General features: G+C 39.2%; 47 protein-coding genes and 1 pseudogene (2 of these 48 cut by a window edge). 26 read left to right on the top strand and 22 right to left on the bottom strand.

Going from position 1 to position 57671, the window contains the following annotated elements; translation table 11 throughout:
- The 12 genes from WAA15_RS08335 to WAA15_RS08280 all read left to right on the top strand — a co-directional run.
- Positions 1-533, top strand: partial view of an esterase gene (locus WAA15_RS08335; protein ID WP_337042267.1) — the 3' portion only. The gene continues 547 nt to the left of window position 1, outside the view; the window shows 533 of its 1080 coding nt (coding positions 548-1080); its start codon lies off the left edge, out of view; it ends in the stop codon at positions 531-533.
- Positions 534-561: 28 nt separating this feature from the next.
- Entirely contained in the window at positions 562-1683 is a 1122-nt protein-coding gene (locus WAA15_RS08330; RefSeq protein WP_337042266.1) for an alpha/beta hydrolase-fold protein, read from the top strand.
- Positions 1684-1758: 75 nt separating this feature from the next.
- Positions 1759-3681, top strand: a complete 1923-nt coding sequence (locus WAA15_RS08325; RefSeq protein ID WP_337042265.1) for an alpha/beta hydrolase-fold protein — start codon at positions 1759-1761, stop codon at positions 3679-3681.
- A 51-nt stretch (positions 3682-3732) separates the two neighbouring features.
- Positions 3733-6009, top strand: a complete 2277-nt coding sequence (locus WAA15_RS08320; RefSeq protein ID WP_337042264.1) for a glycoside hydrolase family 127 protein — start codon at positions 3733-3735, stop codon at positions 6007-6009.
- Positions 6010-6039: 30 nt separating this feature from the next.
- Positions 6040-7581 carry an alpha-N-arabinofuranosidase gene (locus tag WAA15_RS08315; protein ID WP_337042263.1) on the top strand — a complete coding sequence of 514 codons (1542 nt, stop codon included), beginning with the start codon at positions 6040-6042 and terminating at the stop codon, positions 7579-7581.
- Positions 7582-7781: 200 nt separating this feature from the next.
- The gene (locus WAA15_RS08310; protein WP_337042262.1) at positions 7782-8480 is read left to right on the top strand and encodes an NUDIX hydrolase; all 699 of its coding nucleotides are present in this window, start codon (positions 7782-7784) and stop codon (positions 8478-8480) included.
- A 72-nt stretch (positions 8481-8552) separates the two neighbouring features.
- A complete protein-coding gene (locus WAA15_RS08305; protein ID WP_337042261.1) occupies positions 8553-10190 on the top strand; it encodes a ribulokinase in 1638 nt (545 codons plus the stop codon).
- Positions 10183-11673, top strand: coding sequence for an L-arabinose isomerase (gene araA, locus WAA15_RS08300; RefSeq protein ID WP_337042260.1), 1491 nt, complete (start codon positions 10183-10185; stop codon positions 11671-11673). The genes WAA15_RS08305 and araA overlap by 8 nt, the downstream gene beginning before the upstream one ends.
- Entirely contained in the window at positions 11670-12374 is a 705-nt protein-coding gene (locus tag WAA15_RS08295; protein WP_337042259.1) for an L-ribulose-5-phosphate 4-epimerase, read from the top strand. Before araA ends, WAA15_RS08295 begins: the two co-directional genes overlap by 4 nt.
- A 33-nt stretch (positions 12375-12407) precedes the next feature.
- Positions 12408-13064 carry a fructose-6-phosphate aldolase gene (gene fsa, locus WAA15_RS08290; protein ID WP_337042258.1) on the top strand — a complete coding sequence of 219 codons (657 nt, stop codon included), beginning with the start codon at positions 12408-12410 and terminating at the stop codon, positions 13062-13064.
- A 50-nt stretch (positions 13065-13114) separates the two neighbouring features.
- Positions 13115-14770 (top strand): sodium/sugar symporter, encoded by a 1656-nt coding sequence (locus WAA15_RS08285; protein ID WP_337042257.1) that lies wholly within the window; start codon positions 13115-13117, stop codon positions 14768-14770.
- A 20-nt stretch (positions 14771-14790) separates the two neighbouring features.
- Complete coding sequence (locus WAA15_RS08280) at positions 14791-15954, top strand: aldose epimerase family protein (RefSeq protein ID WP_337042256.1); 1164 nt, start codon at positions 14791-14793, stop codon at positions 15952-15954.
- Positions 15955-16003: 49 nt separating this feature from the next.
- On the opposite strand, the gene WAA15_RS08275 is transcribed toward WAA15_RS08280, so the two are convergent.
- The 8 genes from WAA15_RS08275 to WAA15_RS08240 all read right to left on the bottom strand — a co-directional run bounded on the left by WAA15_RS08275 (position 16004) and on the right by WAA15_RS08240 (position 26726).
- A complete protein-coding gene (locus WAA15_RS08275) occupies positions 16004-16342 on the bottom strand; it encodes a hypothetical protein (protein WP_337042255.1) in 339 nt (112 codons plus the stop codon).
- Between the two features lie 126 nt (positions 16343-16468).
- Positions 16469-17572 carry an endo-1,4-beta-xylanase gene (locus tag WAA15_RS08270; RefSeq protein WP_337042254.1) on the bottom strand — a complete coding sequence of 368 codons (1104 nt, stop codon included), beginning with the start codon at positions 17570-17572 and terminating at the stop codon, positions 16469-16471.
- Positions 17573-17701: 129 nt separating this feature from the next.
- Positions 17702-18532 carry a fumarylacetoacetate hydrolase family protein gene (locus tag WAA15_RS08265; RefSeq protein ID WP_337042253.1) on the bottom strand — a complete coding sequence of 277 codons (831 nt, stop codon included), beginning with the start codon at positions 18530-18532 and terminating at the stop codon, positions 17702-17704.
- Positions 18533-18639: 107 nt separating this feature from the next.
- A complete protein-coding gene (locus WAA15_RS08260) occupies positions 18640-19914 on the bottom strand; it encodes a mandelate racemase/muconate lactonizing enzyme family protein (protein WP_337042252.1) in 1275 nt (424 codons plus the stop codon).
- Between the two features lie 68 nt (positions 19915-19982).
- The gene (locus tag WAA15_RS08255; protein ID WP_337042251.1) at positions 19983-20924 is read right to left on the bottom strand and encodes an RraA family protein; all 942 of its coding nucleotides are present in this window, start codon (positions 20922-20924) and stop codon (positions 19983-19985) included.
- Positions 20925-20973: 49 nt separating this feature from the next.
- A complete protein-coding gene (locus WAA15_RS08250) occupies positions 20974-21909 on the bottom strand; it encodes a bile acid:sodium symporter family protein (RefSeq protein ID WP_337042250.1) in 936 nt (311 codons plus the stop codon).
- Positions 21910-21998: 89 nt separating this feature from the next.
- Positions 21999-23552: a SusD/RagB family nutrient-binding outer membrane lipoprotein gene (locus WAA15_RS08245; protein ID WP_337042249.1), complete on the bottom strand. Its 1554-nt coding sequence runs from the start codon at positions 23550-23552 to the stop codon at positions 21999-22001.
- Between the two features lie 12 nt (positions 23553-23564).
- A complete protein-coding gene (locus WAA15_RS08240; RefSeq protein WP_337042248.1) occupies positions 23565-26726 on the bottom strand; it encodes a SusC/RagA family TonB-linked outer membrane protein in 3162 nt (1053 codons plus the stop codon).
- A gap of 303 nt (positions 26727-27029) precedes the next feature.
- On the opposite strand from WAA15_RS08240, the gene WAA15_RS08235 reads away from it, so the two are divergent.
- Both WAA15_RS08235 and WAA15_RS08230 read left to right on the top strand, forming a co-directional pair.
- Positions 27030-28187 (top strand): LacI family DNA-binding transcriptional regulator, encoded by a 1158-nt coding sequence (locus WAA15_RS08235; protein WP_337042247.1) that lies wholly within the window; start codon positions 27030-27032, stop codon positions 28185-28187.
- 151 nt (positions 28188-28338) lie between these two features.
- Complete coding sequence (locus WAA15_RS08230) at positions 28339-29544, top strand: MFS transporter (RefSeq protein ID WP_337042246.1); 1206 nt, start codon at positions 28339-28341, stop codon at positions 29542-29544.
- A gap of 76 nt (positions 29545-29620) precedes the next feature.
- Here WAA15_RS08230 and WAA15_RS08225 read toward each other — a convergent pair whose 3' ends face one another.
- The 4 genes and pseudogenes from WAA15_RS08225 to WAA15_RS08210 all read right to left on the bottom strand — a co-directional run bounded on the left by WAA15_RS08225 (position 29621) and on the right by WAA15_RS08210 (position 33120).
- On the bottom strand, positions 29621-30049 hold the full coding sequence (locus WAA15_RS08225) for a hypothetical protein (RefSeq protein WP_337042245.1): 429 nt from the start codon (positions 30047-30049) through the stop codon (positions 29621-29623).
- Positions 30050-30272: 223 nt separating this feature from the next.
- Positions 30273-30620 (bottom strand): annotated as a pseudogene (locus tag WAA15_RS08220) (sensor histidine kinase); the annotation flags it as partial.
- A gap of 15 nt (positions 30621-30635) precedes the next feature.
- Positions 30636-32630 (bottom strand): PAS domain-containing sensor histidine kinase, encoded by a 1995-nt coding sequence (locus WAA15_RS08215; protein WP_337042244.1) that lies wholly within the window; start codon positions 32628-32630, stop codon positions 30636-30638.
- Between the two features lie 52 nt (positions 32631-32682).
- Complete coding sequence (locus tag WAA15_RS08210; RefSeq protein ID WP_337042243.1) at positions 32683-33120, bottom strand: response regulator; 438 nt, start codon at positions 33118-33120, stop codon at positions 32683-32685.
- Positions 33121-33392: 272 nt separating this feature from the next.
- On the opposite strand from WAA15_RS08210, the gene WAA15_RS08205 reads away from it, so the two are divergent.
- Both WAA15_RS08205 and WAA15_RS08200 read left to right on the top strand, forming a co-directional pair.
- The gene (locus WAA15_RS08205; protein WP_337042242.1) at positions 33393-34184 is read left to right on the top strand and encodes a 3-keto-disaccharide hydrolase; all 792 of its coding nucleotides are present in this window, start codon (positions 33393-33395) and stop codon (positions 34182-34184) included.
- A gap of 470 nt (positions 34185-34654) precedes the next feature.
- Positions 34655-37075 (top strand): TonB-dependent receptor domain-containing protein, encoded by a 2421-nt coding sequence (locus tag WAA15_RS08200; RefSeq protein WP_337042241.1) that lies wholly within the window; start codon positions 34655-34657, stop codon positions 37073-37075.
- Between the two features lie 87 nt (positions 37076-37162).
- Here the strand turns inward: WAA15_RS08200 and WAA15_RS08195 are convergent, their stop codons facing one another.
- Genes WAA15_RS08195 through WAA15_RS08185 form a run of 3 tightly spaced genes read right to left on the bottom strand, consistent with a single transcriptional unit; the run spans position 37163 to position 39044 of the window.
- Positions 37163-37705 (bottom strand): YceI family protein, encoded by a 543-nt coding sequence (locus WAA15_RS08195; protein ID WP_337042240.1) that lies wholly within the window; start codon positions 37703-37705, stop codon positions 37163-37165.
- A complete protein-coding gene (locus tag WAA15_RS08190) occupies positions 37702-38604 on the bottom strand; it encodes a DUF5777 family beta-barrel protein (RefSeq protein WP_337042239.1) in 903 nt (300 codons plus the stop codon). Before WAA15_RS08190 ends, WAA15_RS08195 begins: the two co-directional genes overlap by 4 nt.
- Before the next feature lie 11 nt (positions 38605-38615).
- Positions 38616-39044, bottom strand: a complete 429-nt coding sequence (locus WAA15_RS08185; RefSeq protein ID WP_337042238.1) for a Rieske (2Fe-2S) protein — start codon at positions 39042-39044, stop codon at positions 38616-38618.
- Positions 39045-39214: 170 nt separating this feature from the next.
- Between WAA15_RS08185 and WAA15_RS08180 the strand changes: the two genes are divergently transcribed.
- From WAA15_RS08180 to WAA15_RS08160, 5 genes are all read left to right on the top strand, one after another.
- On the top strand, positions 39215-39784 hold the full coding sequence (locus WAA15_RS08180; RefSeq protein WP_337042237.1) for an RNA polymerase sigma factor: 570 nt from the start codon (positions 39215-39217) through the stop codon (positions 39782-39784).
- A 6-nt stretch (positions 39785-39790) separates the two neighbouring features.
- A complete protein-coding gene (locus WAA15_RS08175; protein ID WP_337042236.1) occupies positions 39791-41017 on the top strand; it encodes a hypothetical protein in 1227 nt (408 codons plus the stop codon).
- A 210-nt stretch (positions 41018-41227) separates the two neighbouring features.
- Positions 41228-44446, top strand: coding sequence for a S41 family peptidase (locus WAA15_RS08170; RefSeq protein ID WP_337042235.1), 3219 nt, complete (start codon positions 41228-41230; stop codon positions 44444-44446).
- Positions 44447-44653: 207 nt separating this feature from the next.
- Complete coding sequence (locus WAA15_RS08165; RefSeq protein ID WP_337042234.1) at positions 44654-47089, top strand: TonB-dependent receptor; 2436 nt, start codon at positions 44654-44656, stop codon at positions 47087-47089.
- Positions 47090-47272: 183 nt separating this feature from the next.
- Entirely contained in the window at positions 47273-47845 is a 573-nt protein-coding gene (locus tag WAA15_RS08160) for a hypothetical protein (protein WP_337042233.1), read from the top strand.
- A gap of 444 nt (positions 47846-48289) precedes the next feature.
- Here WAA15_RS08160 and WAA15_RS08155 read toward each other — a convergent pair whose 3' ends face one another.
- Positions 48290-48721 (bottom strand): SRPBCC family protein, encoded by a 432-nt coding sequence (locus WAA15_RS08155; RefSeq protein WP_337042232.1) that lies wholly within the window; start codon positions 48719-48721, stop codon positions 48290-48292.
- A gap of 165 nt (positions 48722-48886) precedes the next feature.
- Complete coding sequence (locus tag WAA15_RS08150; RefSeq protein WP_337042231.1) at positions 48887-49171, bottom strand: hypothetical protein; 285 nt, start codon at positions 49169-49171, stop codon at positions 48887-48889.
- A 275-nt stretch (positions 49172-49446) separates the two neighbouring features.
- Between WAA15_RS08150 and aroC the strand changes: the two genes are divergently transcribed.
- From aroC to WAA15_RS08125, 5 genes are all read left to right on the top strand, one after another.
- Positions 49447-50529, top strand: coding sequence for a chorismate synthase (aroC, locus tag WAA15_RS08145; protein ID WP_337042230.1), 1083 nt, complete (start codon positions 49447-49449; stop codon positions 50527-50529).
- 144 nt (positions 50530-50673) lie between these two features.
- Positions 50674-51312: an O-methyltransferase gene (locus WAA15_RS08140; protein ID WP_337042229.1), complete on the top strand. Its 639-nt coding sequence runs from the start codon at positions 50674-50676 to the stop codon at positions 51310-51312.
- Positions 51313-51430: 118 nt separating this feature from the next.
- Positions 51431-53515 carry a LysM peptidoglycan-binding domain-containing protein gene (locus WAA15_RS08135; protein ID WP_337042228.1) on the top strand — a complete coding sequence of 695 codons (2085 nt, stop codon included), beginning with the start codon at positions 51431-51433 and terminating at the stop codon, positions 53513-53515.
- Between the two features lie 92 nt (positions 53516-53607).
- Positions 53608-54180, top strand: coding sequence for a DUF3109 family protein (locus WAA15_RS08130; RefSeq protein ID WP_337042227.1), 573 nt, complete (start codon positions 53608-53610; stop codon positions 54178-54180).
- Positions 54181-54217: 37 nt separating this feature from the next.
- Positions 54218-54550, top strand: a complete 333-nt coding sequence (locus tag WAA15_RS08125; protein WP_337042226.1) for an MGMT family protein — start codon at positions 54218-54220, stop codon at positions 54548-54550.
- Positions 54551-54642: 92 nt separating this feature from the next.
- Here the strand turns inward: WAA15_RS08125 and atpH are convergent, their stop codons facing one another.
- The 5 genes from atpH to WAA15_RS08100 form a co-directional block, all read right to left on the bottom strand.
- Positions 54643-55176, bottom strand: coding sequence for an ATP synthase F1 subunit delta (atpH, locus tag WAA15_RS08120; protein ID WP_337042225.1), 534 nt, complete (start codon positions 55174-55176; stop codon positions 54643-54645).
- A gap of 194 nt (positions 55177-55370) precedes the next feature.
- Positions 55371-55865, bottom strand: coding sequence for a F0F1 ATP synthase subunit B (locus WAA15_RS08115; protein WP_337042224.1), 495 nt, complete (start codon positions 55863-55865; stop codon positions 55371-55373).
- 163 nt (positions 55866-56028) lie between these two features.
- Entirely contained in the window at positions 56029-56298 is a 270-nt protein-coding gene (gene atpE / locus WAA15_RS08110) for a F0F1 ATP synthase subunit C (protein ID WP_337042223.1), read from the bottom strand.
- 47 nt (positions 56299-56345) lie between these two features.
- Positions 56346-57410, bottom strand: coding sequence for a F0F1 ATP synthase subunit A (gene atpB, locus WAA15_RS08105; RefSeq protein ID WP_337042222.1), 1065 nt, complete (start codon positions 57408-57410; stop codon positions 56346-56348).
- Between the two features lie 39 nt (positions 57411-57449).
- On the bottom strand, positions 57450-57671 hold the 3' portion of the coding sequence (locus WAA15_RS08100; protein ID WP_337042221.1) for a hypothetical protein. It continues 147 nt past the right edge of the window; the window shows 222 of its 369 coding nt (coding positions 148-369); its start codon lies off the right edge, out of view; the stop codon is at positions 57450-57452.

Genomic DNA, 57671 nt, shown 5'->3' with positions numbered 1-57671 from the left:
AGGTAGGCAGAGCTAACTTTATTGCAGATAACCTGATTGCGCAAGGAAAGGCAAAACCTATGATTATTGTTATGCCTTATGGCAATGTCCGCCCAAGCCCGATGCCTGATTTTACAAAAGAAATAGTAAACGATATTATTCCGTTTATAGAAGCAAATTATCCTGTAAAAACCGATAGTAAAAACCGTGCAGTAGCTGGTTTCTCGGTAGGTGGAGGTCAGACACTTAATATAGGCTTAACTAATACAGATAAATTTGGGTATATCTGTTCTTATGCTCCTTATACAGCTACTGAGGAGTTCAGGAAAAACTTCACAGACTGGAATCCTGACGCTGATTTGATAAACAAGCAACTTAAAAAATTCACTATCAGTGTGGGTACAGAAGATTTTCTGTATGAAAGCGTAAAACAGAATATTGCCATGTTTCAGGAAAAGAAAATTAAAGTTGAGCCGCTGATAGTATCAGGCGGGCATACTTGGATGAACTGTAAGTTATTTCTGGCTCATTCGCTTCAGGAAATCTTCAAATAAAATTCTTATATAATCAACCTTTAAGACGATGAAAAACACATTTTTAAAAATAGCATTCCTGACAACCATTGCAGGTAGTACGTGTTTTGCTCAGGCACCCCAGCCTGCTGTAATCGAAGATTTTAAGCCTTCGTCCTTAAATCAGCCGGGGCAAGAATACCCCATGGTAAATTCGCAAGGCTATGCACGGTTTAAGATAGTAGCACCCGCTGCCGATAGCGTAAGAGTGAGCCTCGGGCTAGGCGGTAGAGGCGGTACAAAACTTAGCAAAGCCGAAGATGGTACTTGGATGGGTACTACCGAAGGCCCGATGGATGAAGGATTTCACTATTATAATGTAAGAATAGATGGCGGAAAATTCAACGACCCCGGCACTTTGAATTACTATGGCTCGGTCCGTTGGGAAAGTGGTATCGAAATACCTGCACACGACCAAGACTTCTACGCGCTGAAAAATGTACCGCATGGGCATGTACATCAGGTTCTTTTTCCTTCGCCTAGCACCAATACTTCAAGACGAGCATTTGTTTATACACCTCCGGGGTATGAGAAAGACACTAAAACCAAGTATCCTGTGCTATATCTGCAACACGGATGGGGCGAAGATGAAACAGCTTGGAGTAATCAGGGGCACGCCAATCTGATAATGGATAACATGATTGCCGATGGAAAAATAAAGCCTTTTATTATTGTAATGACCTACGGCATGACAAACGATGTAAAACCCGGAGGTATTCGTAATTTCAAAATTGAGCCTTTTCAAACGGTTCTTGTTAATGAATTAATTCCTTATGTAGATGCCAATTTCCGTACAATTGCAAATAAAGATAGTAGGGCAATGGCAGGGCTTTCAATGGGTGGCATGGAAACCAAAACAATTACTCTTAACAACCCTGAGGTATTTTCTTATTATGGCTTACTAAGCGGTGGGGTTTATGCGCCGGCCGATATCAAAGATAAATCTAAAGTAAAACTTATTTTCTTGAGTTGCGGTAGCAAAGAACGCCCCGACGCTGTAAAAAAAGCAGCAGAAGAACTAAAAAATGCAGGTTTTAATGCGGTGTCGTACGTGTCTGAAGGAACGGCCCATGAGTTTCAGACATGGCGTAGGAGTCTGTATCAGTTAGCTCCGCTGCTGTTCAAAAAATAAACCATTTTTTAATTATCCATAGCTAATAAATACGAAATAATACTCTCCTGACAGAAAGATAAACGATTATCACACATGAAAAAAATAGTATCACTCTTTGGTATTTTGGGCATTGCGATTGCTTCTTTTGCCCAAACCATCGAAAAAGAAGCACCCAAAGGATTCGATAAAGAACGTAGCGGAATAGCCAAAGGCAAACTCGATTCTATTCAGTACGAATCCAAAACTGTTGGTGTTACTCGTAAAGCACTGGTTTATACCCCTCCGGGTTTCGACAAAAAGAAAAAATACCCTGTACTGTATCTGTTACATGGCATTGGCGGCGACGAAAAAGAATGGCTGAAAGGGGGTAACCCGCCTGTAATTCTGGATAACCTCTATGCCGAAGGCAAAATTCAACCCATGATTGTTGTAATGCCTAACGGAAGAGCCATGAAGGATGACCGCGCAATAGGTAATATTTTTGACAGAGAAAAAGTAGAAGCCTTTGCCACTTTTGAAAAAGATTTATTGAACGACCTTATTCCGTTTATTGAAAAGAAATATCCTGTGCTTACCGACCGCGAAAATCGGGCTATTGCAGGGCTTTCAATGGGAGGGGGGCAGTCGCTTAACTTCGGGTTAGGTAATCTTGATAAATTTGCTTGGGTAGGTGGTTTCTCGTCGGCTCCCAATACAAAACGCCCCGAAGAACTAGTACCCAATGCTGATGAAGCCAGAAAAAAACTGAAACTTCTCTGGATTTCTTGCGGCGATGCCGACGGCCTTATTACTTTCAGCAAACGCACACATGATTATCTCTATGAAAACGATGTGCCTCATATTTACTATGTAGAAGCAGGCGTGCATGACTTTAAAGTCTGGAAAAATGGCTTATATATGTTTTCACAGTTTTTGTTTAAGCCTATCAGCACCAAAGATTTTACCAGATATTCGGTACTAGGAACACCGGCAGCTACCAATATGCGAAACGCCAAGTATCCGCAGATTTTGCCTGATAATCGTGTGATATTCAGAGTGAAAGCCCCCGAAGCACAAAAAGTACAGATCGATTTAGGGAAAAAGTATGACATGGTAAAAGATACCAGCGGTTTCTGGACAGTAACTACCGACTCTATCAGTCGTGGGTTTCATTATTATTCTTTATTGATAGATGGCCTAGCCGTGGCCGACCCCGCAAGTGAAAGTTTCTATGGTATGAGTCGCATGGCAAGTGGCATTGAAATTCCGTACAAGGAAGGTGGCTTCTATGCCTTGAAAGATGTACCCCATGGCGACATCCGCATAAAAAAATACTTTTCAAAAGCATCAAACGCTTGGCGCGAAATGTACATTTACACGCCTCCTGGGTATGATGCTACTACCGACAAGTATCCGGTGTTATATCTTTTACACGGCGGTGGCGAAGACCAGCGCGGTTGGGCAACGCAAGGCAAAACAGACTTGATTCTGGATAATCTGATTGCCGATAAAAAAGCTAAACCAATGCTCATTGTTATGGTAGATGGTAACATCGGCATGGGTGGGGGTGTAGCAGGGTTCAACGAAAACGCACTCAAGGCTTTTGAAAATGAATTAAAAAACGCAGTAGTACCATTTGTTGAAACTAATTATCGTACGCTGGCAGACGGAAAAAACCGCGCTTTGGCGGGGCTTTCAATGGGTGGTTTGCAAACACTTCATGCAGGTGTGCGAAATTCCGATATGTTTAATTATCTTGGGGTGTTCAGTTCAGGTTGGTGGGCTAATAATACTAAGTTATCAGACCCTCAATATGAATTCATGAAAAACAACACAGATAAAATCAATACCAATCTTAAAGAATTCTGGATTTCTCAAGGTGGGAAAGAAGACATCGCTCATGCCAATTGTCAGATTATGATGAAAAAATTTGATGAAATGGGCATAAAATATAAATACAGCGAATATGCAGGTGGGCATACATGGCCAGTCTGGCGACATGACCTGATGATGTTTGCACAGTTGTTATTCAAGTAAAAATGCAGCAATCTATCTGAGGTACAAGAAGATTTGCTGAAATAGAATCCGATGAAAATAAAACACCTTTTGTTTCTTTTTTTAGGGCCTGTATCTGTCATGGCACAGATGCAGCCCTTTTCTTTGCATGAAGTAAAGCTAACGCAGGGCATTTTTAAAAATGCGCAGGATATTGACTTAAAGTACATACTGGCATTGAACCCAGATAAACTGCTGGCTCCATACCTGATTGATGCAGGGCTACCACTAAAAGCTGAGCGATATGGCAACTGGGAAAGTTCGGGTCTGGATGGGCATATAGGAGGCCATTATCTTTCGGCATTGGCCATGATGTATGCAAGCACTAATGATACTGAACTAAAGAAACGCCTCGATTATATGGTTGCCGAACTGGCGCGTTGTCAGGCAAAAAATGGCAATGGATACGTAGGGGGGATTCCGCAAGGGAAAGTTTTTTGGGAAAGAATTCATAAAGGAGACATCGATGGCAGTGGTTTTGGCCTGAATAATACTTGGGTGCCACTTTATAACATTCATAAACTTTTTGCAGGTTTACGAGATGCCTACCAATATGCTGGTAATGAGCAGGCAAAACAAGTTTTAATTGGGCTTGGAGATTGGTTTATTGAGTTAATCAAGCCGCTTTCCGAAGAACAGATACAACAAATACTACGCACAGAACATGGCGGCATTAACGAAACCTTTGCCGATTTATACATTATTACAAAAGAACAGAAATATTTAGATACGGCTCAAAAACTCTCACATCGGGCCGTTTTGAATCCGCTTATCGAAAAACAGGATAAACTCACCGGTTTGCATGCCAATACGCAGATTCCTAAGGTAATAGGATTTGAAAAAATCGGAGTCTTAACCAATAATCTGGCTTGGTCGGGTGCAGCACAGTACTTCTGGCAAAACGTGTCACAATCGAGAAGCGTTGCTTTTGGCGGCAACAGCGTTCGTGAGCATTTTAATCCGGTAAACGATTTCAGTAAAATGCTGGCATCGAATCAGGGTCCAGAAACATGTAATTCATTTAATATGTTAAGGCTTAGCAAAGCATTGTTTTTGGATAAAAATGATGTAAGTTATCTGGATTTTTACGAGCGTATCCTGTATAATCATATTTTATCAAGCCAGCACCCCGAAAAAGGAGGGTTTGTTTATTTTACACCAATTCGCCCCAATCATTACAGGGTTTATTCGCAACCCGAAACCAGTATGTGGTGTTGTGTAGGTTCAGGCATTGAAAACCATACAAAATATGGAGAACTAATTTACAGCCATTCTGCTGACAATATTTTCGTTAATCTTTTTATTCCGTCAGCACTCAATTGGGAGGCAAAGGGTATCAGGCTTGTACAAAACACAGCGTTTCCGTATCAAAATCAGTCTGAATTAACAGTTAGCTCGTCTACACCAAAACAATTTGCCATAAATATCCGGTATCCGGCATGGGCCCAAAACTTCGAGGTTTTAGTAAATGGCCATAAATACAACAGTAATACAAGGCCTGTAAGTTACATTTCGCTAAACAGAAAGTGGAAATCGGGTGATAAAATTACTATTGTGTTTACCTCCTCTACAAAGCTGGAAAACCTGCCTGATGGCTCAAATTGGGTTGCGTTTCTGCATGGCCCTATTGTACTGGCTGCAAAGACATCAACCAAAGACCTGACAGGCATATTTGCTGACGATAGCAGAATGGGGCATGAAACCAAAGGCCCGCTCTATCCGATAGATAAAGCCTTCGCTCTCGTTGATGACTCTGAAAATTTTGTATCCAAACTTCAACCGCTCGGACATCTTCAGTTCCGTTTAGATTCACTCACGTTACAGCCTTTTTTTGAAATTCATGAAGCACGTTACCAGATGTATTTTCCTGCCTTTACGCAAAAGGCTTATGCGGAGCAACAGTTAAAAACTAAGCAAAAGGAAACAGAATTGCTGGCAATAGAAGCCCAAACGATAGATAAAGTAAATTGTGGTGAGCAGCAGTCTGAAGTAGACCATCTGTATAAGGGCGAAAAAAGTAGTTCAGGGTATGACGACGAACAGTTCTGGCGTGCTACCCGCGCTTATTTTTCTTATCAGTTACAAAATAGTAATCGTGCAGGTAAATGCCTTGAAATCAGTATGCTAGACGACTTTAATATAAATAACACCGAAATTTATATTAATGAAGCACTCGCTCAATCTGTTTCAATAGTAAATAAACTTATCAGAATTGAGGGAATTAATAGCGAATTAGTTAATATTAAAATCATTTCAAAAAACAACACCAATTCGCCTCGTTTTCATCAGTTCAGATTAATGAAAAAGTAAAATCAAATCATACATAAATTTTAAAATACAGTGAGAAAAGCATTTTTATCAATTATTGCAGGCTGTGTTGCGTTCACGGTGGCAGCCCAGACCAAAATCACCCTGAATACTGATCTGGCTAAAACGCAAATCAGTAAACACATTTATGGGCATTTTGCCGAACACCTCGGCAGATGTATTTATGGAGGTATATATGTAGGAGAAGGAAACACTAAAATTCCGAATACTGCCGGTGTACGTAATGATGTTATTCAGGCATTAAAAGACCTTAAAATTCCTAACCTGCGCTGGCCCGGTGGTTGTTTTGCAGATACGTATCAATGGAAAGATGGTATCGGCCCTAAAGCCAACCGCCCTAAAATGGTAAATGTATGGTGGGGAGGAGTAACCGAAGATAATAGCTTTGGCACACATGATTTTCTTGACCTTTGCGAACGAATAGGAGCAGAGCCATATCTGGCCGGAAATGTGGGTAGCGGAACAGTAAAAGACCTGACCGATTGGGTTACGTATGTGAATCATCCCGGTGGAAGCCCCATGTCAGAGCTTCGGAAACAAAACGGACGTGAAAAGCCGTGGAATGTTAAAATGTGGGGGGTAGGTAACGAAGCATGGGGTTGTGGTGGTAACATGACAGCCGAGTATTACGCCAATATTTATCGCCAGTATGCAACATTCATGACAGACTGGGATAACTCCTCAAAAATTTACAGAATTGCCTCAGGTGCAAGCGACGGAGATTATACATGGACCGAAACCCTGATGAAGAATATTCCGCATAAAATGTTGGCAGCAGTAGCTTTACATCATTATTCGGTGCTAAGTTGGACAGACAAAGGCCCTTCTGTTGATTTCAATGAAGGACAATACTTTAAAATTATGGAAGAAGCATGGCAGATGGATGAGTTCATTAAAGGACACAGCACTATCATGGATAAATATGACCCTCAGAAAAAAATAGCTCTGATTGTAGATGAATGGGGAGGTTGGTATAATGTAGAGCCGGGTACTAATCCGGGGTTTTTGTATCAGCAAAATACCATGCGTGATGCCATGATTGCTGGCTTAACACTCAATATTTTTAATAACCACGCCGACAGGGTACGTGGCGCAAATCTGGCTCAGATTGTGAATGTATTGCAGTCTGTAATTCTGACTAATGAGGAGAAAATCCTGCTCACGCCTACTTACCATGTAATGAAAATGTATAACGTGCATCAGGATGCCACCCTTGTGCCAATAAACATTGAAGCCCCTACGTACGATTTTCAGGGTAAAAAATTAACGGCTGTGTCGGCATCAGCATCAAAAGATGCGGCCGGAACTTTAAATATATCGCTTACAAATATTGATTATAGTAAACCACACGAAGTGACAATTAACCTGAGAGGGGAGGATTTCTCAAAAGTTTCAGGTCAAATTTTAGCTTCCGCAAAAATTAATGACCACAATACATTTGAGCAGCCTAACAAAGTTGCTATAAAAGATTTTGCTGGAGCAAAACTCGAAAAAGGTGTATTAAAACTCACAATACCAGCTTATTCTGTTATTGTGCTAAACTTAAAAAAGTAATTTTTTTAAATAATTAAATGCAATTTTTATACTTAAAAATATTGTGTTATATTTACACAATTTAATATAGTATTTAGCATCTATATAAATTAGGTTATTATTTGATTTAATTCGTGGAAATCATTGATTTTCACGAATTTTATTGATTTTGAATATTGTATTATTAAAATTTGCGCAAATTTTATGCAGCATATTATATAATGAATAAGTACCCTCACTCTACTCGAATACTTGTAGCACTTGATTGTATCGTCTTTGGTTTTGACGGTGAAGAACTTAAATTGCTTTTAATAAAAAGGAATTTTGAGCCTGAGAAGGGAAAATGGTCTTTAATGGGTGGGTTTCTGGAAGCCGACGAAGATCTGGAAGTAGCGGCTAATCGTATCTTATATGATTTAACAGGGTTGAAAGATATTTATTTTGAAGAAATAAAAACTTTTGGTAAAGTAGGTAGAGACCCCGTTGAGCGTACAATTTCGATTTGCTTTTTTGCTTTGATAAACATTCATGCCCATAATCAGGACTCTGCAAAGGCACAGAATGCTTATTGGATAAACCTTAAAAACCGGCCCAATTTAATTTTTGACCACAATTCAATGGTTGAATTAGCGCTGGAAAAACTGCGTTATAAAGCAGCCTTGCACCCCATAGGCTTTGAACTTTTGCCAGAAAAATTTACGATTCCACAACTTCAAAGGCTTTATGAAGCTATTTATGACACACCCCTCGATAGGCGTAATTTTAGTCGTAAAATACTTTCAACCAAACTTTTGATTGATACTGGCGAAAAAAACCAGAATTCAACAACCAAAAAGGCCATTCTTTATCGGTTAGATAAAGAAAAATATCAGAGCCAGTTTAATGCCTTTCATAACTTTATTTCAGATTCAATGATATAAAACAGCCACAAGCCAGCTAAGTGCCTGTTTATTTGTTATAAAACGAAATGTGTCATTTTAACACATAAATTAATGGAGCAACAATTTACATTAGGAGTCGATTTCGGTACCGATTCCGTTCGGGCATTATTAGTGAATACCGCCAATGGAGAATGCTTAGGTACTGCCGTAGAATATTACAAGCGTTGGCAAAGTGGCAAGTATTGCAATCCCTCAATTGCCCAGTTTCGTCAGCATCCACTCGACTATCTCGAAAGTATCGAAAGTGCTATTAAAGGAGCTTTAGCAAATGTTTCGGAAGAAATCAGACAAAATATTGTAGGAATATCGATAGACACCACAGGTTCAACGCCTGTGGCAGTTGATATAAACGGAACCCCTCTGGCTATGCTTCCGGAATTTGCCGAAAATCCTAATGGTATGTTTATCCTTTGGAAAGACCACACCGCCAATGCCGAAGCCGAGGAAATCAATAATCTGGCCCATCGGTGGGATACCGACTTTACCAAATACGTAGGCGGTATATACTCATCAGAGTGGTTCTGGGCTAAGATACTCCATACGCTCAGGGCTGATACAAGCATTCGTGAAAAAGCATTTTCATGGGTAGAGCATTGCGACTGGATTTCGGCAGTCCTTACAGGTAATACCAATCCACTTACAATGAAGCGTTCGCGGTGTGCAGCAGGGCATAAAGCCATGTGGCATGAAGAATTTGAAGGGCTTCCTTCTGAAGAATTTCTGACCCGACTCGACCCCCTTTTGGCAGGCTTGCGCAACAGGCTTTTCAGAAATACATATACCTCTGATAATGCAATGGGCAAAATTTCAGCCGAATGGGCTGAAAAACTGGGGCTTTCGACAAATGTTGTTATTGGCGTAGGTGCTTTCGACTGCCACATGGGTGCCGTAGGTGCCGAAATAGAACCTTATGACTTTGTGAGGGTTATGGGAACCTCTACTTGCGATATGCTCATTGCCCCTAATGAAGAAATCGGCCATTTGCTTATTAAGGGTATCTGTGGGCAAGTAGATGGCTCAATTATGCCGGGTATGCTCGGAATGGAAGCAGGGCAGTCAGCTTATGGCGATTATTACGCATGGTTTCAACGACTCATTACCGAACCTGTACGGGAACTACTAGGCGAGAAAGCCGCTGACGAGCTTGCACATAAACTCATTCCGTATTTGTCAGCACAAGCAGCTCTCTTGCCAGTAAGCGACAACGACCCCGTAGCTACCGACTGGATAAACGGCCGACGTACACCTGATGCCAACCACGCCCTAAAGGCTGCTTTTATGAGCTTGAATCTGGGAACAGACGCCATAAAACTTTTTAAAATGATTGTTGAAGCAACCGCTTTTGGGTCGAAAGCCATTGTTGATAGATTTATTGAAGAAGGGGTTCCAATCAGGCAAGTAATTGCCATTGGTGGAGTTGCCAAGAAATCATCATTTGTCATGCAAACGCTTTGCGATGTGCTAAATATGCCTATAAAAGTAGCTAGTTCAGACCAAGCCTGTGCTTTGGGAGCAGCCATGAATGCCTCAGTGGCAGCGGGTGCGCATCCTAATTTATTTGAAGCTCAGAAAGCAATGGGTTCAGGCTTTGATGCCCGATACGAACCCCGCCCCGAGTATGTAGAAGTTTATCAGAAGCTTTATAAAAAATATCAGCGTTTAGGAAAATCCATAGAAAACAATGCTTAATCTAAAATCCTTTGAAGTTTGGTTCGTTACGGGTAGCCAGCATTTATACGGAGAAGAAACCCTTCGACAAGTCGATGAACATTCTCAAATTATAGCAGGTGCGCTCAATAACGCACCCGCCATTCCTGTAAAAATAGTATTTAAGCCTGTTGTAAAAACACCAGACGAAATACTTGCTATTTGCAAAGAGGCTAATAATACGCCTAATTGTGTGGGTATCATTACTTGGATGCATACATTCTCGCCTGCTAAAATGTGGATTCGTGGGCTAAATGCCTTGCAAGTCCCTATTTTACACCTGCATACCCAGTTTAATCGGGACATCCCATTCGATACCATAGACATGGACTTCATGAATCTGAACCAGTCGGCACATGGCGACAGGGAGTTTGGGCATATCGTGTCGAAAATGCGTTTGAACAGAAAAGTAATTGTAGGCCACTGGCAAGATGTTTCAGTACATGAAAAAATTAATATCTGGGCTCGCGTTGCGGTAGGCCGATACCAGATGCAAAATATGAAAATAGTCCGTTTTGGCGACAATATGCGTCAGGTGGCCGTAACTGATGGTGATAAAGTAGCGGCCGAAATGAAATTTGGTTTTTCGGTCAATACCCACGCCGTAGGCGACTTGGTACAAGTAATTAACCAGATTTCTGATGCCGAAATTGGGCAACTTATTCAGGAGTACGAAGATTCTTATGAGTTAATGCCCTCGTTGAAAAAAAATGGTGAAAGGCGCGATTCGTTAATCGAAGCGGCCCGCATTGAACTGGGCCTGAAGGCATTCATGAAAGAGGGAGCTTATTCGGCCTATACCAACACTTTTGAAGATTTACATGGTATGCGCCAATTACCGGGTATAGGCTCGCAACGTATGATGGCTGCCGGATATGGCTATGGGGGTGAAGGAGACTGGAAAACATCGGCAATGGTACATATTATGAAACTAATGGCAAGCGGCATGAAAGGTGGAAATACTTTCATGGAAGATTATACCTATCATTTCAAGCCAAACAATACTTTGGTGTTGGGGTCTCACATGCTTGAAATCTGCCCATCAATTGCAGCAGGTAAAGTAAAATGTGAGGTGCATCCTTTAGGAATTGGCGGTAAAGAAGACCCCGTTCGGCTAGTTTTTAATGCAGCCGCTGGGCCAGCTTTGAACGTGTCGTTGGTTGATTTAGGAAACCGTTTCCGCCTGATTGTCAATGAAGTTGAAGCCGTAGAAGTAACAGAGTCTTTTCAGAAATTACCCACTGCCCGTGCTTTATGGAAACCACAGCCAGACATGAAAATTGGTCTTGAAGCTTGGATTCTGGCAGGAGGGGCGCATCATACCGTATATAGCCAGAACCTTACCACAGAGTATATCGAAGATTTGGCCGATATGCTTAATACCGAGTTGGTAGTAATTGATACAACCACAACTATCAGAAGCTTAAAGAATGAACTTAAAATAAACGAAGTATTCTACTCATGAGCGCATATAAATCATTAAAAGAAGAATGCTACGAAGCTAATATGATGCTTCCAAAGCTAAATTTGGTTTTGTTCACTTTTGGTAATGTAAGTGCCATCGACAGGGCAAACGCTGTTTTTGCTATAAAACCCAGTGGTGTGCCTTACGAGTCGCTAAAAGCCGATGATATTGTGATAGTAGACTATAACGCCAGACTTGTCGAAGGAAAACTTCGCCCTTCGTCAGATACCAAAACACACGCCCAACTTTATAAAAACTGGGAAAAGATTGGCGGCATTACCCACACCCATAGTACCTATGCGGTAGCATGGGCGCAAGCGGGGTTAGACATTCCGATTTTTGGCACTACTCATGCCGACCATACGCATCGGGATATTCCGTGTGCGCCCGTCTTGACCGACGAAATGATTCAGGGAGATTATGAGTTTGAAACGGGCAATCAGATATTCGATGTATTTAAGGCCAAAGGTTTATCGCCTCAGGAAGTAGAAATGGTTTTATTACAAAATCATGGACCATTTACGTGGGGTAAAAATGCTGAAAAATCGGTTTATAATGCCGCCGTTCTGGAAGAAGTAGCCCGAATGGCCCTACTTACTTTGCAAATAAACCCCAATACCCCCAGAATAAAAGATACCTTACGCATGAAACACTATGAGCGTAAACATGGTAAAAATGCTTACTATGGGCAAGGGTATTGAACTGATATATTCTTTACTTTAAACTTTAAACTCATGAAATTCTTTATTGATACAGCTAATTTATCTGAAATTCAGGAAGCCACCGATTTAGGCGTGCTTGATGGTGTAACTACAAATCCTTCACTGATGGCAAAGGAGGGCATTTCAGGCCATGAAAATATCCTGAATCACTACCGCACTATTTGTGAAATTGTAGATGGCCCTATATCAGCAGAAGTAATTTCGACTGATTATGAAGGAATCATCAAGGAAGGGGAGGAACTGGCCGAAATACACCCTAATATTGTTGTGAAAGTTCCTATGATAAAAGACGGAATAAAGGCTATTAAATATTTCAGCGAAAAAGGTATTCGTACCAATTGCACCCTAGTGTTTTCGGCAGGTCAGGCACTATTGGCAGCAAAAGCCGGAGCTACTTATGTTTCGCCTTTTATCGGAAGGCTCGATGATATTTCTGTTGATGGTTTAGAACTAATTCAGCAAATCCGACTTATATTTGACAATTACGGTTATGAAACCGAAATATTAGCTGCTTCTGTTCGTCATCCTATGCACATTATTAAATGTGCTGAAATTGGCTCTGATGTCATGACCGGCCCTTTGAGTGCTATTACCGCTTTGTTAAAGCACCCCTTAACCGACATAGGTTTAGAGAAGTTTTTGGCCGACTACAAAAAAGTAAATGGCTAATATTCTACGCCTGTTTGCTTAACTTATTCAACCTTAATACATCTAACTAAATGACACTCGGACTCGAAACCCTCGATTATTTCATCTTTCTGGTTTATTTTATTATTGTTTCATCTTACGGGTACTGGATTTATAAAAACAAAGGCAAGCAATCGGCCGATAGTAAAGATTTTTTTCTTGCAGAAGGCTCACTTACATGGTGGGCAATAGGGGCGTCTATTATCGCCTCGAATATTTCGGCTGAACAGTTTATCGGAATGAGCGGGCAGGCATTTCAGTTAGGTATAGCCATTTCGGTTTATGAGCTTTTGGGTGGGGTTTCTTTATTGATTGTGGCGGTTTATTTCCTGCCTATGTACCTCAATAACAAGATTTTTACAATGCCGCAATTTCTGGCTAAACGCTATGACGGACGCTTGTCGACAATTATGGCGGTTTTCTGGCTTTTTCTATACATCTTCGTCAATCTTACCTCTATTATCTATCTTGGGGGGCTTAGTTTAGAAAAAATGACAGGTTTTAGTTTTATGACTTGCGCTATTTTCCTGACCACATTTGCGGTAATTATTACTTTAGGCGGAATGAAAGTCATTGGTTATACAGATGTTATTCAGGTAGTTTGCTTGATTTTCGGCGGCTTGGCAACCACTTATCTGGCACTCGAACTACTTTCGAATAAAGTAGGAACGGGGTCTGGTGTGTTTGAAGGCATAAACCTTATTGCACAAAAAGCCGAGGGGCATCTGCACATGATTTTCAAGCCCAACCAGTATCAGGTGCATGATGGAAAAGGAGGATTCATTGATGCGTATCGTCAGGTGCCGGGTATTATGATGTTTATTATTGGTGGGCAGTGGGTAAATAACCTGAACTATTTTGGCTGTAACCAATACATTACACAGCGCGCTTTAGGTGCTGATATTTCGACGGCACGGAATGGTGTTTTATTTGCGGCTTTCATGAAAATGTTAATGCCATTTATTGTGGTTCTTCCGGGTTTGGCTGCCTATGTAATTTTTCAGGAAAACGCCGATGCTTCAATTGTAAACGGAATCACACAAAACGGAATCGTAAAACCTGATAATGCCTATCCGGTGTTGTTAAACTTGTTACCTGTGGGTTTAAAAGGGCTGGCTTTTGCTGCGCTTACGGCAGCCATTGTTGCCTCATTGGCTGGTAAAGCCAATAGTATTTCGACAATATATGTGTTAGATATCCATAAAAAATTCTTCAATAAGAATCTATCTGAAAAACAAACCGTCTGGACAGGCCGCGTAGTTATTATCATTGCTTTTATTATTGCCTTGATTGTAAGCCCGCTGCTGGCAAATTTCGGTCAGGCATTTGAGTATATTCAAGTATATACTGGCTATGTTTCGCCGGGTATTCTAAGTATATTTGTGCTTGGTTTCTTCTGGAAAAAAGCAACAGCGAACGGAGCATTAACTGCCGCCGTACTAAGTATTGTGTTATCGGCCATTATTGAGAGGCTGTATCCTGAATTTCCGTTCATGAATCGTATGGGTGTTGTGTTCTGGATTTGTTCCTTAGCTCATATTGTAGTGAGTTTAATTTCAGGAAAAGGCAAAATTCAGGAAAATGCCTTTGAGGTTAAAAAAGAGTGGTTTAAAGTTGAAACACCTTTTGCTATTGGAGCATTGGTAGTATTAGCTATATTTACAATTATTTATACAATTTTCTGGTAAAATCTATTCAAACTACAATTATGAACTTAAAAACCCTCGGTGTAATTCTTTGTGGTGTAGCCATAATGCAGAGTTGTACCTCAAAAAACTCAGACAGTACGCAGGCATCCGACTCTTTAAAAGTAAATAAAATCGAAAAAGTGGCTTTCGGAAAGCTACCTGATGGTACAGTTGCCGACCTTTATACCTTGCATAATGCTAATGGTATGGAGGTGAAAATTACCAACTACGGTGGTACTATTACAAGCCTGACTGCCCCTAATAAAAATGGTAAATACGAAAACGTAACGCTGGCTTGTGATTCGCTCAGTGGGTACCTGAAAGGCGTGCCTTACTTTGGAGCTTTGGTTGGGCGATATGGCAACCGTATTGCTAAAGGTAAATTTACTTTAGACGGGAAAGAGTATAGTCTGGCACAGAATAACGGAGTAAATGCGTTGCATGGAGGTAAAAAAGGATTTGATAAAGTACTCTGGACAGCCACACCCATAGATGGAGAAGAACCACAGCTAAAACTTAATTATACGTCGGCCGATGGGGAAGAAGGATACCCCGGTAAGTTGGAAGTAGAAGTAGTTTATACGCTTCAAAAAGATAATTCTTTAAAAATTGATTATAAAGCAACTACCGATAAAGCTACTGTGGTGAATCTGACGAATCATACATATTTTAACCTGACAGGTGATGCAAATAAAGAGATTCTGGACCATGAACTTACTTTACAGGCCGATAAATTTGTGCCAGTTAATGAAACGCTGATTCCGACCGGAGAGTTAAAAGCGGTTGCAGGTACACCATTCGATTTTACTACGACACATAAAATCGGAGAAAGAATCAATGATACTAAAGATATTCAGATTAAATATGGTAAAGGTTATGACCATTGTTGGGTATTTACCGATTCGGGCAATCAACTTAAAAATGTAGCTTCTGTATATGAAGCAACTTCGGGTCGTTTGATGGAGGTATTAACAACCGAACCAGCTATTCAATTTTATACAGGAAACTTTCTGGATGGTTCTGTGATAGGAAAAGGAGGCATTCCGGCCAAGTTCCGCACGGGTTTTTGTTTAGAAACAGAGCATTATCCTGATTCGCCGAATCAGCCAAAATTCCCGACTACGGTTCTCAAACCTGGTGAAACCTACCAGACTACTACGGTTTATAAGTTTTCATCAAAATAAAAAAATAAAAACCCTTATAAAGCATAAGGGTTTTATTTTTTGCTCTATTCTATTCCTTTACTCTTGTTAATTTCATTTCACCTCTTTCGTTTTTAATAATAATTTCATTGTCATTAACTAATTCGCCTGTGCTGTTGATAGTCATGTCATTAAACGAAATGCTATAAGAAAACTTTTTCCCATCAACCTTTCCGTTCTCAATTTTGGTTTCGCCAAACTGTGTTTTCCAGATTCCTTTCAGTTCATTACCTTCTACCTTGAAGGTGTAATTTATTTCAAAGGTTCCATTAGGGGTCTCGCGGGAACCTTTCCAATTGCCATCAATCGGATTTTGGGCAAAAGCGGTAAATGTGCCTAAAAGCAACAATAACATTAAAAACTGTTTCATAACGAATAAATTTTGATTGAATAATTAAGTAAATATGAATTAAAGGTTGAGCGTTTGTTTTGAACGCCTTGAGATGAGTCTTAACTCCTTTGAGCGAAAAACACAAATGTACATTATTGTTCAGGCTCACTGTTTTAACCCGATTACTTTAAAATAGGCGGGTTTGGGTTGGTTGTTTCTGTCAAATAGCAACGGATAATTGGTTCTGCCGCGAATCGGCCAGTTGTTTAGCCAACTATCAGCATCGGTGACTCCCCAGAAAGTTACCCTTGAGACCTTATCTTTATGTTTCAGTAGCAACTTGAATAATGCTTCGTAGTCATTGGCTAGTTGTTGCTGAACTGTATCAGGTAAACCGTTCGTATATGGGTTTGACTCACTTGTATTGGCTAATCGTTGATTAACATCAGCCCCTTGAAAGTTTCGTGGAAGTACTTCAATATCCAATTCGGTTATCATTACTTTTACCCCTAATGCCGAATACTGAAGAATGCTCTCTTCAATATCTTTCAGCGGAACTTTACCAAGATGCCAATGCCCTTGTATACCTACGCCGTCAATCCGAACACCTGCATTTTTAATTTTTTTAACAAGATTAATACACCCTGCTCGTTTGGCTGGTTGCTCGTTGTTGTAGTCATTATAATATAATTCAGTGTTTGGAGTAGCTTCTTGCGCCAGACGAAAAGCCTCGGTTATGTAGTCTTCGCCTAGTTTTTGAAGAAACACTGAGTTTCTTAGGGTTCCGTCTTCGTTAAGTGCTTCATTGACTACATCCCAAGAAAAAACTTGCCCTTTGTAGTGCCCGGCAACGGTTTTAATATGGTCGGTAAAGAAAGTTCTGATTGAATCTTTACTCTGAATCTGCCGGATAAAGGCTGGTAACTGGCTATGCCAGATGAGCGTGTGTCCATTTATTTTAATATGATGCTTGTTGCCATACTCTACCAGTTTATCACCCATTCTGAAATCGTAAGTATCCCATTTAGGGTGTAATAGTGCCGATTTCATTACATTTTCTGGAGTAGCCACATTAAAGTTTTGTATGATGAGTTCGTTCACAGCCGGATTCCGTTCTTCAATCTGCCATGAATTAAGTGCTGTGCCGATGGCAAAATCATTTTTGAAGGCTTCTTTCAACGACAGTGCCTCACTATCTTGACCTTGATAAGTAAAGTTTGAGAATAATAATACTCCCCAGCCAAGAAGAATAAATGTCTTTATTTTCATGTAATAATCGTGATTTTAAGATTAACTATACATTTGCTATTTGTTTAGAATGGAATCTAACGTCTATAATTTACAGACGTTAGATTAATTTGCGAAACAAAACTATAATTATCAAGTAATTCTGGCTTTTTATTCTACGGTATTGATTAAAGTGCCTATTGGGTCAATCGTAATGTGTATGGTATCACCTTTTATTAACGAAAAGCTATCAGGCGGCACAATGCCCGTGCCTGTCATTAAAAAACATCCATGCGGAAAGCTGCAATCAAAGGTCAGGTATCTGACAAGTTCGGCAAACTCCCTCTTCATCTGGCTCAAATGCGTTGCCTGTGAAAATACACCTACCCCTTCACGTTCAATCAAAAGCCTGATTTCGGTTTCTTTGGCAATAGGTTGGGGTAGTACCAATATACAAGGGCCAATGGCCGCACTTTTATCGTACGATTTAGCCTGTGGCAGATACAACGGGTTTTCTCCTTCAATATCTCTCGAACTCATATCGTTGCCGATGGTATAGCCTGCAATGTCACCTTTCGAGTTCACGAAGAGTGTTAGTTCAGGTTCTGGTACATTCCATTTTGAATCTCGTCTGATTTTTACACCTTGTGTATGCCCCACAGTGCGTGCAGCAGTTGCTTTAAAGAATATTTCGGGGCGGTCTGCGGCATAAACCCTGTCATAAAAATCTCCGCCACCAGCATCTTTTGATTCTTCCATTCGGGCATTCTTGCTACGGAGATACGTTACGCCCGATGCCCACACTTCCTGTGAAACAATAGGGGGTAACAGTATCTCGTCTAAGCTAAAATCTTTTTGGGCTACTTTGTGTGTAACAGTGTCATGAAGAAACTGATACAGATTAGGTTGGTTAATCAGCGAATCAAAGCTCAGGTCATCGTAAGCATAAAAACTGCTATTGTGTTCAAGGTAAGGGCCAAGTGTTGTATTATAAATTTTCATTATTGGATAACAAGCGTATAAATTGGAATAATTAAAGTGTTTTGAAGGATATAATACCCAGAAAAAAGGATGTCATAGTTATTATATCCTTCAAGGTTTGAGTGGTTTTATTCAAAGAAAGGTACACCGGGTGCGGCATATTTTTTCATTCCTTCTTCGTTGATTTCTACGCCGATTCCGGGTTCGTCACGTACACGGATGAAGCCATTTTTTTCAACCATATCTCCTTTAAAGGTAACTATCTCTTTAAACATCGGGTCTTTATGGAAATATATCTGCCATTCCATAATCATAAAGTTAGGTACAGAAGCACACACGTGTGCACACGCCATTGCTCCCAGATACGACGCCACCATGTGCGGTGCAAACGGTACGTAGTACAGGTTTGCCAGATTGGCAATCCGCTGTCCTTCTCCAAGGCCACCACATTTTTGTAAATCGGGCATAATAATATCTACGGCCCCGCTCTCAAGCAAGGGCCTGAACCCATAAGCAAGGTAATGATTTTCGCCAGCGCAAATAGGTGTTGAAGTAGAAGCCGCTATTTTTTTGTAGGCATCGGTATTTTCGGCCGGAATGGGTTCTTCAAGCCACATTAAACCGAGGGGTTCTAGCATTTTTGCAGCTCTTTCACCAGTAGTTGCATCATATCGGCCGTGCATATCGGCACATATATCAATTTTAGGACCTACTTCTTTTCTGGCAGCCGCCATTTGGTCGTACATACGTTGTAGTTCGGCAGGGCTGGCTGTCCAGTTGAAACGGTCATATTTGTTAGGGTCATTGCCTTGATCTAAGTCAAATTTAACAGCCGTAAAGCCCATATCTACGGCTTCGCGGGCAGCTTTTGCAAAGTCTTCGGGTTTAGGTAACTGATTCTGATAAAGGGCGGTATCCATGTAAACCCGTATGGTATCTCTGAATTTTCCACCTAAAAGCTGGTAAACGGGTACGCCCAGTGCTTTACCTGCAATGTCCCATAGGGCTGTTTCGATGGCCGTCAGTACAGCCACAAACATTCCTGACTGCGCACCTTCAAAAAAACCTGATTTCCTGATAGACTCAAATAACCGATGTACGTTCAAAGGATTTTGTCCTTGAATTCTGCGGCCCATTGATTTAACAAGATGATAAGTGCCAGGCGTGGCATCAACTCCTTCGCCATGCCCTATAATGCCCTGATTAGTATAGATTTTAACAAATAAGCTATGCCCACCGCGGATGTATCCGGCCTTGATGTCGGTTATTTTTAAATCAGAAGGGGCCGAACTTTTAGGGGCTTTGTCAACGGCATTGATATATTCATTGCCAAATGTTGAAAATGAGGTGGCAGCCAAAGCAGAACTTACGGCTGCTTTCTGGAAAAAATTTCTTCTGTTCACTTAATTATATAGGTTTTGGGAGGATTTACCCCCTGATTGAATAAAATAAAATTGTGTTGTATTAATGCCTACCAAGTTCTTTGCTTTAAGATTTCCTGAATCTGTGCAGGGTCAACGGGTAGGTTGTTGATATGCTCGCGGAGCCATTGCGAAAAATCTTTTTCAATTTCGTCTGACCATCGGGTATCAATCTGCCCCGGCGTATACTTTTGTTCACGTAACCTCTGGTGGCCAAACATATCGCGCAGTCTCACTACTTCAGATACTTTTACTACTTCCTCGGCCAGATGCGGAGGAATAAATATGACACCGCCGTCTCTGCCCAGAACAATATCACCGGGCATCACAGTGGCTGCACCAATGCGGGTAGGTTGATTAATGCCCACCAATGTAGTATTTAAAGCCCTTTTGGGTTCATTTAAATGATGCGATGGATGATAACTTTTGTAAAAAGAGGTAAATCCGCCTATTTCTTTCAGACCGCTTAAATCTCTGACAGCCCCGTTATAAACAATTCCGTTACCTGTTTTGGCATAAATTGAATTACCGAGGTTGTCGCCAATTGTTGGGCCATCTTCATAGGCATTAAACTGGTCAACTACATATACATCGCCTTTAATGAGTAAATCAATAGGCCACGCATTCTGAGATTTGATACGCCCGTCTTTCTCATGGCCTTTATCGTCGATGGCGGTCTGGATATCTGGCCTTCCGGGTGTAAAAATGGCTGTAACAGCCCTACCAACCAGAACAGAATCAGGGTTTATGGTTTGCCAGTTGCCTTCAAACTGGTATCTGTAATTATGGTTTCTTAATACAGCCCATGCCTCTTCCAATGTTACTTTTTTCATGCGTTTCAGAATGGCATCATCTACTTTGGGCCTTCCGTCTGGAAATCTTTCTCCTTTCCATTCACGGGTCAGGTGAAGCAGGTATTCTTTTGTGATTTGTTGCGCTTGGAGCATTGATAAGCTAAAAAGTAGCAAAATGCTCAGGTAAAATTTTCTCATAGGGAGTCTGATTGAATAGTTTTAAGAGGTTTTCAGAAACTAGCTATTTTTATGGCTGCTTGGCAGGTTGTTTTTTACTCCAGAAGTTTGCCAGCATTGACCCTGTAATATTCATGACTGGGCCAAAGATTGCCGGTGCTAGTCCTGCGGTGGCAATACGGCCCATTTCGTTGGCCAAAGCCGAGGCTAAGCCTGCATTTTGCATCCCTACTTCAAGAGAAACCGCTCGTGCATCGTCTTCTTTCAGTTTCAGCATTTTTGCAAATAAATAGCCAAGCGTGTAGCCAAAAATATTATGGATAATAACCACAAGTACAAGTAATAAGCCCACTGTTCGGAGGGAATTAGCGCCACTGGCTGTAACAATAAGTATAATGTATGCAATGCCTAGCATAGAAAATGCTGGCAATATATGTTTGAAGCGTGCTACTACCTTAGGTACTATTTTGTTGATAACCAATCCCAATATAATCGGTAAAAGCACCATTTGTGCCATATCCCAGAACATTGCCCAGAATTCGACTTCTATGAAACCACCACCCAGATATTTCATAAGGAAAGGGGTCATTACCGGAGCTACCAGCGTGGCAATTGTAGTAATGGTAATAGATAAAGCTACATTTGCCTTAGCCATTAATGCCATCACGTTTGAAGCAAGCCCACTCGGACTACTACCAATGAGAATAATACCTGCGGCAATTTCGGGTGGGAAACTGAAAACTTTTGACAAGCCTAGCCCCAGAAAAGGCATAATGGTAAACTGGCAAACTAAGCCTATCAATACCTTTTTAGGAGATTTAAAAATGGCTGCAAAATCTTTGACTGTCATGGTAGCCCCCATGCCTAACATAATTACCTGTAAAACAGGCTTGATAAATGTATTAAGTTTTACTCCCCCAACACTACTGAACGTATCAGGGAAATTATAGCCAAGAATTACAAGTAAAATGATACTTAAAGTATACCAATAGTCTTTTAATTTCATTCGTTTCTTTTAGAAAAGTGATAGGAAACAATTGAATTACAGGGTTAAGGCTTTGCTTAACCCTGCAAAATATTCGGGATGAGTGGTAACTATTGTTTATCCCAGAACACTCTGGTGGTAAGGTTATCTGCACCCATTCTGCTCACTGCCTTCTGATAATTTTCGTTGTTTCTTGACGACTCTTCATTCGGATAGGCAAAACGTCTGACAAATCCGCCCTGTAAATTATTGTTATATTTATTTGGGCTTAAAGCCGGAAAACCGCTCCGTCTGAAATTAGCGAACGATTCAGCACCATTTCCTAAACTTGCTATCCAGTATTGAGTATTAATCAGTTCAAGTGCTTTGGCATCCGAGAATTTTACAAGCGGGCTTGCCAGATAACTAGCTTTGGTTGATGCAGGAATACCTGATGCAGGTACATTCGGGTATAATATGTATTCGTCCATCGATGCTATAACTCCTGCCTCATAATATTCTTTGGCACTCAGGGCATTGGTTAGCCCAGCTAACCAGCCTCTTTGAGCAGCTTCTGCCAATAATAGTTTGGTCTGCGAATTGGTTACATAAAAGATTGGAGCAGTTGCACTACCAAAAACCGAATAATTTAACTGAGAATAGTTGTGTCCTGTGCCTTGAGGCCCTCGGTAATCAGGGTTTTTCAGAATGGTTGTCTGGTCATATCCGACCGGAAGACCAAATTGTTTAGCCGAAGTGGTATCAGGCGTAAGTGCTAAAACCTGATTAGGGTCGCTGTATTTGCCCGAGACATATTTCAAACGTGGGTCATTAGTCGATTTAAGCTGATTAACGAATGGCTCGGCCAAGTAATAAAAATAAGGGTTTGTTCCTCTTGGCCCTGAATTAAGAGGATTGTTATAGATAGCATTATAGACGATGTAAGGATTGTCTGCGTTTGTTTGAATCAACCCGCCTCTGAATGCCTCCTGAACTATGCTTTTGGCCTTGTTCTGGTCAATTTTAGAATATCGCATCCCGATACGTAAAAGTAAAGAATTGCCCACTTTTTTCCACTTATCTATCTGGTCGGTAGCCGAAAGTTTTCCAAAAAACAAATCTTCTTTTACTCCTCCCTTAGAAGCGTCAAGAGCAGCTGTTGCCGATTTTATTTCATTATATATATCTTCATAAATTACTTTGTCTTCATCATATTTAGGGTAGAAGATACCTTCAAGATAGGCTTTTCCGGCCTGACTGTACGGTACATCGCCGTAGGTATCTGTAAGGGTCATAAAAATGTATGATTTCCAGATACGAGCCATGTTATAAAGATTACTTTTAGAGGCGTCATTCTTACTCAGGCTTAGCACCTGTTCAAGCAATTTTACTGGGCCCGGATAACTGTTATTCCAGCGAGGAATATTAAAGTTGTTGTTGTCTTCGTTGAGGTTGAAGCCCGAGGTTGCGCCTGAATTGTAGACATTTAAAAATTGCTGAACAATTGTTTGTTCGCCCTCCCAGAAACCCGCATCGGTAGTTCTCTGGGCGTTGGTAAACAAAAGCGCGGGGTCTATCTTCGTAAGGGCATAAGGATTTGTATTCTCAATTTCAAATCCTTTATCACAAGATGCCAGAACAATCAGAAGAAAGAGTACAGATATTTTATATACTATCTTATTCATTTTTTAAAGTTTTTAGAATTTTACATTTAGATTAACTCCATAAGTGCGGGTTGTAGGCAGAGAAGTTTGTTCATAGCCAACTCTGAAGTCGCCCGATGAAGCAAATGACTCAGGGTCTAAATCATCAATATATTTTTTGATAATGAATACGTTGCGGCAAGAGGCCGAAACCGCCAGACCTTTTATGAATTTGACTTTGCTGCCAATAAACCTTGTGGCATCGTAGCTCAGGGTAATGTTTCTGAGTTTGATAAAGTCAGATTTGTATATAAAAGGGTCTGCAATCTGAGTATTTCTGTAATCAGTATAGAAGGTTTGTGGGTCAACAGCAGTCGTATTTTTTTCGCCATTTTCATATACAGCCGGAAATACTACGCCACCTTCTCTACCCACTAATGAGGCTTTTGTATGCCCTTGTCTTAGGCCATTAAGTGCAGTAGAAGATAAAACTTTACCTCCGGCTTTGTAATCAATATGTACTAAAAGGCTTAGGCTTTTATAAGTAAAAGTGTTGGTCCAACCCCCTGTGAATTTAGGGAGCGCACTGCCAAATAGCACATCGGGGCCATCATTCTGCACTAACCTACCACTAGAGTTTACTATGATTTCGCCTTTGCTGTTTCTTTTGTATGTTTTGGCAGCCAATTGGTTTAATGGTTGCCCTACTTCATATACCAGACTTCCGATAAACTCATTGCCACCGAATGAGGTTACAATAAGCCTGTTAGTATTAGGTGCCAGAGCTAGTACTTTTGTATTATTGATAGCGGTATTAAAGGAGCTTCTCCAAGTAAAGTTTGATGTCTGAACGGGGGTAACATCCAACATAAACTCCATGCCTCTGTTTTGCAACGAACCAAGGTTTAGAGGGGTGCCGTCGTACCCTGAGGTGTTAGATACAACAACGGTTAGTATCTGGTCTCTTGTTTGTTTGTCATAATAAGAGACATCAAGATTTACACGACCTTTAAACATCTTCAACTCCATTCCAATCTCTTTTTCTCTTACACTGAAAGGGCGCAGAAGAGGATTCGGGCTATTAGTATTATTAATAGTACCTAGAGGGTTACCATTGAAAGAATTTTGTAAAATTCCGTAAGTAAGTAATCCGCTAAAGGCATTAATACCATTGGCACTACCAACATCGGCATAAGAAGCCCGTAACTTACCGTAATTTAGCCACGGAATATCTCTGATGAGTTCTGAGAAAATGAAACTACCACTTACCGACGGGTAAAATGAGCTATTGTTTTGAGGGTTCAGTACCGAGAACCAGTCATTGCGGCCTGTTACATTCAGATAAATCATATCTTTATAACCCAGTTCGGCAAATCCATATAATGAATTTACTCTTTCGTTATACACACCATAAGTCTGAGCTTTGGTAATACCGTTTTCGATAGAGTAGAGGTCTCTTACAGTAAAATCAGTCACACTCTGGTCGAACGTACGGTTACGGTTTGTATAAATATTCCCACCCAGACTCAGGTCTGCTGAAAAATCGCCAAATTCTTTATTAGCTGCCAGCAAAAAGTCCATGTTCATTTGGCGGCCAGTACTTGTATTAACTCCGTAAGTACCATTGTATCCTGTTCCGGCCTGATTCAAGGGGGTAGAAGTTCCAACGCCTGTGGGTAGGTTTTGTTCAAGGAAAGAAACACCATAGTCCATATTTACACGGCCTTGCAAGTATAGCCATTTAAAGATGTCATACTTAACTGTTGCAGTACTCAGAAAACGGTCTCGTTTATTTTTTATAAACTGCCGTGGCATAATATAATAGGGGTTGATGAGGGTTGTCTGAAAACCTGAAGTTTGTCTTTCAGTACCATTATCGGCCACCGCTTTTTCTTTCAGCACATCAAGTCCTATTGAGTTAGATAACCTGTACAGAAAATTGGGCGAGCCAACGCCCTGAACACCTACTTGCGGAGGATTATTATTTATTTCGTTTGTATAATTGACATTGAATGTCATGGTTAGTTTTTTTCCGATGCTTTGATTAATACCCACATTGAAAATTTTCTTGTGATAATCGTTATTAGGCGAAATACCTAAAGCATCCTGATTAGAATACGAAGCTCTGAAACTACCTGTACCGTTGCCTCCCGAAAGCGCAATAGTATTAGTAAAGGCACTACCTGATCTGTAAAAGTTTTTTATCCGGTTTTTTTGTGGAAGGTAGGGCCTTGCCACGCCGTCGAACTGAATTGTGGGTTGCCCGTCGTATTTGGCACCCCAGCCAAACTGGCCTGTTGTAACGGCCTGCCCTTGCGTTGTTGGGCGAACACCGGCTTGGCCTTGTCCGTATTCATATTGGAAGTCGGTAAAGTCAAGCACTTCATCTGAAGCATAATTGGAAGAGTACTCCACACCAATACCTGAATTTTTATTGCCGCTTTTGGTAGTAATAATAATAGCACCATTGGCTGCTCTTGAACCATAGATGGCCGCTGCCGTAGCTCCTTTCAGTACTGTCATACTTTCGACATCGTCGGGGTTAAACTGCTGCATATTATCGCCAAAATCCATCATGGCAGTTGACGTGCCAAAGCCATTAGCCCCGCGTGCGCCTTGGTCCATCGGAAGCCCATTAATAACAATCAATGGTGAGTTATTGGCACCCGCAAAAGCCGACTGGCCCCTCAAACGAATTTTTGTACTTGAGCCAGCACCTGCCGAGGGCGGGGTAATATCTAAGCCAGCAATCTTGCCTTCAAGAGAGGTCATTACGTTGATGGTTCTGTTCTGTTGAATTTCACTTACTTTAACAGTCTCAGCTGCATAACCTAACTTTTTTGATTCCTTTTTTATACCCAATGCTGTTACTACTACTTCTTCTAATGCTTGGGTATCTTCCAGTAGTGTTACATCAATCGTTGAGCTATTACCAACCTTGATTTCTTGTGCTATATACCCAATGAAACTAAAAACCAGTGTCTCTCCCGCAGAGGCATCAATTTTATAATTTCCGTTTACATCAGTGGTAGTACCCCGTTGGGTTCCTTTCACTGTAATACCCACGCCGGGCATAGATTCTTTGTTGGTTCCGCCTATTACATGCCCGCTCACTGACCTGACTTGTGCCAGTATTGACAGCGGACTCAGAAATAGTAGTATGACTAGTAGTTTCTGCTTAAAAGAGGTGTTTTTTAATAGGTAATTCTGCATCATGATGTATAGAGTTTATTTGAATAATACAATTTTATGTAATTGAAATGCTAAAAATTTCTGCTGATAGAAGAAATAATATTACCGAAACTATACGCTGTATTTTGATTTCCAAATAAAAAGTGTCAACTTGACACCAACTATTAAACAAGAACTATCAGAAACGTTTGTGATAAGCGATTTTAGGCTGTTTTTAGTCGATAAATCTTTAAAAAAGAGACTTTTTCAAGAAAAATCATTCCTGAAAGGGTTTTTCTAACCAATTTGATTATTGACAGGTAATCTTTAAAAAGTACAATATTAGCTATGCAGAAATGTGTCAAGTGTAACTCGGTAGATGGGGTGATAAAGTCGGGTTTTTTAAGAGGTAAGCAACGATTTTATTGTAAGCTGTGCCATTTTAATTTTATTCTGGAAAACGACGATGCCAAACCCACTCAAAAGGCTACCCAAACTACTATTGTAGATTTGGCGAAACATCTCGGTATTGCTCCTTCTACTGTTTCAAGGGCATTAAATGGTAAATCAGATATAAGCCCTTTTACCAGAAAAGCAGTGGTACAGGCAGCTATTGATTTAGATTACAGACCTAATTTATTAGCTCAAAGCCTTAACAAAGGCAAGACCAATACCATAGGAGTGGTAATTCCGAATGTAGAATTGCCTTTTTTTGCCACCGCCTTAGCCAGAATGCAACAGATTGCAGTTGATACAGGGTATAGAATTATGGTTTGCCATTCGAGTGAGTCTCAGGCTATTGAAATTTTAAATACAGAAACACTCATTTCATGCCGTGTTGATGGCTTGTTAATTAGTCATTCAAAAGAGACAACCTCTTTCGACCATATCAGATATGTACTGGCTAAGGATGTACCGATAGTACACTTCGACAGAGTTTGCAATGAACTGGATACGCCAAAGGTAATACATGAAGATTTTAAAGGGAGTTTCGACTTGGTTGAACATTTGATTTTACAGGGTTGTCGGAAAATTGGTATCATGCTTGGGCCTGAAAAGTTTTATATTTCACAGATTCGGCTGGAAGGCTATAAGGCTGCATTGAACAAACATGGAATCAAGGTGAATGAGCAGTATATTGTTTACTCCGAAATGAACAAAAATGATGGTATTAGAGTATTTGAGTATTTTATTAATTTACCAGAACCACCAGATGGTGTTTTTGCTATGCTCTCACGTAATGCCATAGAAATGATGGTTGAAGCCAAGAAAAGACAAATTAAAATTCCTGATGAAATGGCTTTTGTTGGCTTCGGAGATGATACCCTCTGTGAGCTTTTTGAACCCTCCTTGACTGTGTTTCATCATTTTCCGACTAAAGTGGGCGAGGCTGCTATTAACCTTCTCATTGAAAATATTGACAAAAAAAATATGCTTCCATCTTGTACGAAATCTATTCCTGGAGAATTAATTGTCAGAAATTCATCACTCAGAGTACTTAAATAAACAAACTGGAAAACCGTTTATTGGGCAGTTTAAAACAATGTCTTGTTTAGCCCCTAATTTGTCGTTTTTAAACTCCTTTGTGCTGTCATATATGATGTAACTTTGTGCTGTTTCCAATGAAACACTAAAAAAGCAATATTCTATATTATCAATGAAGGTACCTGACCAAACACAAAAAGCTAAGGCTATCCCCACAATTGAATTTATTAGCCTAATGGCTTGTATTATGCTGCTAACAGCACTGGCCATTGATATTATGTTACCAGCCTTTACTGCCATCAGGCAACAATTTGGATTGGGTAAAGAATCGACAGAAACTGCCAGACTGGTAACTTTTTTCTTTCTTGGTCAGTTAGGGCAGCTTGCTTTTGGCCCTATGGCCGACCGATACGGCAGGCTGTTGGTTTTAAGGCTAGGCTTTTTGCTCTACATTAGTGCTTGTATTACTACCGTACTGGTTACCAATTTTTCGGCTTTACTGATAGCCCGTTTTGTTACGGGGCTAGGTTCATCAGCTATGTTTGTGAGTGCCATTGCCTGTGTACGAGACAGGTTCAAAGGAGATGCTATGGCTAAAACTATGTCGCTCATTATGACAATCTTTCTGATTGTGCCAGTAGTAGCCCCATTGTTAGGAGCTATGATTCTCAGATTTACGAGTTGGCAAATAGTTTTTCTGACACCACCGTCTTTCGCCCTGATTTTCTTTCTATGGTCATTAAGGCTACCCGAATCTATGCCTGACAATACCGATGTTGTATCGGGGGGAGCATCGCTTATAAAAGCTGTCAGAGAAGTATTCAGCAATAGTACATTTGTTCGTTATTCAGCCATGACCACCATTCTGTTTGGTGCTTTTAGTTCTTATGTTGGGAGTTCAGAGCGTATCATCGGAACAATTTACCAGCAGCCACAACTTTTCGTATTTATTTTTGGTGCTATTGGTGCTTCAATGGCTTTGTTTACTTTTCTGAATGCCAGAATTGTGGCGCGTTTGGGCGCACATCAAACACTGCGTATATTACTTGGCTGTTACTTTGCTATGGCAGGTTTGTTATTTATGATGGTATTTTTCTGGCAAGAAAAACCAAATATATTTGTCCTTTTTAGCTTGATAGGATTATTGCAGAGCATTAATCTGGCTATTGAGCCTAATAGCAGTGCATTAGCTCTTGAGTCAATGGGCGAGCGGGCAGGTACGGCAGCATCTATTTACGGAACGTCTTATCTGGTAGTTGGGGCCTCAGTAGGCTCTTTAATTGACAGCCTGTTGGTAGATTCGGTAAAGCCTTTGGCAATTGCTTATGTAGTAGGAGGGGGGCTGGCTTTTATGTTGGGTTTCTTAAGAAAAAAATAGTTTTATTAATAAATAAAAGCCTGATAGGCATCTGTTTGTATTAACCCAAAACAGATGCCTATCAGCTAATGATTATCTAATTTTTTTGGAATTCTTTAAAACTGGTTATCAGAACTCTTATTTTCCTGTCAGGCATTTCTGCTATTTCTAACAAGAAAGTAGTATTACCCTCTTTTCCTTCAAGGGTTATGGTTACATGAAGGTTTTGCCCACCATCTTCAAAAATTGCTTTAATAACTGTTTTTCCTTCCTTGTAAGCAGCAGGCCAATTGCAAGTAGTAGATTCTATTTTTCCTACCATGGTTCTATCTCCGCTACCGGGTGTAATAGTTACTTCCGACTTCTTTATTTCAATATTACTTTCTTCATCGACTGTTCTTTGGAGATTCCCTGAGCCATCAAGATACTCAGTTTTTGAAGATATAAGCGTCAGTTCTTTATCGCATTGTGCGTAAGAAAAGGTTACACCAAAAGTAAATAACGAAAGTAACATAAACTTTTTCATAATATTTTGTATAGTATAAAAGTAAAACATAAACAAATATATTTATATACAAGCTACTATGCAAAACAATGTAGCTTGTATAGTAGATAATTATGATAAGCGGTTATAAATATGGATAAGCGTAATAAATAAATGATAAGAAAAAGCATAAACCTAGGCATATAAGAGTAGCATCTTACTCTTATATGCCTAAATCATAAAAGTAGAAATATCAAACAAAAGCCTAGTTAAGCGGAGTATAAATATTAAAGGTAGCACCTTTGCCAGTTTCGCCATTAGCTATGATAAAGCCATTGTGGTTCTGAATAATTTTCTTGCAAATTGCCAAGCCGATGCCAGTACCAGAATATTCATTTTTGTTATGAAGCCGCTGAAAAAGCTCAAAGATTCTCTGGGCATATTGCTGCTCAAAACCTATACCGTTATCGCTGATACTCAACAAATGATAATTAGTACCTGTACTGCCGCCATGGTTGGCCAGTTGTTTTCCGCTAATAACACGCGAGGTGATTTTTATTTCTGGAGGAGTATCTTGCTTGCTGTATTTAATAGCATTACTGATGATGTTTTCGAGTAATTGCTGAAACTAGAATGGAATTACATTCAGTTCAGGGAGTTTTTGAGCAACAATACTAACCTGATTTTCTTCAATACTATCTTTCAGAATATTTTTGGTTTCTTCGAGTAAAAGATTCAGGTCAGTTTTTTCGAATACTTTATCAGCCGAAGTAGCCCGCGAAAAAGCAAGTAAATCGTTTAGAAGTTTTTGCATTTGCGAAGCCGAGCTAATAACCCGTGGTAAAAACTCTTTGGCTGTTGGAGATAAAACTTCAAAATCTTTCTCAAAAATCCGGTTACTGAATAGTTTAATTTTACGAAGTGGCTCTTGCAGGTCGTGGCTGGCAATATAATTAAATGAGGTTAGTTCCTCATTGCTTCGTTGTAACTCGAGGTTCTTTTGTGCCAATTGCTGATTTATATGGAATTGCTCAGTAACATCTTGGCAGGTTCCCAGTAATTTGTAAGGCTGATTTTGTTCGTTTACCAGTACTTCTCCCTTGCCCTGTAATACTCTTATTGTACCGTTGTCCCATACGATACGGATGGTATAATCTTCGGCTATATGTGTAACCAATGCTCGCTGAATTTCTTCCAGCCTTTTGTCACGGTCGTCAGGATGCACCAGCGATAAAAACCTATCAAAAACAATTTCTTCTGATTGAGGTTCTAGGCCATATATCCGATACATTTCATCGCTCCAGCTAATTTTATTGGTCATAATGTTCCAACTCCAGTTGCCTATATGTGTTAATGCTTGCGCTTGCTTATGCAATTCAATGGTATGTTCCAGTTGTTTAAGAATAGCATGGCGTTCGCTTACGTCCATTACAGTCCCTCGCATTTTAAGAGGCTTGTTATTCTGAAAAGTAACAACTCCTCTCGACCATACTACCTTTTCTTTACTTTTCTGAAACCTGTATTCGCATTCATATTTGCCGCTCCCCGTAATAGCCTTATTAATGGCTTCGGTTAACTTGCTTTGGTCGGCGGGGTGTACAAACTGTAAGAAAGAAATGAAGTCGGTACTTTGTTCCAGTTCAAAGATTTTTTTCAGTTGGTCCGAATAAACAGAGCCTCCGCCTTGTAAATCCCATTCAAAACTGCCCAAGCCGGCTATTTCCTGCGCTTCTGATAATTGCTGTTCTTTTAACTGAAGTTTTTGTGCGGCTTCTTTTTCCTGATCTATTTCAAAGGTGATACCTATAATTTGTGAAGGCAAACCCTGATGGTTTCTTTTAAAAACCGTTTCATAAACCCTGTGCCAATGGTAGGTGCCCTTTTTATCTTTTATCCGATACTCAATGGTACGTACTTCACCATCCTGCGCTGTTGAAAAACTATGCAAAAAATCTTGCCGCTGGGGCAGGTCATCAGGGTGTAATAATGTTTCTTTAGGTGATTCTTTAAGTTCGTCTCTGCTATACCCTAGCAGGGTTTCGTTTTTATCGTTAGAGTAAATCTCTTTGTTTTCAGCCAAATCGTATACATAAATAAAGCCGGGTAAGGTATTATTTATTTTTTCGATGAAGTATAAATGCTCATTTATTTTCTGTTGTTTAATATTAAACAAGGTTTTGTAGCATTTTTCTTCGAGGGTCAGAATAAACCTGTCAACCTCTTCCATTATGTTGGCATAAACCTCAAAATCAGTAGTATAATTGCCTAAAAGCTGGCGAAAGGTTCTTTTTCTGGCAAAATTTACCGTTGAAATATCCCGAGCTACTATGTCATCGTTCTGGATTTGTGGCAACTGGTTTTCTACCCATCTTTTCAACGATAAGTCGATGAATTCTTCTACACGGTTAGCAGCAAAAAAACTCAGAAATTCCTGTGTGCCTTGAACAGACATCTGCACCAACTCTTCGTCAGGAATATCTTTGAAGAACCTTAATAAAGGTACATCAATTTCTTTTGAAGTGCTTAGCATTAACCGGATGAAATCTTCTAGTTTATTATCAAGAAGATATTGCGCATAAGCAGGTAAATAGTTAAAATTTAACACATTAACTGTTACTTCCATATTTACAGAAGGTATATCGTTTGAGACAAACTTTATAAGATACTGAAAAGCCTTAGTACTTTAAAACAAATTTCTCTTTTTCGGGCTGAGGTTTATATTCCTCACATTTTAATGAAAAAACTTTTTTCAGAATAATTTTTAGCTTCAGGTATGAGTCAGGCTTGGATATGTACAGATTTGCACCTGCCTTAAAGGTGGAATTAATCTGGTCAATGTTTGAGCTTGTAGAATAAATAACTACTGGTATATTTTTATAACGCCAGTTGTTTTTTATTTCGGACAGGCACTCTTGTCCGTTTTTGAAGGGCATGTTCAGGTCAAGAAAGATAGCATCAGGTAAATTGTGGGCAAGCATACTCATTAGTTCAATTCCGTCTTTAGCAGTATTCAGTGTAACTGAACTAACTGTTTCAGACATGGCCTCTCTGAAAAAAATCTGGTCATCTTCGTCATCGTCGGCAAGAATAATATGATAATTTTGCTTCGTCATGTAGTTAGTTATATGCTTAAAAGTATCAGTGTAATAATTTTAATTTTCTTACTAGTATAATCTTAATTGTTAGTCAATCAGGAAAGTAAGTAAATTGCTTTTATGATGCTTTCAAAACCAGCAAAACACTGGCAAACGTTATTATTCTCTTTCAGTCATAGCTATGCTATGTAAAAGGATAGGTTAAAATTACGCACTTTTATTGAATTATCGTTCTTTTATTTTGTATTCTTACTATTCAAACCAAAATTTATCTATTTAACCATTATCTGATGAAAAAACTTATTATCAAAAAACACAGCAAAAAAGGAATATTACGCCTTGTTGCATTTTTTTTAGTGGTAGCTAATTGTGCGCTGGCACAAACAGGAGTAGGAGTAAAAGCACCCAAAGGTGCTGTGGTTTATATGGATGGTACCCGTAAAATGCTTGACGAAAAATGGACATACTGGGATGGTCCGCGTTTATCGGCTACTTTACCAATTAAATGGTTTATTGTTGATAACCCCGCGGGTAAAGGCACAGCCGTCAATACCAACGACCCCGCAGCAGCCGGCGGAAAATACGGTGCCGCTGATATTGTAACCAAAGATACTTTCCGTGATTTCAGGGCGCACGTTGAATTTTATATCAGTAAACCCGGTGGCAATAGCGGTGTGTATTTACAAAACCGCTATGAGATTCAGGTGCTTGATGGTGACTCAACTTCGCATGGCTTGGGGGCAGTTATTAATGAATCAAAATCGCCTTATTATGCTTATAACGGGGTAGGTAAATGGAATGCCTATGATATTGTTTTCAGAGCAGCCCGCTTTAAAGATGGTAAACTGGTTGAAAAACCTTTGGTAACCATGTATTTCAACGGGAAAAAGGTGCATGTTAATCAGGCTATAAGTCAGGTTTGGGGTGGGCCAAACTCTGGTATTGATGGCGGCAACGATGGTGGTAAAGGCATTACAGATACACCCGGTGGGCTAAAACTACAAGCTGAAGGGCATGATGTGCTATACCGCAATATCTGGATAAAACGCCTCGACCTCAAAGAAGCAAATACAGATTTTTAATTAAAAACATCCTGCATATCAGTTCAGCATAGACTTGTATGGCCGCTTTATTAGAAATAATAGAGCGGCTTTTTTATGATAAATTAACAAAAACGCTGTAATGAATCGTTGCGCAATTCGTCTTGCTTAAAAAACAGGTAATACATAAGCAGGTATACAAATAATTTTGATTTTTACTGTAACCTTTCTTTCATTGGCGAGTTTCAGTGCAAAATGTGAAGTGACCGGAAGCGTTTATCAGGAGAATTAAGTATCTACGAAATTTTTCGTAGATAAATTTGGAAGGTATAAAATATTGCAATATATTTGCTACGAAATATTTCGTAGATGGGGTTTGTTAAAAATATGAAGCTATAATTTAGATAAATGGCTTCATGTATAAGCACCACCAACCGAATGTTTCACGAGCCAATAAAAGCATCTGCTTCAATTGGTATTTATAAAATTATTGAAAAGCTATAAAAATTATTATGAAAAATCTATTACTTGTGTTGCTCTTTACGGGCATCTCGCAGTTTCTGTATGGGCAAACTTTTTCAGTAAAAGGTCAGATTAAAAACCCACAGAACGAAGTAGTTTCGTTTGCTACAATTGCCGTTCACTCAACAAAAGATTCTTCTTTAGCTAAGGCAGATATTGCCGATGAAAACGGAAGTTTTAAAATCAGTAATCTGATAAAAGGTAAGTATTTTATTAAAGTTACTGCCGTTGGATTTAGCCCTTTTCGGTCGCCTGATTTTGAATTGGTAGATAAAGATTTGGAATTTCAGCCCTTTATGGTATTGGCAGATACCAAACAACTGAGCGAAGTAAAAGTTGTAGCAGCCAAACCCTTGATTGAGGTTCAGAATGATAAAATTGTGTTTAACGTTGACGGCAGCATTAATTCAACGGGTTTAAATGGTCTTGAGTTATTACAAAAATCGCCAGGTGTGCAAGTCGATAAAGATGAAAACGTATTGGTAAAAGGCAAAGCCGGAGTACGTATTTTTATTGATGGCAGGCCGTCGCCCATGAGCGGAAAAGATTTGGCTTCGGTACTGAAAAGCATGAACTCGGCTGATATTGAGGCCATAGAAGTAATCACTAATCCGTCGGCTAAATACGATGCCGCGGGCGATTTAGGTATCATAAATATTCGTTTGAAAAAAAATAAAAAAATTGGTACCAACGGTAACATAAGTTTAGGCACAATGATAGGGATAACGCCTAAATACAACGGCTCGCTGAATTTGAATTACCGTGATAAAAAAGTGAATCTTTATGGTAATTATAGCTACGGACAGGGCGCATGGCATAACCGCACCTTCGACAATCAGTTATTGAATAATATTGCTTATAATAAAACTTGGCATGGCTTGTGGCGAGACACCTCACACAATGCCAAAATAGGAATGGATTATTTTATAAATGCAAAAAATACCTTTGGTATCAGTGCAAACGGAAGGCTAAGCAACCACAATGGTGGTGGCGAAAGCCAGACTTTAATAGGAAACCGATATAGTGCTAAGCCTGATTCTGCCATTTTGAATTCGCGTACTTCAAACCCCGAAAAGAACAATAACCTGAATTTGAATGTAAATTACCGCTATGCCGACACAACAGGGCATGAGTTAAATATAGATGCCGACTATGGTATTTTTACTTCACGAGGTATTAGTTATCAGCCCAATACGTATGAGTTTCCGGGGTCAGACAGACCCGCATTTAGCAGAAACTTTGTAAGCAAAACCCCTACGGATATTACAATTAAATCGTTTAAGATTGATTACGAGCAACCCTTTAAAAAGGGTAAGCTGGGGTATGGCATTAAATTGTCAGATGTGAAGTCGGATAATACTTTTGATTTTTTTAATGTGCTGAACGATGTTGAGATAAGAGACACAGACAAAAGTAATAACTTTGTTTATACCGAGCGCGTCTATGCGGCTTATCTGAATTATAATGTAGCCTTGAATAAAAAATGGGATTTACAATTGGGCTTGCGCGCCGAGCGTACCAAATCTTTGGGTAAGCTAACCAGTTATAAACAAAATGATTTAGATAAAGTAGATACAACTTACCTGAATCTTTTTCCGAGTGGAGCTATTTCTTATAAATTATCAGGGAATCATAATCTGAACCTGAATTATAGCCGTCGAATCAACCGACCAAGTTATCAGAACCTGAACCCGTTTGAATATCGTATCGATGAACTGGTATATTCAAAAGGAAATCCTTTTTTGCGTCCTGAATATGCCAATAATTTTAAACTGACCCACGTCTATAAAGGTAAACTTACAACTTCAGTAGGCTATTGGCGTACACGTTTTCCGGTGGTGGGTTTAAGAATGCCTTATGATGCAAGCCGCACTTATTTTATTGCCCAGAATCTTGACCATACTCAAGGCTTTAGTCTGGACATAAGCTTGTCGACAGACATAACCAAATGGTGGAATATTTATGTAAACGTAAGTGGCTACCACAATGTATGGCGCGGAGATGTAACCAATGGTGTTAAAATTAATAACAGAACAACAGCTGCCAACATGAATGCACAGAGTACGTTTAAAATAAAAAATAACTGGACTATCGAGCTATCAGGTTGGTATAATTCGCCATATCGCCGCATTGATTATAACTCTGCTATGGGTTTAATGGATTTGGGCGTTCAGAAAAGATTTATGAAAGATAACGCTACCTTGAAATTTACTTTCAGCGATGTATTAAATACAGGTAGGGGAGGGTATCACTCTGAATATGCCGGAGTAGCCACCGACCTACGTTTCAAGTGGGAAGCACGTATGTTGAGGGTTAACTTCAATTATCGGTTCGGTAGTAGCGAAATCAAAGGTGCCAGAAATCGTCGTAGTGGTTCTGAAGATGAACTTAACCGTATTAAAGGAGGCTGATATTACACCTTATTGATGAATGTCATTGAATTTTAGCATCTACCCCGCCGCATCGTATACCGACAGCGGCGGGGTAGATTTTATACCTTACTTTTTGGTATACACAAATTTGTCTTTTATGGCAATAACTTCTGCTATTTTGGCAATAACAAGAGTCGGTATCTCTATTTTATGGTCTTTTAGTGCTACATCAAAGTTTGAAACCAACGTTATTTCATTATTATTAACAGTTAGCTTGCCTTTCAAAACTCTTTCTTTAGTTACACCATGCATGGTTAATTGCCCTTTGGCAGAGATGTCGTAAGTGCCATTTTTAGATATATCAATAGGTTCTTGAATTTTGCCCACAAAAGAAGCCGTCGGATATTTCTCCGACTCCATATAATTTTCATTAAAATGCTCTTCCATGAGGTGATTCTGAAACTTAAAATCAGTCATTGTCATTTTTACCGCAATTTCACCTTTCGAGAAATCAATCAGCGAAACCACACTTTTATTCAGGGCTGCAATGTTTTCCACGGGTGTTTCAGAGAAGAAACTGGTTTCGCCTTTGCGGCAAATCCATTGGTTTTGTGCAAAAACGTTGGCAGTAAACAAGCCAAGTAATATAATTAAAAGTCCTTTTTTCATAGTTTTCTCTTTTTATCAAAACTGAATGTTCTTGAAATATTGAAGCCGTAATGTATATCGCCTTTAAGCCATTGGCCTTCTGTTTGTGTAATAAACTGGCGTTCTATCATGCCCAGCGAATTAGTGAAGTGCAATTGGAAAACGTGTCCGCCGGTTTCAATATCAAACCCAAGTGAAAGGGAATTGTAGTAAGGCGAGTTCTGGATATTTCCTGTTGGCAAATTGAGTGGCACCCGATAGAAATACTCAGCGTTGAACGAAGTACGTTTGCTGATTTTTATTCGGCCTCCTATACCAATAGCCACTACATCGTTGGGAACACTGCTGGCTTCGACCCTGTTACTGTGTATATAAGTAGGGCTAATCTGGAGCGATAGCCGCTCATTAAACTTACGGGCTATCAGTAATTGTCCTACGTAAGTGAATCTTTCTACGTTACTATAAAATGTAAGCTGAGGGCTGCTGCTCAGCGTAATGGCATCGGCTGCTGCAAGTGCAGTAATACTTACAGGCATACCACCCGGCCCTGACGATTGCCTTAGGAGCTTATATTTGGCAAAATAATCGAACGTTTTTTGGCTGGTACTGCGCCCTACACCAATCATCAATTTATCGGTAATTCCATATTCTAGGCCCATACGCATGGTAGCAGCATCAAGCCCGAAAAAATTATAAGCCCCTTCGTTCAGCATACCGAAACGGTGCGATATCCTGAAATCAAGGTGGTTTTTGGCAATAGTTTCAACAGAATGCCCATTAATAATTCGGGTCGACTTAAAGGTTGCCGTCGAATATGTTTTTTTAGGCTTTACAGTCTTATCTAGTTCATCTAATAGGCTTTGTGCAACAGCAGTTAACTGTATGCTTACCAAAAAAGCGAAACAAATGATTTTTTTCATAAACAGAATTTTTAAGCATTAATAGTAAGGATATTACCTGAAACCGAGGTTTTATAAACAGTTAACCCATTTCGTCCATCACTATTAAGCCCTTTTCCGGTCACATCATATCTGGCTCCGTGTGCCGTGCAATACCATTCACCGTTCTGAAAAGTAATCTGTTGCCGCCCTTCATGGCTGCACGTAATGGTAGCAGCAATATAATTGCCATTGTAACGTGCCACTACGATACCGCTTTTAATCACATAGCCCCCTTCTTTTTTAAGATTACTGTAAGCTGCATCGGTTAAGTCAAGCGTAAGCCCACTTGAAGGGATAGGTGTAACTCCTCCGGCTTCATTTTTGCAACTTTCTGTCGTGTAAAGAGCAAAAAGAGCAGCCCCCGTAAAACCCAGCGATTTTAAAAATTCATTGCGGTTAATTTTTTCTTGCAATTTCATACGAATAATGTTTAAGTGTTTAATTTTACTTACGCAGCAATTTTTACTTTGCTTCCTGTGATTGAGATTAAATTTTTTTAATCCCGATTCATAAGTCGAGGAAGCATTTTAAATACTAACTTCGTAAGTATATATGAACATCTTTTGTAATAAAGCTAACCTATTAGGAAGTGTTTTTTAAAAGAAGAAATAACCAGTTTGATTTACGCAAAACCATTGAAGGGTGTTCATCCAGAAAACCTTTGGCACAAAAAGAATTATTCGATAATTATGCTAATTATGCCAAAAATATATGCCTGAGATACGCTGCAAATGAGGAAGAGGCCGAAGAAATGGTTAGCGACGGATTTATCAAAGTATTTAATAGTATTGAGCGTTATGACCCCAAGCAAGCATTTGATGCGTGGTTCAGGACGCTTATGGTTAATGCTGCCATTGACTATTTCCGAAAACATCATGCGCGTATTGAGTTTACAGAGCTTGACTACGCCCATGAGGTAGAAAATGATGAGCAACATCTGGAACTACTGACAGTAGAAGAAATTATGGAGTTTGTACAAAAACTTACTCCTGTTTACCGAACTGTTTTTTCGTTGTCGGTGGTTGATGGCTACTCCCATGCCGAAATTGCGTCGTTATTGGGAGTAACTGAAAGCGCTGTGCGGGCAAATCTGGCAAAAGCCCGTGCTAAATTGCAGGAATGGATTACCGCCTATTTGTCGAGACAATCAAAAATTTAAAGCTTTATGGCAAACGAGCTATTTGATAAAAAAATTAAAGAAAAACTGGAGGCTGTTCAGCGGCCTGTCAGTCCGAATGTTTGGGATAACATTCAGAATAAAATACATACACCGTGGTATTTCGATTTCTGGCGTAAGTATGGTTTGCCATTGTATTCAACAATAGCAACGATACTACTATTGGTAAATCTTAAAGATAAATATAATTACGAAAAACAATTCCAGTTATTGAATGAGAAGATTTCTACGGTTCAGCAGATAAAATCAGAAACAGAAGTACAAACCATTGTGCATAAAGATACTATCTATATCAACAAAACTATATATGTAGTACAACGTGCCGATGATAAAACCATAGTAACGCCACCAGTAAAACGGTCTGATACAGCCATACCGCCTGTAATAACAAATACAAATAAGGCAACTGAAAAGGGGCTGCCACCTGAAGAAACGAAAAATCAGGGAATTGTTGCATCTGAAACACCAGATAAAGAAATTACAAATAAAGAAGAAACAAAAACAGACAGTACCTTTACTACTACTGGCAAAGATAGCGCGGCAAAAATAACAGACTTGAAAATTCCGTCGAAACAAAACACCGACACCCCGCCAAAGAAAAGTTTCCGATGGCCCCGTATTGATACCCGATTAGGCTTAACTACGGGATATAGTTTTAATCGTACAATTGATTTAGGCCCAACTTTTGAACTATTTCTAGGTAAAAGTCTAAGCCTTTCTACTGGTATCTCCATTTACACACATCCTGAGTCAGAATACTATGGGCCAAAGGCTTTTAATATGCAAACCCGTCAGAATTTCACAGACTTGTATAAGCCCCATTTACCGTCCAGATATGACGAAATCGAAGATATTCACATTAAAGCCTCTTTGTTAACTATTCCTTTAAATATTAACTACTACTTGCCTTTAAGCAGGCAATTTGACATGAAGTTTTCGTTAGGTACTAATATCGACCTACGCTTGTATCAGAATGTGAAATTTGAAAGCCACTTTAACGGTGACGAAACCTATTCGGCTTTTGATACAGAAGAAAAGAAAGGCTTGTGGCATAATATGTCGTTAGGAGCAGGCTTGCAATACCAATACAAAAGATATGTATTTCAGTTAATGCCTAGTTATATTTATCATTATCGGGAAACTGATTTCTTAAGCCCGAAAAGCAATTTCAGGTTAAGTGGGTCTGTACTGATAAACCTGAAACGAGATAAATAACGCTCTTTAGTGTTTCTGTGGTGGTCATCGATTATTTGATTGATGACCATTTTTTTTGTAAAAATCGCCCTCAATACGCTATTTTCTGGTTTTGGTTTTAGTATATCTTTGTTGTTTTATCTCATCTTATCACCAAATCATCTGATTTTCAGGTACTCAATGGCTTTTTATTATAAATTTGAGTGTTAATCAACAAGCTATTCTTTGGCAATGAAAAAAACTCTTTTAACCTCAACAATTACCTTTTTTGCGGTGTTCTGCCTGCAAGCGCAGAATGCGCTGTTGTTGCGCCAACCAGCCATCAATAAAGATGGGTCGCTGGTGGCATTTTCTTTTCAGGGTGACATCTGGACAGTACCGGCTACTGGTGGTAAGGCCAGCCGCCTTACAATTCATGATGCGTATGAATCGAACCCCGTTTTTAGCCCTGATGGTAAGCAGATTGCTTTTTCTGGAGCAAGATTCGGCAATAACGATATTTTTGTGATGTCGGCAGAAGGAAGCATGCCTAAACGCCTCACGTTCCATTCAGGAGCCGATAATATTTCAAGCTGGACACAGCCTGATAAAATTCTGTTTTCAACCAACCGTGAATTCCGGCAAATCGAACGCCCTAACGAAGTTTATGCTATCAGCCCGAAAGGAGGCACAGAGTCGAGGGTTTTAGATGCTGTTGGATTTGACCCCATTTTGTCGCCTGATGGTCGTTTTCTGGCTTTTGTGCGCGGAGACATCAATCCCGTTGCTAGGCAAGCCTACAAAGGGAGTTCAGATAGAGACATCTGGATTTATGACACAAAAAACAAAACCTATCAGCAATTACCTGGTTTTGAAACCAACGATGTGTCACCTCAATGGGGTAGTAATAATACACTGTATTTTCTGAGCAGCGAATCAGGAGCTTACAATATCTATCGCCTTAAACTGGATGCCAACGGTAAAGCCGGCAATAATCCTGAAAAACTTACCAATTATAAAGATGAATCCATTAGGGCTTTTGCTATATCTGCCGATGGAACGTCTATCGTGTTCGAGAAAGACATGAACCTTTATACCATGAAGGCTGACAAAGGTTCGGCTCAGAAACTAAACGTAATTATTAGTGCCGATGACCGTCTGGATGCAACCGAACAAAAAACAATGACCAACGGTGCCAGCGAGTACGCCGTGTCTCCTAACGGAAAACTGATTGCATTTTCGATAAGAGGCGAAGTATTTATAAAAGAAGCTGACAAAGAAAAGACCCGCAGTATCAATGTGTCGGAACACCCTTACCGAGACGTAGAGCCTACGTGGCTGAACGATTCCACTTTGTTATTTACTAGCGACAGAGCTAACGGTAATTTCGATATTTACATGGTACGCTCAACAGATACAACTCAGCGTAATATTTTTAAAACCATGAAACATGGTTTAGTACAGATTACCAAAACTGCCGGAGATGAAACCAATCTGGTGGTATCGCCTGATGGCAAAAAACTTGCTTATGTACGTGGTAGAGGAACTTTTGTTGTAGCCGATATTAGTGCAGACGGGAAATTATCGAACGAAAAAATACTGAGTGATACTTGGGACAGCCCCGGCGGAATAGCTTGGAGCCCCGATAGTAAATGGCTGGCGTATGCTATCAGCGATTTGTATTTTAATCAGGAAATCTTTATTCAGGCGGCCGACAACTCAAGCAAACCTGTAAACGTATCGATGCACCCACGTACTGACAGCCGTCCGTTCTGGAGTGCCGATGGTTCAAAACTAGGCTTTATTTCTGGCCGTAGCACAAGCCGTAGCAACGATGTATGGTTTGTTTGGCTGAAAAAAGAAGACTGGGAACGTGAAACACAAGACTGGCAGGAGAAAGACTCGCCTGAGCCTGCTGCAACACCAGCCAAAGGCGGTAATGATAAAAAAGCTCCGAAACCTATCAGGATTGATTTTGATAAAATTCATGAACGAATTGTGCGTGTAACGAGCTTTCCGGGTGATGAAAGTGACTTGGTGATTTCGAAAGATGGTGAAACATTCTACTATACCACTACCTCAAGCAATGCAAAAGGGCGCGACCTTTACAGCATTAAATGGGATGGCAAAGACCTGAAAGAAATTACCAAAGGAGGGGCTAACCCGAATGGTGTTACGATGGATAAAGATGGTAAATACCTGTATTATAGCCGTATGGGTGGAGCTTTGGCAAGAATAGACCTGAAATCGAATGCAACAGAAGCCTTGCCTTATTCAGCCAAAATGAAAATCGATTACAATGCCGAGCGCACACAGGTGTTTGAAGAAGCATGGCGTACTATCCGTGATGGTTTCTATGACCCTAAATTTCATGGCAATGATTGGGCAAAACTTCGTGAAAAATACAAAGAGCGTTGCATCAATGCCAGTACCAGCAACGATTTCAGAGATATGTTTAACTTATTGTTAGGCGAATTAAATTCAAGCCACATGGGTATGACAGTTGCTGACCGCATTGATACACAACGAGAAACAACCGGATTGCTAGGTACCGAAATAACACCCGTAAGTGGGGGAGTAAAAATAACTCACGTAGTACCCGGAACCCCTGCTGATAAAGAAAAAAGTAAACTCAATGAAGGTGACGTAATTACGGCTGTAAACGGGCAGAGTGTAAGCGACAACGAGAATTTTTATGATTTACTTAATGGCCTTGTCAACGAAAAAGTACTGTTAAATGTACGTGGGGCCGACGGTAAATCAAGAGAAGTGGTGATTCGCCTCACACCAAGCATTACTGCTAATCTTTATGATGAATGGGTTGAAAACCGTAAAAAACTGGTTGATAAATATTCAAATGGCCGTTTGGGGTATATTCATATCAAAGGAATGGATTTCCCTAGTTTTGAAGTAGTAGAAAGAGAATTTACGGCAGCAGGCTATGGCAAAGATGGTTTAGTGATAGATGTACGTTATAACGGAGGTGGCTCAACTACCGATTATTTAATGACAATCTTGAACTATAAACAACACGCTTATACAATTCCGAGGGGTGCAAGCGAAGACTTGGAAAAAGATAAGCTGAAATTCAAAAACTATTATCCGATAGGCGAACGTCTGGTATATGCTGCTTGGACAAAACCATCAATTGCATTATGTAATGAAGGTAGTTATTCAAATGCCGAAATTTTCTCTCATGCTTACAAAACTCTTGGTATTGGTAAGCTGGTAGGAGTACCAACCAATGGTTCGGTTATTTCAACAGGAGGTAAAGGTTTAATGGATGGCTCATTTGTGCGTCTGCCCGGTCGTGGCTGGTTTACTAAAGCAACCGATAAAAATCAGGAGTTAGGGCCTGCCGTACCAGATATCATCGTTGAAAACCAACCTGACTGGCTAGCCAAAGGTACTGACGACCAATTAAAAGCAGCCGTTGACGAATTATTAAAACAGATTGATAGTAAAAAATAAAATAGACTGAAATCTTTCTCATATTCTTATAATGATGAGTTTCTCATGTCCTTGCTCTACTATGTAGTAAGGGCATGATTGTTTATATTTTATCCCCTTCCGTTCATCAAGTTTTCCTGCCATTTATCTAAATCCCCCAAAATGGGGTAAAACAATCAGTGAGGGGCTTTCTATTTTTGTTTTATCGAAATATGAAAAAGCATTATTATGAAAAAGCTATTTACTGCCTGTCTGGTAAGTATTACTATGCCTATTTATGCCCAGACTTCATCTGGTAGGGTAGAAGGGCAGGTAACTGACGATACCAAAAAACTTGTTGAATTTGCTAATGTAACACTCCACCGTGAGAAAGATTCCACATTTGTTAAAGCTGCTATTACCGACCAACAAGGTAGTTTCGGATTTGAAAATATTTCAGAAGGACGCTACTTCGTAAGAGTTTCGCAGGTTGGGTACCAGAAATTCAGGTCTCCGGTTTTTGGGCTGAATGCCGATAACAAAAGCATTAAACTCTCAGATATTCATTTACTAACAGATACCAAAGCATTGAGTGAAGTAACTGTGCGCTCGAATAAGCCTTTTATCGAACGGGAAATTGATAAAATTGTACTTAATGTCGAAAACAGTATCACAGCCGCAGGTAATAGTGCAATTGAAGTATTAGAAAAAGCCCCGGGTGTAACCGTAGATGCCGACGGAAACGTAACATTGAAAGGTAAACAGGGTGTCTTGATACTGATAGATGGAAAACCCACTAATCTATCGACCAATGATTTAGCCAATATGCTTCGTGGAATGGCTGCTAGCCAGATTGAGAAAATAGAGCTTATTACAAATCCATCGGCTAAATATGATGCCACTGGTAATGCTGGTATTATCAATATCCGTATGAAACGAGATAACAAGCTAGGTATGAATGGCAGTTTCAACCTGAGTGTAGGGCAGGGGTTACGGTTTAAACAAAACGCAGGTCTGAACCTGAATTACCGCGATAAAAAATGGAATATTTTCGGGAATCTGACACAAGTAAATCGTGGCGGAGAAAACAGGTCAGTCATAAACCGTAAGTTTAGCTCAGATGGCAACATTGTTTCTACTTTAACACAACGCCCCACGCAGTTGCCACACTTTAGTTCTCAGAATCTTAAATTAGGGGTAGACTATTACCTTAGCCGTAAAACAATTCTTGGAGTAAACCTGAACGGTGTATTTAATGATATTATGGTAAAAGCTACTACACCAAGCGATTCAAGAGATGCAAGCGGAATGTTGCTTAATAGCAATGTTACCAGTAATTCGAACCATGATAAATGGAAAAACTATACCCTTAACTTTAACCTGAAACATACTTTTGACAGCACAGGTAAAGAACTAACGGCCGATATTGACTATGCCAGTTATAATCAGCAGGTTATACAGAACTCTACTACCGAAACTACCTATAACCCGGGCCAAGCACTTACCCCACCGTACATTCTGAGAGGCGATTTGCCCTCAGATATTGCTATTAAAACTTTCAAGATTGATTATGTACACCCACTCAATAAACTAAGCCGATTAGAAATTGGTGCAAAAAGCAGCTTTGTAAGTAATGATGGCAATGCACAGTATTTTCTGAAACAGGATGATTCGGAGGTGATAGACCTGAATCGTACCAATCATTTTATTTATCATGAAAACATCAATGCCGGATACCTGAATTTCAATACAAAGTTTAATAAAACAGGTGTGCAATTAGGGCTTCGGGGCGAGCAAACCATTGCCGATGGTAAACAGTTATCAACCAATGCAACTTTTAGCCGCAAATATTTTCAGTTGTTTCCTACGATTTTTGTACGTCAGGAAATCAATAAAAACAACGAGTTAAGCCTGAACGTAGGCCGACGTATCCAGAGACCTAATTATCAGGATTTAAACCCATTTAAGTTTTTCCTTGATATTTATGTGTATCGCGAGGGTAACCCTGAGCTACAACCTCAGTTTACATTTAATTCAGAACTGACCTACACCTTTAAGCAACAGTACAGCATTACATTTTACCGGAGCCGTACTAGAGATATTATCTCAACAGTTTTAATACAGAATGATATTACAAAGGTAGCGGCGCAGTCGCAACGTAACCTTAATAACCTTGAAACCATCGGTTATAATATCTCTATTCCGGTAAAATATACCAAATGGTGGAATGGCAACTGGTATTTTGAAAACTACCATAACAGATATTGGGGGCAATTTCTGAACGGAGAGTTTAATCAGCAATTAACAACCTGTTTTGTTAATACTACCAACACATTCACCATTGGTAAAAGCTGGTCGGCTGAACTAACAGGCTATTATCAGTCGCCGTTTTTGTTCGGTACATTCAAAATACTTTCACAGGCACAAATTGCATTAGGTGTTCAAAGGCAACTCTGGCAACGGAAAGGCACCTTTAAAGTGAGTGTTAGTGACCCATTCCTGACCCAAAGAAATAACATGATTGTGCGTTACCAGAACCTCGACATGACCCTCCGCCGTCGTCTTGATAGTAGGTTTGTGATGGTATCATTCAATTATCGTTTTGGTAAATCAACAGTAGCACCTGCACGTAGAAGAAACGGAGGAAGTGAAGAAGAAAACCGCAGGATTCAGACCAACGGATAATCCCTCTATTTGAGGCTTACATACAGTTTGTTAGTTTTAAAGTCCTGCCCGTTTGTGGCAGGATTTTTTTTAACAAATTTTAACATTTTAAGGCTTACCGTTCATCCAAATCACCCAAAATGGGGGAAGAAAAAAAAATCTTTCATACCTATTTTTGTCATACCATTATGAAAAAGCAGACTTATGAAAAAGCTATTTTATTATTATAGCTCTACCAATGGTTGTGGTGTTAACCAAAAGTATACACAAAAGCCTGATATAAGCTATTTTACGCTTTATAAGTGTGAGAACACAATAAAATTCTCCATTTTTTTTACATATTCTGCAACATATTGGCCAAAAAAAACGTTAAGGAATAAGATACCAACGTATAGTGCTGAAATTTCACACACGTATAAACAAGCATTTACGAAGGTATTTACTTTTATTCATCTGAATGAAGTTACCTCTTCTGTATTTTTACGAAACGAAGAAGCATGTATTACTTTTAAAGCATATAAAGGCATTGCTAGCCTAGGCCAGTATACGGTAATATTTCCGTTTACGCAATGGGCTGATATGGGCAATGTTTCATACCTGCAAAATGGTCGTTCTGGCCAACAGATGAATAGCACTAACCTGAATAATGGGCAACTCACGCTTGCATTAGATTACACAAATGCACCAGCTTTGCCTGAAAAATTAAAAACGGAGATAATTCTGTTTGATATTTATAATCAGGAATACATCGTATCAGTAGCTAATAGCCCTGAGTAATAAGTTTGAAGTATATATCAAGTAAAAATACTGCTATATAACAAAAATGGCATTTTCAGGTACAATGAGATAACTTATTAACCAATACCTATATACTCAAAAAAAGATATTCAAATGTTATAAAACCAGTTGTTATTCAACAAATAATCAAGTGGGAGTAAGTAACAATCAAAAATTTATACAGTTTAGTTTAGTTTATTGAGATAAAAACCGGCCACTTTGAGCTCGGTTTTTTTTTGTGCATTTGTCAATAGTTTTTTAGCTGGTAAGTCAGTTTTAAGGTTGAAAGAAACTAAATTTGTTGATGAAGTGTAATTTAATATTTTTTTAATACTCGATTAAACATTAAACCAGAATAGCTGAAAAATGTTTTATATAGCCATCAAAAATTTGAATCTGATATTTGAATTATTACGCGCCTGACAGTAGCAAATAGCTAAAACTTTACTCTTCTGCTTTGTTTTTGATTGTAATGAGCGTAGTTCGCCAATAAAATTCGAGGTGTTTGCGAATACTTTCTGTCGGAAAATTCTCAATATTCAGTGTCAGATTTGTCTTGTTTTTTTCGGGTGCCAGCATAAAAGTGAGTGTTGAGTAACTTTCTGGAACATCGGGTAAGCCAGATACAGAGCTGAGGTGTGTAAAACTTAGCTTTTTTTCTTTCTCAAATACCAGCACGACACCTCTGTTTTCAAACTTTGTATGATGAAACCCTCTGATAATAACAGGAGAGTTTACCTGCCAGTTAGTAAGCACCGTCAAATTCATGTCAGGGTCGCCCAACCATTGAGTCATTATTTGCGGTTTTGTTAGCATCTCCCACACTTTGTAAGCTGTACTATTGATTTGTACGTGGGCGGTAAAACTATTGAGCATCTGATTAATAGTAGTTCAAGTGATACTATCAACAATGCTTATTAAAGAATGGTTTGTGTAGAGGCAATTCTATTAAAATAGATTTTATATTTTGCTTAGACCTCAGATAGAATTAATTCCACAGCACTTTTACCTTGTATGAAGTACTGTGGAAATGTAAGGTAATTAATTAACTGGAATAAAGCCCAGACAATCTTTTACTTTTTCAAAATAGAGCGTACCTAGCCTGATGGCATCTGCGTTGTTTTTATCGCCTTTGTATTTCTCTTTTACTTCTTCAGATAGTATCCTGAATTCTTCTTTCAGGGCTTGTTTACGTTGCATATCTGTTGTGTGCTGCCCTTCGCAGGTGAGTTTAGCGAGCTTAGTGGCATAGTTTTCAACGGGGTCAAAACTACATGAGCTAATAAAAAAACAAAAGCTGACAAATAATACTGCAATGATTTTCATAAGAAGTTTTGGGGTTTATGAATTGAAATTATTCTGAATAAGTAAAAAAACATAGGTGCTTAAAACTTTACAATTGTTTTTTATTTTAAGGTGTATTTATGTTTATTTTTTTATTTATCGTATATGTTTGCAAATTTAAGCACTGCTGAACTTCACTTTTGCCCGTAATGGTTTTGCTCCATTTATCAAATCAAAAATATATCATTCATAGCCCAACATTTTGTCGTAATTTTGTAGCCGTTTATAATCATAACCTAAGTTTTTGTTTTTCTCTCATGAGTAGTACGTACGGAACAATTTTTAAGATTTCAACATTTGGTGAATCGCATGGCAAGGCCATCGGTGTAGTAATAGATGGTTGCCCGGCAGGAATAGATTTTGACGAAACATACATTCAACATGAACTCGACCGCCGTAAACCAGGGCAGTCGCGTATTACCACCCAACGCAAAGAGGCCGATGAGTTTCAGGTGCTGTCGGGTATATTTGAGGGAAAAACAACGGGTACACCCATAGCAATGGTTATTTTCAATGAAGACCAACGTTCGAAAGATTATAGTCATATTGCACACCAGTTTAGGCCATCGCATGCCGACTACACCTATACAGCCAAATATGGCATACGCGACTACCGAGGCGGTGGGCGTAGCTCGGCCCGTGAAACAGCTGCGCGCGTAGCAGCAGGTGCATTGGCTAAAATTATGTTGTCGTCACAGCAGATTACCATTCAGGCGTATGTATCACAAGTAGGAAAAATTAAACTGGAAAAAGAATATTGGGAACTGGATTTGTCAAAAACAGACGATAACGCCGTGCGTTGCCCGGATGAAGCTGTTGCCCAGCAAATGTTTGATTTTATTGATGAAACCCGTAAAAAAGGCGATTCAATCGGTGGAATCATTACTTGTGTTATCAAAGGTGTTCCGGTTGGCTGGGGTGAGCCTGTATTTGATAAACTTCATGCCGAACTAGGTAAAGCTATGCTTGGTATTAATGCAGTAAAGGGGTTTGAATACGGCAGTGGTTTTGATGGTATAGAGTTATATGGTTCACAACATAACGACGAGTTCTATATTGGCGAAGACGAAAAAGTTCATACCCGTACTAATCATTCAGGAGGTATTCAGGGTGGTATATCGAACGGAGAAGACATTTATTTCAGAGTAGCTTTTAAACCTGTGGCTACTATTATGCAAGACCAAGAAAGTGTTGATGATACCGGCGAAAAAGTTATTGTATCGGGCAAAGGCCGCCACGACCCATGTGTTTTACCACGTGCCGTGCCCATTGTAGAAGCTATGGCAGCACTGGTTTTAGCAGATTTCAGCTTACGTAGTAAAACTAATAAACTTTCATAAAGCAACTTTACTGAGTATTTAGCATAAAATTAAAGGAATAATAAGCCTATAAAAGGCAGTAAAATAGAAGAAGGGGCAAAAAAAGCCCCTTTTTTGTTAGGTTTTTTCAAATTTGTTATATTTTTGTATAAAAATGCTTTCCTGATGGAATTTATTCCCTCCGATATTGACCAATATTGCGTAGACCACACTACGCCCGAAAATGACTTATTGAGTAAACTTAACCGTGAAACTCATGCTAAAGTCTTACAATCTCGTATGCTTTCAGGGCATTTGCAAGGTCGGTTTTTATCCATGTTATCACACATGGTTCAACCAAAACTTATTCTTGAAATTGGTACTTATACAGGTTATTCGGCTTTATGTCTTGCCGAAGGGCTGGCAGAAAACGGAAAAATCATAACTATTGATGTGAATGAAGAACTGGAAGATTTTGTAAGAGGATTCTTTCAGCAATCATCTTTAAACCATAAAATTGATTTCAGAGTCGGCAATGCGCTAGAAATTATTCCAGACATTACTCAAGAAATAGATATTGTTTTTATCGATGCCGATAAACTGAATTATGCCAATTACTATGATTTGGTTTTCGATAAAGTACGTACAGGCGGTTATATTATTGCAGATAATGTATTGTGGAGTGGTAAAGTGAGTAATCCTGCTGCCAAAGATAAAGATACTTTATCTATCAGAGCCTTCAACGATAAATTGCATACCGATACACGCGTTGAAAATATTCTTCTGCCAATTCGTGATGGCTTGATGGTTGTAAGAAAGAAATAAGTTTGAGTGCCTCGTTTGATAAATAACAGTCTTTAGTTTACAGTAAACTATGACTTATTTAAAGAATGTATATATACTCTTTTAATAAATTGTGCTTTAATTATAATTTCCTGATTCCATGAAGAAAACGTTATTGCTCTCGTTTTTTCTGGTAAGCGCTCAATTCGTTCTTGCTCAGCAGCCCAGCTTACCCGAAGTATCCAAAAAAATAGATTTTGCAGGCATTACTGTAAGACTCGATGCCGAAGCTCAAAAACTTGTTCAGAAAGAAGTTTCCAGCTTGTTGATACCCGAAAATAAGTATGTATTAGATAAACTACAACGAATTCAATGGTATTTTCCGGTAATTGAACGTATTCTGGAACAAGAAAGAGTACCAGAAGATTTTAAGTATCTGGCCGTTGTTGAAAGCTCATTGTATCCCGATGCTGTTTCAAGCTCAAATGCCGTTGGTTTCTGGCAATTTAAAACAAGTACAGCTCAGGAACTGGGGCTAAGAGTAGATGCCGATATTGACGAACGTAAAAATATCTATGCTTCTACCAGAGCCGCTGCTGCTTACCTGAAACGTAATAATCAGATTTATAAAAACTGGATTTCGACCTTGTATTCTTATATGTTGGGTGCGGGTGGCATCAGCAAAATTATTCCTGCTGAATGGTCAGGTGCCTCAGAAGTTACTTTTGATGCTCAGACAGACCGCTATCTTATTAAAACTATTGCTTCGCGTATTGCTTTCGAGTATCGGGTTAACCGAATGAAACAAAATACTTATGCCTTGCTTGAATACCGTAAAGGAAAAGGTCAGACACTTTCTCAGATAGCCTCAATGGTTGGAGTAGATGCGACTGAACTGAAAAAATTCAATTCGTGGTTACAGACTAACGTTATTCCGGCCGATTATTCAGTTTCTATTCTGGTGCCTGTAACAAGGCTCGATGAAGTACAATCGAAGATAGGTCGCCAGCCTGATTATGTTGCTTCAAAAGATAAAACATCTAATTCTGATAGAAAAAACACAGCTCAAAGCAATAGAGATTACCCTGTGCTTGAAAAAATTACAAAGCAAACTTACAATGAAGATGAGCCTATTTTTTATACAATTAACGAGAAAAAGGGGATTCTGGCTAAACCGGGCGACGATGTAGCCTCTTTAGCAAGAGCAGGTAAACTTAAAATAAAAGATTTTCTGCTGTTTAATGACATGAGCGACCGTGATATTATTGAAGAAGGAAAAGTATATTACCTGCAAAGAAAACTTCGTAAAGGACCTATTCCGAAATATGAGGTGCAAGCCGGCGATAACTTGTGGGAAATATCTCAGATGTTTGCCGTTAAGCTCAAAAATCTGTTAAAACTTAACCGCCTCAGAACATCAATTCCTCTGCAAGAAGGTCAGGTAGTTTACTTACAGAAGAAACGCCCTAAAAATGACCCTATTGATGTTTTCAAGCCTAGAAAAGAAGAAACGCCAGAGCAGAAATTGCCAGTAGTAGAAAACTATAACAATGAAGTGGCTACCAAAGAAAAGCCAAAGAAAACCCCTTCGCCAGAAGAAACATTAACTACTCCGACAGAGACCGTTGTTATTGAGCGTCCTTCAAAAAAGCATAATAATAGCAGTACAAGTGGACCAAAAGAAACAGTTAATAAGGATAAGGATACACAAAGCAAAGATTCTCAAAATACCGATAGCGAAGATGACGATATTCTGGTAATTGAAGGAAATGAAACTAAAGATTCAACTCCAGTAGTAAAGACAACTACCACACCTAAAAATACGGCTCCTAATGTAGTAATTAAAAACCCTGTAACAACTAGCGAAGAACCTAAAAGGGTACCTTTAGCTACCAAAACCGGAAATACACATACCGTTGATGTAGGGCAAACACTTTATAGTATTGCACGTCAATACAAAGTATCGGTAAAAGATTTGGCCGCATGGAACGGTTTTTCTACTACCGAGCGTGTAAAAGTAGGGCAGGAGCTAATTGTAAGTAACCCTTCAAAAAACAATAACGTGGCTAGTGCTGCTAAACATGAAAAAACAGCCGAGGTATCAACCCACCTTGTTGCCAAAGGTGAAACGTTATTCAGTATTGCCAAGCGTTACAGTGTGGCCATGAAACAGATTCAGGCTTGGAACAATATGAGCGACCAAAATGTTAAAGTAGGGCAAAAGTTAATAATCAGAAAGATTTAACATAAATTTGTGTAATTAAAATAAACGTAGTTAAGTATGCCATACTTCTTCATTGTTTTGAATAGTATGGCATATTTTTATTTTATATAAAAATGATATTAATTGAAAACACTTGTATCAGCGATGATGTAGCAGAGAAATTTTTCGTCTGTAATCTGGAAAAATGTAAGGGTGCTTGCTGTGTAGAAGGTGACCTCGGCGCGCCTCTGGAAGAGTCAGAATTACCTATTCTTGAAGAAATCTATCCTAAAGTAAAGCCCTATTTGTCTGCTGAAGGAATTAAAGCTATTGAAGAGCAAGGGAAGTATATTAAAGACTGGGAAGGTGATTTTTCAACACCAACCATCGACGACCGTGAATGTGCCTATGCTATTTATGACGATAAAGGTATTCTGAAATGTGGAATTGAACAAGCCTATCTCGATGGAAAAATTTCATGGAAAAAGCCGGTTTCTTGCCATTTGTACCCTATTCGTATTACCAAATATGATAATTTTCATGCAGTTAATTATGACCGTTGGTCAATTTGTAGCGATGCCTGCGAACTAGGCGATAAACTGGGAGTACCTGTGTATCAGTTTTTAAAAGAGCCGCTTATTCGTCAGTATGGTGAAAAATGGTACGAGACCCTTGACAAAGAAATAAAAGAAAAAGAAGCGAAATAAGAAACACCTTTATTGAGGGTTGTAATCAAATACTAACATGGCATCTTCTCAGGAAAACCTTTTCGATAATATTTATCAGGTAGTAAAACTCATTCCTGTTGGCAGAGTAACCAGTTATGGAGCCATAGCTAAATATCTGGGTTCAAAGGCTGGCGCACGTATGGTTGGCTGGGCCATGAATGCCTGCCATACTATGCCCGACGTGCCAGCGCATCGGGTTGTGAATCGAAATGGCTTGTTGAGCGGTAAACATCATTTTGGAGGAAATGTAATGCAGGAATTACTGGAAGCAGAAGGAGTAAAAGTAAAAAATGATAAAATCATTGAGTTCCATACACATTTCTGGGACCCATCGCTCGAACTACTCTGACCATAAAGAAAAAACCCCCGAAGTTCGGGGGTATTTCTCAACTTTATAGCCATGAAAACTAATTTCTTTATTTCTTTACATTAGTGCAATAATTATGCTAATGTTAGTTTTAGTTCGTTTAATTTTTTTCTGATAGAAGTATCAACCTGATTATCATCAATTTTTAGCACATAACCACCAATCAAATTCGGGTTGATTTTTTCTTCTAAAATTACATCTTTCCCAGTAGTTTTTGCTATCAAACTGATAAACTCCTTGCGTTGAGTATCAGTTAAAGGAGAAACAGTTGTTACTGTGGCTTTTTGAATACCCTTTTGTTGGTTGTAAAGTTTCTGAAATTCATCAGCGATAGGGTATATCAAATTTTCTCTATGCTTTTTGGTTAAGACGTTGAAAATTGAAAAGGTCACATCGTGAACGCGGTTCTCGAAAATATTTTTCAAAATTCCCAGTTTTTTATCGTGGCGAACAATCGGGTTGTTCATTACAACAGCAAACTGTCTGTTATCGTCACAGATTTCTTTAAACAACAGCATATCGTCGTTTACTTTATCTATAACTTTTTTTTCTGAAGCCAAATCAAATAACGATTTAGCGTATCTATATGCAACTATTGAATCTGCCATTCTTATGTGTCAACTAAATTCTCGGTTGCAACATATAATATATAATACAAAAATACAACCGACTGTACCAAAAAAACAAATTTTAAAACACTTATTTTGTAAAAGCTTAACAACAAATTAGCAAATAAGTCATATTTTTTATTTAACGGTAAGTAACTGAAACAGAACTACCATTAAATAAAATCAATAAATCATTAGTTAAGCTTTGCTTCTGTAATCAGGCTAGACACCAACGATTCTTGCGTCTTTTTATCTTCTAGTTCTTTGCGTAAAACTTTTTCTGCAATTTCGATAGATAAAGTAGCTACATCTTTTTTCATTTGGGCAATCATGGCTACTTTTTCTTGTTGGATAGCCTCACGTGCATCAGCAAGAATTTTGTTTCCTTCTGCAACTGCTTTGTCTTTGGCTTCAACCAACATTTTGTCAGAAGCATTTTTTGCCTCACGAATAATTTTGTCGCGTTCAGCACGTGCTTCGGCAATAATTTTATCATTATCTGATTTCAATTTTGCCATTTCTGCACGGGTTTCTTCAGCCATTCTTAAAGCCGACTCGATAGAATCTTCACGCTCTTTAAGGGCGGTCAAGATTGGTTTCCAAGCAAATTTCTTTAATAAAAAAACTAAAATACCAAAAACCAGAGCCATCCAAAATAGTAATCCAATGGCGGGGGTTAGCAATTCCATATTATTTGAAAGATTTTATTTTTAATAATTTTACTTGTATCAGTTTATAATAACTAACTTATTATAAAGTATTCATACGAGCCTTTGTGCTAGATTGAATCCTGCACTAACGCCTAATGCGAGTAGTGCAGGATTGTAATCAGAGTCGTTTTTCTTTTAATTCTTACACTAATTTGAAAGAAATCAAAAGACAGATAACGGCTGCAAATAGAGCTACGGCTTCTACAAGGGCAGCGATGATAATCATCATAGTTTGGATTTTGTTCGCTGCTTCTGGTTGACGTGCTACGCCTTCCAATGCACTACCACCGATACGGCCAAGACCTAAACCAGCACCGATTGCTGCAAGACCAGCACCTACTGCTGCTCCCATTACTGCAAAACCACGAGCGCCATCAGCGGCAGCTTGTAAAAGAATTTGTAATAAAGACATGATTAAACAATTTATATATTAGTGAAACAATAAATACAAAATAATTATCAATGACCGTGGTCAGCTTCATGATGGTCTTCAATAGCACTTCCGATGTACATTGATGACAGCAACGTAAAGATAAAGGCCTGCAAGAACGCAACAAGTAATTCAATGGCGTTCATGAACAATGTAAACACTGTAACTACACCACCAACAGCAAGGCTCTTGAAAATGAAAATCAAACCTAACAAACTTAGGATAATGATGTGACCCGCAGTAATATTCGCGAAAAGTCGTATCATTAATGACATAGGCTTCATGAATACGCCGGCAATTTCAACAACCCACATTAAAGGTAACATTAATACTGGTACGCCTTCTGGTTTTACCAAGTGTAACCAGTAGTGTTTGTTGGCATTAATGTGCGTAATAATAAATGTGATTACTGCAAGCGTAAGTGTAATGGCAATATTACCTGTTACGTTAGCTCCTCCCGGAATTAAGCCCAATAAATTATTTATCAGGATAAAGAAGAATAACGTAAGTAAATAAGGTAAGTATTTTTCATATTTCGGGCCAATGTTTGGTTTAACTACTTCGTCACGGATGAAGAAGATAATAGGCTCGATAAAAGATTGCACACCTTTAGGGGCTTTACCTTTATTAGAGATGAAACTTTTGGCTACTGTTGATAACAACACTACCAGAATGATAGCACTTAACAAAAGTGATGCAACATTTTTGGTGATAGAAAAATCCCATACATGAATTTTTTCATCAAGTGAGCCATCAGGATTTAATCTGTGAATGTGTTCATGAAGATTAATATAACCGTTGTAAACGCCATGCCCTTCCTTGAATTTGCTTGAAGAAAATACTTCAACACCATACTCTTTTGTATAAAGAATAACTGGTAAAGGAATGGTTATACCATGTGCAAATTCCCATTCATGAGAATCAGCAATATGGTGCATAATCATTTGACCGATGTCAAATTTTTCTTCTTCGTGTGCAGCTCCTTCTTTTGCTTCATGATGGCCTTCATGACCTTCCTGTGCGAACGAAAAAGAAAGTGAAAAGATTGATAATGAGGCTATTAATAAGAATTTGTTTGTAAGTAAACGCAACATAGTTTTTGAAATATTCGGTCTATCAACGATTCAGGATAATCACCTTTCTGAATTTTGCCGCAAGTTACTACTTAAATTCCAAATCTCAAAGATTGTATAAAATAAATATAATACAAAAAAGTTTATGACGAATAATTCTTGCTGCTTTAAGCCCACGTATAATTCGATACCGATAAATATAATACTCATAAATAGACGTAACACGATGGTAGAGAGATAAAACTGTACAAAGTTTTTACGTTTTTCTCTAAAAGCCAATTC

Origin of the sequence: Emticicia sp. 17c (assembly GCF_037153985.1) — a bacterium.
Taxonomy (GTDB): Bacteria; Bacteroidota; Bacteroidia; order Cytophagales; family Spirosomataceae; genus Emticicia.
This window is presented reverse-complemented; position numbering and strand designations above follow the sequence as displayed.

Coding starts and splice junctions, on each gene's coding strand:
- WAA15_RS08125 (WP_337042226.1), top strand. CDS start 54,218: ATGGCATCTTCTCAGGAAAACCTTTTCGATAATATTTATCAGGTAGTA.
- WAA15_RS08310 (WP_337042262.1), top strand. CDS start 7,782: ATGAATAAGTACCCTCACTCTACTCGAATACTTGTAGCACTTGATTGT.
- WAA15_RS08185 (WP_337042238.1), bottom strand. CDS start 39,044: ATGAAATTGCAAGAAAAAATTAACCGCAATGAATTTTTAAAATCGCTG.
- WAA15_RS08160 (WP_337042233.1), top strand. CDS start 47,273: ATGAAAAAGCTATTTTATTATTATAGCTCTACCAATGGTTGTGGTGTT.
- WAA15_RS08210 (WP_337042243.1), bottom strand. CDS start 33,120: ATGACGAAGCAAAATTATCATATTATTCTTGCCGACGATGACGAAGAT.
- atpH (WP_337042225.1), bottom strand. CDS start 55,176: ATGGCAGATTCAATAGTTGCATATAGATACGCTAAATCGTTATTTGAT.
- WAA15_RS08240 (WP_337042248.1), bottom strand. CDS start 26,726: ATGATGCAGAATTACCTATTAAAAAACACCTCTTTTAAGCAGAAACTA.
- WAA15_RS08135 (WP_337042228.1), top strand. CDS start 51,431: ATGAAGAAAACGTTATTGCTCTCGTTTTTTCTGGTAAGCGCTCAATTC.
- WAA15_RS08245 (WP_337042249.1), bottom strand. CDS start 23,552: ATGAATAAGATAGTATATAAAATATCTGTACTCTTTCTTCTGATTGTT.
- WAA15_RS08165 (WP_337042234.1), top strand. CDS start 44,654: ATGAAAAAGCTATTTACTGCCTGTCTGGTAAGTATTACTATGCCTATT.
- WAA15_RS08275 (WP_337042255.1), bottom strand. CDS start 16,342: ATGAAACAGTTTTTAATGTTATTGTTGCTTTTAGGCACATTTACCGCT.
- WAA15_RS08330 (WP_337042266.1), top strand. CDS start 562: ATGAAAAACACATTTTTAAAAATAGCATTCCTGACAACCATTGCAGGT.
- WAA15_RS08155 (WP_337042232.1), bottom strand. CDS start 48,721: ATGCTCAATAGTTTTACCGCCCACGTACAAATCAATAGTACAGCTTAC.
- WAA15_RS08285 (WP_337042257.1), top strand. CDS start 13,115: ATGACACTCGGACTCGAAACCCTCGATTATTTCATCTTTCTGGTTTAT.
- WAA15_RS08270 (WP_337042254.1), bottom strand. CDS start 17,572: ATGAAAATAAAGACATTTATTCTTCTTGGCTGGGGAGTATTATTATTC.
- WAA15_RS08150 (WP_337042231.1), bottom strand. CDS start 49,171: ATGAAAATCATTGCAGTATTATTTGTCAGCTTTTGTTTTTTTATTAGC.
- WAA15_RS08325 (WP_337042265.1), top strand. CDS start 1,759: ATGAAAAAAATAGTATCACTCTTTGGTATTTTGGGCATTGCGATTGCT.
- WAA15_RS08295 (WP_337042259.1), top strand. CDS start 11,670: ATGAGCGCATATAAATCATTAAAAGAAGAATGCTACGAAGCTAATATG.
- WAA15_RS08250 (WP_337042250.1), bottom strand. CDS start 21,909: ATGAAATTAAAAGACTATTGGTATACTTTAAGTATCATTTTACTTGTA.
- araA (WP_337042260.1), top strand. CDS start 10,183: ATGCTTAATCTAAAATCCTTTGAAGTTTGGTTCGTTACGGGTAGCCAG.
- WAA15_RS08200 (WP_337042241.1), top strand. CDS start 34,655: ATGAAAAATCTATTACTTGTGTTGCTCTTTACGGGCATCTCGCAGTTT.
- atpE (WP_337042223.1), bottom strand. CDS start 56,298: ATGTCTTTATTACAAATTCTTTTACAAGCTGCCGCTGATGGCGCTCGT.
- WAA15_RS08205 (WP_337042242.1), top strand. CDS start 33,393: ATGAAAAAACTTATTATCAAAAAACACAGCAAAAAAGGAATATTACGC.
- WAA15_RS08140 (WP_337042229.1), top strand. CDS start 50,674: ATGGAATTTATTCCCTCCGATATTGACCAATATTGCGTAGACCACACT.
- WAA15_RS08115 (WP_337042224.1), bottom strand. CDS start 55,865: ATGGAATTGCTAACCCCCGCCATTGGATTACTATTTTGGATGGCTCTG.
- WAA15_RS08320 (WP_337042264.1), top strand. CDS start 3,733: ATGAAAATAAAACACCTTTTGTTTCTTTTTTTAGGGCCTGTATCTGTC.
- WAA15_RS08255 (WP_337042251.1), bottom strand. CDS start 20,924: ATGAGAAAATTTTACCTGAGCATTTTGCTACTTTTTAGCTTATCAATG.
- WAA15_RS08170 (WP_337042235.1), top strand. CDS start 41,228: ATGAAAAAAACTCTTTTAACCTCAACAATTACCTTTTTTGCGGTGTTC.
- fsa (WP_337042258.1), top strand. CDS start 12,408: ATGAAATTCTTTATTGATACAGCTAATTTATCTGAAATTCAGGAAGCC.
- WAA15_RS08190 (WP_337042239.1), bottom strand. CDS start 38,604: ATGAAAAAAATCATTTGTTTCGCTTTTTTGGTAAGCATACAGTTAACT.
- WAA15_RS08230 (WP_337042246.1), top strand. CDS start 28,339: ATGAAGGTACCTGACCAAACACAAAAAGCTAAGGCTATCCCCACAATT.
- WAA15_RS08225 (WP_337042245.1), bottom strand. CDS start 30,049: ATGAAAAAGTTTATGTTACTTTCGTTATTTACTTTTGGTGTAACCTTT.
- WAA15_RS08305 (WP_337042261.1), top strand. CDS start 8,553: ATGGAGCAACAATTTACATTAGGAGTCGATTTCGGTACCGATTCCGTT.
- WAA15_RS08265 (WP_337042253.1), bottom strand. CDS start 18,532: ATGAAAATTTATAATACAACACTTGGCCCTTACCTTGAACACAATAGC.
- WAA15_RS08280 (WP_337042256.1), top strand. CDS start 14,791: ATGAACTTAAAAACCCTCGGTGTAATTCTTTGTGGTGTAGCCATAATG.
- aroC (WP_337042230.1), top strand. CDS start 49,447: ATGAGTAGTACGTACGGAACAATTTTTAAGATTTCAACATTTGGTGAA.
- WAA15_RS08215 (WP_337042244.1), bottom strand. CDS start 32,630: ATGGAAGTAACAGTTAATGTGTTAAATTTTAACTATTTACCTGCTTAT.
- WAA15_RS08235 (WP_337042247.1), top strand. CDS start 27,030: ATGCAGAAATGTGTCAAGTGTAACTCGGTAGATGGGGTGATAAAGTCG.
- atpB (WP_337042222.1), bottom strand. CDS start 57,410: ATGTTGCGTTTACTTACAAACAAATTCTTATTAATAGCCTCATTATCA.
- WAA15_RS08195 (WP_337042240.1), bottom strand. CDS start 37,705: ATGAAAAAAGGACTTTTAATTATATTACTTGGCTTGTTTACTGCCAAC.
- WAA15_RS08130 (WP_337042227.1), top strand. CDS start 53,608: ATGATATTAATTGAAAACACTTGTATCAGCGATGATGTAGCAGAGAAA.
- WAA15_RS08175 (WP_337042236.1), top strand. CDS start 39,791: ATGGCAAACGAGCTATTTGATAAAAAAATTAAAGAAAAACTGGAGGCT.